A 50,564-nucleotide genomic window follows, 5' to 3' on the forward strand; every position below is an offset into this window, starting at 1 on the left:
CGCCCCCGCCGCCCCTGTTGATCCCCGTGTTGCTCAGGCCGACGCCGGTGGGTACAGCGACCTCGGGAGTTGGGATGCCGCCGCCGCGTCCAGCAGCCACAGCGTGCGCTGTCTGCCGTACGCGCCCGCCGCCGGTGCCTGGATCTCGCCCGCTCCCGACAGCGCTATCGCCGCCGCCCCCGCCTTGTCCTCGCCCGCCGCCAGCAGCCATACCTCCCTGGCCGCCCGGATCGCCGGGAGGGTCAGGGTGACTCGGGTCGGTGGGGGCTTCGGGGCGCCGTGGACTCCTACCACCGTGCGGTCCGTTTCGCGGACCGCCGGTAGCTCCGGGAACAGGGACGCCACGTGCGTGTCCGGGCCCACGCCCAGCATCAGGACGTCGAACGTCGGGACCGGGCCGTGGGTTTCCGGGCCCGCTGCCTTTGCCAGTTCCGCCGCGTACCCCTCCGCCGCCGCGTCCACGTCGGAGCCGTACGGGCCGTCCGACGCGGGCATGGCGTGGACACGCGCCGGGTCCAGCGGCACCGCGTCCAGCAGTGCCGCCTTCGCCTGGGTGACGTTGCGGTCCGGGTCGCCCTCGGGCAGGAAGCGTTCGTCGCCCCACCACAGGTCGAGCCGGGTCCAGTCGATCGCGTCCCGGGCCGGAGCCGAGGCCAGGGCGGCCAGCAGGCCATTGCCGTTCCGGCCGCCCGTGAGCACGATCGACGCCGAGCCGCGCGACGCCTGCGCGTCCACGATCTTCGTGATCAGACGGGCCGCCGCGGCCTCGGCCATCAGCTCCTTGTCGCGGTGGACGACCAGCTGGGGTGCCGTACTCACTTCGCCGACACCTTCTTCACCGGCGGCATCAGGGCCGGGGTCGCCCGGTCCGAGTCCTCCGCCACCGGTGGCTTCTTCGCCGGTTCCAGTGCCAGCGCCGACGACGGTGCCGGAGTCGGCGCCGGCGCCGCCTTCGGCGGTACGGGGGCCGTCGAAGCCGTCAGTCGCTCCACCCCGAACCGCAACGCCGACGCGTACGTGTCGTCCGGGTCCAGGCGGCGCAGTTCCTCCGCCATCAGCTCGGACGTCTCGCGGCGCTTGAGCGCCACCGCGCGGTCCGGCTGGCCCTGGATGGAGAGGGTCGCCAGGGAGCCGTCGGCGCGGTCCAGGGTGATCGGGCCCGTGCTTGTGCGCATGCGGACCGCCGTCAGACCCGGGCCCGAGGACAGGGAACGCTTCACCGGGACGTCCAGGCGGTCCGCCAGCCACATCGCCAGCAGTTCGCAGCTCGGGTTGAACTCCTCGCCCTCCACCTCGACCGCGTCCACCTCGCAGGTGACCTGGTCCAGGGCGGCGGCCAGCATCGAGCGCCACGGGGTGATCCGGGTCCACGACAGGTCCGTGTCGCCCGGCGTGTACGCGTCCGCGCGTGCCGCCAGTTCACGTACCGGCTGCTCGGCCGCGTACGTGTCCGTCACCCTGCGCTGCGCCAGGGCGCCCAGCGGGTCCTTCGCCGGGTCCAGCGGGGCGTTCACCGGCCACCAGACGACGACCGGGGCGTCCGGCAGCAGCAGGGGGAGGACCACTGAGTCGGCGTGCTCCACCACCTCGCCGTACAGGCGCAGGACGACCGTCTCGCCGGTGCCCGCGTCCACGCCCACCCTGACCTCGGCGTCCAGGCGGGACGTCGTACGGTCGCGGGGGGAGCGGGAGACGCGCTTGACGACGACCAGGGTGCGTGAGGGGTGCTCGCGCGAGGCGTCGTTCGCGGCCTTCAGGGCGTCGTACGCGTTCTCCTCGTCGGTGACGATGACGAGGGTCAGCACCATGCCTACGGCCGGGGTGCCGATGGCACGCCGCCCCTTCACCAGCGCCTTGTTGACCTTGCTGGCCGTGGTGTCCGTGAGGTCTATTTTCATGGGCGCCGCCAGCTCCGTCCGTCTCGTTCGAGCATTTCGTCGGCCTCGACGGGACCCCAGGTGCCCGAGGGGTACTGGGCGGGCTTGCCGTGCTTGTCCCAGTACTGCTCGATCGGGTCGAGGATCCGCCAGGACAGCTCGACCTCCTCCGTACGCGGGAAGAGGTTGGAGTCGCCCAGGAGGACGTCCAGGATCAGGCGCTCGTACGCCTCGGGGCTGGACTCCGTGAAGGACTCGCCGTACGCGAAGTCCATCGACACGTCCCGGATCTCCATCGAGGTGCCGGGCACCTTGGAGCCGAAGCGGACCGTGATGCCCTCGTCGGGCTGGACGCGGATGACGATCGCGTTCTGGCCCAGCTCCTCCGTCGCCGTGTGGTCGAAGGGGGAGTGCGGTGCCCGCTGGAAGACCACCGCGATCTCCGTCACCCGGCGGCCCAGGCGCTTGCCCGTACGCAGGTAGAAGGGGACGCCCGCCCAGCGGCGGTTGTCCACCTCGACCTTGATCGCCGCGTACGTGTCGGTCTTCGACTTGGGGTCGATGCCGTCTTCCTGGAGGTAGCCGATGGCCTTCTCGCCGCCCTGCCAGCCCGCCGCGTACTGTCCGCGGACGGTGTCGGCGCCCAGGTCCTGCGGGAGCTTGACCGCGCCGAGGACCTTGGTCTTCTCGGCGGCCAGCGCGTCCGCGTCGAAGGACGCGGGCTCCTCCATGGCCGTCAGGGCCAGCAGCTGGAGCAGGTGGTTCTGGATGACGTCACGGGCCGCGCCGATGCCGTCGTAGTAACCGGCCCGGCCGCCGATGCCGATGTCCTCGGCCATCGTGATCTGAATGTGGTCGACATACGACCGGTTCCAGATCGGCTCGAACATCTGGTTGGCGAAGCGGAGCGCCAGGATGTTCTGGACGGTCTCCTTGCCGAGGTAGTGGTCGATCCGGAAGACCTGATCCGGGGCGAACACCTCTTCGACGGTCGTGTTCAGCTCTTCCGCCGACTTGAGGTCGTGGCCGAAGGGCTTCTCGATGACCGCGCGCCGCCAGGAGCCGTTGTCCTGGTCCGCCAGACCGTGCTTCTTGAGCTGCTTGATGACCACCGGGAAGGCGGACGGCGGCACCGAGAGGTAGAAGGCGAAGTTGCCGCCCGTCCCCTGCGCCTTGTCCAGCTCGTCGATGGTCGAGCGCAGCCGCTCGAAGGACTCGTCGTCGTCGAAGGTGCCCTGGACGAAGCGCATCCCCTGGATGAGCTGCTGCCAGACCTCCTCGCGGAACGGCGTACGGGCGTGCTCCTTGACGGCGTCATGGACCTCCGCCGCGAAGTCCTCGTTCGCCCACTCGCGCCGGGCGAAGCCGACGAGCGAGAAACCTGGTGGCAGCAACCCGCGGTTGGCGAGGTCGTACACGGCAGGCATCAGCTTCTTGCGTGACAGGTCGCCGGTGACCCCGAAGATGACCAGGCCCGACGGCCCCGCGATACGCGGGAGCCGTCGGTCTGCGGGGTCACGCAGCGGGTTGCTGCTTGACAAGGTCTCAGCCCTCCGAAGGGGCGAGGCGCGCGAGTTCCGCCTCGGTCGACTTGAGCAGGTCGGTCCAGGACGCCTCGAACTTCTCGACGCCCTCGTCCTCAAGGAGCTGGACCACGTCGTCGTACGAGATCCCGAGCTTCTCGACCGCGTCGAGTTCCGCACGGGACTGCTCGTACGTACCGGCGATGGTGTTGCCGGTGATCTGACCGTGGTCCTCGGTGGCGAACAGGGTCGCCTCCGGCATGGTGTTCACGGTGTTCGGCGCGGCCAGGTCGTCGACGTACAGGGTGTCCTTGTACGCCGGGTCCTTGACGCCGGTCGAGGCCCACAGCGGACGCTGCTTGTTGGCCTGCGCCTTGTCGAGGGCCGACCAGCGGTCCGTGGAGAAGACCTCCTCGTACGCCTGGTAGGCGAGCCGCGCGTTGGCCAGACCGGCCTTGCCGCGGGCGGCCTTGGCCTCGTCGGTGCCCAGGGCGTCGATCCGCTTGTCGATCTCGGTGTCCACGCGGGACACGAAGAAGGACGCCACGGAGTGGATCTTCGACAGGTCCAGGCCGCGGTCCTTGGCCTTCTCCAGACCGGCCAGGTACGCCTCCATGACCTCGCGGTAGCGCGCCAGCGAGAAGATCAGCGTGACGTTGACGCTGATCCCGAGGCCGATGACCTCGGTGATCGCCGGGAGACCCGCCTTGGTGGCCGGGATCTTGATCAGGGTGTTCGGCCGGTCCACCAGCCAGGCCAGCTGCTTGGCCTCGGCGACGGTCGCGGTGGTGTTGTGGGCGAGACGGGGGTCGACCTCGATCGACACCCGGCCGTCCTGGCCCTGCGTCGAGTCGAAGACCGGGCGCAGGATGTCGGCGGCGTCACGGACGTCCGCCGTCGTGATCATGCGGATGGCCTCTTCGACGGTGACCTTGCGGGCGGCCAGCTCGGTGAGCTGCTGCTCGTAGCCGTCACCGCTGCTGATGGCCTTCTGGAAGATCGACGGGTTGGTGGTGACGCCCACGACGTGCTGCTGGTCGATCAGCTCGGCGAGGTTGCCGGACGTGATCCGCTGGCGCGACAGGTCGTCCAGCCAGATCGCGACGCCTTCCTCGGAGAGGCGCTTGAGTGCGTCTGTCATGGAAAATGCATCTCCTACGAGTCGTTGTGTCGGCGTTCAGCGTCAGCGCTGGGCTGCGGCGATCGATTCCTTGGCCTTCGCGGCCACGTTCTCGGCAGTGAAGCCGAACTCCTGGAAGAGGACCTTGCCGTCGGCCGAAGCACCGAAGTGCTCCAGGGAAACGATGCGGCCCGCGTCCCCGACGTACTTGTGCCAGGTGAGACCGATACCGGCCTCGACGGAGACCCGCGCCTTCACGGCGGCCGGGAGAACGCTCTCGCGGTACTCCGGGGACTGCTCCTCGAACCACTCCACCGACGGCATCGACACCACGCGCGTGGGTGTGCCCTCGGCCTCCAGCAGCTCACGCGCGGCGACCGCGACGTGCACCTCGGAGCCGGTCGCGATCAGCACGACCTCGGGGGTGCCGGTGGACGCCTCGAAGAGGACGTAACCGCCCTTGACGGTGTCCTCGTTGGGCTCGTACGTCGGCACACCCTGCCGGGTCAGCGCCAGACCGTGCGGCTTGGAGACGCCGTACTCGCGCTTGCCGCGCCGCAGGATCTCGCGCCAGGCGATGGCGGTCTCGTTGGCGTCCGCCGGGCGGACCACGTTCAGCCCCGGGATGGCTCGCAGCGACGCGATGTGCTCAACCGGCTGGTGGGTCGGGCCGTCCTCGCCGAGGCCGATGGAGTCGTGCGTCCACACGTACGTCACCGGCACGTGCATCAGCGCGGAGAGGCGCACCGCGTTGCGCATGTAGTCGGAGAAGACGAGGAAAGTACCGCCGTAGATACGGGTGTTGCCGTGCAGCGCGATGCCGTTCATCTCGGCGGCCATCGAGTGCTCGCGGATGCCGAAGTGGATCGTGCGGCCGTAAGGGTCCGCCTCCGGCAGCGGGTTGTCCGCCGGGAGGAACGAACTCGACGCGTCGATCGTGGTGTTGTTGGAGCCGGCCAGGTCGGCCGAGCCGCCCCACAGCTCCGGGATGATCGCGCCCAGCGCCTGGAGGACCTTGCCGGACGCGGCACGCGTCGCGACACCCTTGCCCGCCTCGAAGACCGGGAGCTTCTCCTCCCAGCCCTTGGGCAGTTCACCCGCGGCGATACGGTCGAACTCGGCGGCGCGCTCCGCGTTGTTGTCGCGCCACTCCTGGAACGACTTCTCCCACTCGGCCTTGGCCTGACGGCCGCGCTCCAGGGCCTCACGCGTGTGGTTCAGCACCGCGTCCGAGACCTCGAAGGACTGCTCCGGGTCGAAGCCGAGGACGCGCTTGGTGGCCGCGACCTCGTCGTCGCCGAGCGCCGAGCCGTGCGCGGCCTCGGTGTTCTGGGCGTTCGGGGCCGGCCAGGCGATGATCGAGCGCATCGCGATGAACGACGGCTTGTCCGTCACCTTCTTGGCGGCCTGCACGGCGTTGTAGATGGCGTGCGGGTCGAGGTCGCCGTCCGGCTTCGGGGCGATCCGCTGGACGTGCCAGCCGTACGCCTCGTACCGCTTGGCGACGTCCTCGGAGACGGCCGTCTCGGTGTCGCCCTCGATCGAGATGTGGTTGTCGTCCCACAGCAGGACCAGGTTGCCGAGCTTCTGGTGGCCGGCCAGCGAGGACGCCTCCGCGGAGATGCCCTCCTGGAGGCAGCCGTCACCGGCGATCGCGAAGATGAAGTGGTCGAACGGGGACTCCCCTTCGGGTGCCTCCGGGTCGAACAGACCACGCTCGTAGCGGGCCGCCATGGCCATTCCGACGGCGTTGGCGACACCCTGGCCGAGCGGACCGGTCGTCGTCTCGACGCCCGTCGTGTGCCCGTACTCGGGGTGGCCGGGGGTCTTGGAGCCCCACGTCCGGAACGCCTTCAGGTCATCCAGCTCCAGGCCGAAACCGGCCAGGTACAGCTGGGTGTAGAGGGTCAGGGACGAGTGTCCTGCGGACAGCACGAAACGGTCGCGCCCGACCCAGTCGGCGTCCGCCGGGTCGTGCCGCATCACCTTCTGGAAGAGGGTGTACGCGGCGGGGGCCAGGCTCATCGCCGTACCGGGATGGCCGTTGCCGACCTTCTGTACGGCATCGGCGGCCAGGACGCGGGCGGTGTCGACGGCCCGCTGGTCCAACTCGGTCCACTCGAGGTCTGTGGTGGTCGGCTTGGTGCTCACCCTGGGTCAGGGCTCCTCTCCACATGTCTAATGCCGGCGTCCTCGGTGTCCACCGGCTGCCGGGGGCTGACACCCTCGGCCTTTGTCGAGCCTACCCTCGTAAGAACGTGCAGTATTTCGAGTCATTCCAGACTGCCGGGACTGCTTCGGATCCGCCTCCCGACCACTGCCGGACTGCAATACGAAGCAGGTCGCCCGAGCGCTCAATCGAGCCATGTCACGCCCATCACAAACCACCCCTCAACACGACCCCACCCCCGCGAAGGGCGGGGTCTGGGCAACGTCTAGAGTGGCGTGGTAAGCGCGAGCCGTTACCGGGACTTCACATCCGGGGGCTTGTTGGAATGTCTCTGTCAGGGGTGTGCGTGACGGCCGTTGAATCCCGTCCAGCGGGGATGACCGGGACGAGCCGGGGCCAGGGTCAGAGCCGGAGCCGACGGCCGTTCGGGGCCCGGGTCATGGCGTTCGTTGCCCTCACCAAGCCGCGGATCATCGAGCTGCTGCTCATCACCACGGTTCCGGTGATGTTCCTTGCCGAGCAGGGCGTCCCGGACCTGGGACTGGTCCTCCTCACCTGCCTCGGCGGCTATCTCTCCGCGGGCGGCGCCAACGCGCTCAACATGTACATCGACCGTGACATCGACGCGCTGATGGACCGCACGTCGCAGCGTCCGCTGGTCACCGGCATGGTCAGCCCGCGCGAGTGCCTTGCCTTCGGCATCACCCTCGCCGTCGCCTCGACCCTGCTCTTCGGCCTCACGGTCAACTGGCTGTCGGCCTGGCTGTCGCTGGGTGCCCTCCTCTTTTACGTGGTCATTTACACGATGATCCTCAAGCGGCGTACGTCGCAGAACATCGTGTGGGGCGGTATCGCGGGCTGTATGCCGGTCCTCATCGGCTGGTCCGCCGTCACGAACTCGCTCTCCTGGGCGCCGCTGATCCTCTTCCTGGTCATCTTCTTCTGGACCCCGCCGCACTACTGGCCGCTGTCCATGAAGGTGCGGGACGACTACGCGCGCGTGGGTGTGCCGATGCTTCCCGTCATCGCCTCCAACAAGACGGTCGCCCGGCAGATCGTGGCGTACAGCTGGGCGATGGTCGCGGTCTCGCTGCTGCTCACTCCGCTCGGTTACACCGGCTGGTTCTATACGTCGGTGGCGCTGGCGGCGGGTGGGTGGTGGCTGTGGGAGGCGCATGCCTTGCAGGGGCGGGCGCGGGCTGAGTCGACGGGCGTCAAGCTCAAGGAGATGCGGCTGTTCCACTGGTCGATCACCTATGTGTCGCTGCTGTTTGTTGCCGTGGCTGTGGATCCCTTCCTGCGGTAGGTCGGGTGCGGCGCCGTCGTGGCTGGTCGCGCAGTTCCCCGCGCCCCTTTGGGGCGCTCCTGTGAGCGGCGTTTCGTGGCCAAGGCCACTTGCCCTGCCGTCGCCAGGCCGTCTACCCGTCGGTAGCATCCTGGGCATGGCAGATACGCAGGAGCGGACGGTGGCCAGGCTGGCCAAGCGGATCAACGGGTTCGCCAAGCAGCACGGTGGGGCCGAGGGGCAGGTGGCGTACATCGGGGAGCGTGGGGCCCGGATCGTGCTCGTCGGGGAGGACGGTGCCTGGGGCGACCTCGTGGCTCCCACGTACGCCGTCGCGCAGCAGGCCGTCGAGAAGGCCGGGATCACTGTCCACGAGGACTTCGACGGCGAGTTCGCGGCCAAGGTGACGACCGGGCCGTACGAGTGGACGCGCATGGCGGGAATCCAGGTGGGCGGGCCGAGCAACACCTGACAGTCGGTTCACCCGTTAGGACCGTAGGAACACACACGGTCCAGCCACGGGGAGCCCGGATGATCGAAACGCCGTCCCTCGTGGACCAGTACTGCCACGGCGTACTGCGGACAGAGCTGGGTCTCGGCACCTTCGAGGCCCAGCTCGCGCGTACCGAGGGTCCGCCCGCCGCCGGCACCACCTTCTTCGACACCCAGACCGGGTTCGCCGTACGCCGCTGGTGCCCCCCGCTGCTCGGCCTGGAACCGCACGCTGCCCCCGCCCGTTATCTGGCCCGGCGTCGTGAACTCGGCGTACTGGAGTCGGGCCGGAGGCTGCTGCGGGGCAGCGGAATCACGACATATCTGGTCGACGCCGGACTGCCCGGCGACCTCACCGGACCCGGTGAGATGGCCTCCGCCGGAGCCGCCGAGGCTCATGAGATCGTCCGGCTCGAACTCCTGGCCGAACAGGTCGCCGACACCTCCGGCACGGTCGAGTCCTTCCTCGCCAACCTCGCCGAGTCGGTGCACGGCGCGGCCACCAGTGCCGTCGCCTTCACCTCCGTGGCGGGCTTACGGCACGGACTGGCGCTCGCGCCCGATCCGCCGGGACCCGGGGAGGTGCGGGGCGCGGCGGGCCGCTGGCTGGCCGGGCGCCGGGTCGGCGGCGCGCTCAGCGACCCGGTGCTGCTGCGCCATCTGCTGTGGATCGCGGTCGCCTCGGGCCTGCCCCTCCAACTGCACGCCGGGCTCGGCGAACCGGGCCTGCGCATCGACCGCACCGACCCGGTCCTGCTCACCGACTTCGCCCGCTCCACGGCCGGGCTCGGCACGGACCTGGTCCTGCTCCACGGGTACCCGTACCACCGCCACGCGGCCCACCTCGCCGGTGTCTTCCCGCATGTGTACGCCGACCTGGGCGCGGCCCTCGTCCGTACCGGCGCCCGGGCCGCAGCCGTCCTCGCCGAGATCCTGGAACTCGCTCCCTTCGGCAAGATCCTCTTCTCCAGCGGCGCCCAGGGCCTGCCCGAACTCCATGTGGTGGGCGCCCGGCTCTTCCGCGAGGCCCTGGGACGGGTGCTCGGCGGCTGGGTCGCCGAGGGGGCGTGGTCGCTGGGGGACGCGCAACGGGTGGCGGGACTGATCGCGGCGGGGAACGCCCGGCGGGTGTACGGGGTGGGGTGAGCTGTACAGACTCTGGGCATGACGACGGGCATGACGACACACGGGACCCGGACGGACGCCCTGACCGAAGCCTTACTGGACCGCTTCCTCGGTGAGCTGCGCGCACTCTCCCCGGCCGCCGTCTGGGCCCATGGCTCGCTGGGCGGCGGCGACTACCAGGAGGGGCGCAGCGATCTCGACCTGATCGCCGTCCTGGCGGGACCGATCGGGGCGGCCACCGCCTGGCACGTGGCCGGGCTGCACGCCCGTCTCCGCACCCACCCGCTCGCCCCGCTGCTGCACTGCACCTACCTCTCCGACGCGACGACGGCCAACCCCGACCGACGGCACCTCACCTGGGCGCACAGCCAGTTGTTCCGGCGGACCGTCTCCCCGGTGACCCGGCGCGAACTGCTCACCTTCGGGCGGGTGTTGCACGGGGAGGTGCCCGGGGAGTTCCTTCCGCCGGTGCCCGACCGGCAGCTGACCGACTACGTCGTGGGCGACCAGCGCGACAACTACCGGCCCGCCGTGGACAAGGCCAGGCTCTGGACCCAGGACGTCTGGGTCGACCTCGGCCTGGTCACCTTCGCGCGCGCGACCGTGACACTGCGGGAGGGCCGCCTGATCTCGAAACGCGAGGCACTGGACCTGCTGCCGGGGCTCGGGGCGCCGGTGGAGGTCGTCGAGGACATCGTGCGGCGGCGGTACGGGCAGGAGGGCGGGCCGGCGGTCGCGGGCGGGTGGATCGAGCGGCGGGCCGAGCTTGCGCGGGGCTACCTGGGGCCCGCGATCGACCGCCTGGTGGCCTCGTACACCTGATGCCGTACCTGATGTAGTTAAGGAGCCCTCCTACGCGCGCGTGCCGACCGTCGCCTCGGTCGTGGGACCGGGAACCTCGGCCAGGGCGGCGGTCTCCGGGCGTTCGCGCAGGGCGAGCAGGACGCGCAGGACCGCGATCCACACCAGCGCCGAGCCGAGCATGTGCAGGCCGACCAGGACCTCGGGGAGGTTGGTGAAGTACTGGACGTACCCGATGATCCCCTGGCTGAGCAGGATCAGGAACAGGTCCCGCGTCCGGTCCAGCGGGCCCTTGGGGGCGTCCACCGCCTTCAGGACGAACCACAGGGCGAACGTCAGTGTCACCACGACCCAGGCCAGCACCGCGTGCAGCTTGCTGACGTTCTCCCAGTTCAGCGGCATGCGTTCGATCTCGCTGGAGTCGCCCGCGTGCGGGCCCGAGCCCGTCACCACCGTGCCGACCGCGATCAGCAGGACCGTGGCGATCACCAGGAACCACACCAGCTGCTGCACGGCCTTGCCGACCAGCGGGCGCGGTGCCTCGTCGCCCTCCTGCGTGCGCTGCCACATCACCGCGGCGACCGCGATCAGGGCGGAGGAGAGCAGGAAGTGGGCCGCGACCGTGTACGGGTTGAGGCCGACCAGGACGACGACGCCGCCCAGGATCGCGTTGCTCATGACCACCCAGAACTGCGCCCAGCCGAGCCGGGTCAGGCTGCGGCGGTACGGCTTCTCCGAGCGCGCGGCGACGATCGCCCAGCCGACGGCCGCGCACAGCACGTACGTCAGCATGCGGTTGCCGAACTCGATGACGCCGTGGACGCCCATCGCGCTGGTCGTCGTCAGCGAGTCGTCGGTGCACTTGGGCCAGGTCGGGCAGCCGAGCCCCGAGCCGGTCAGCCGGACGGCACCGCCGGTCACCACGATGACCACCGACATGACGAGCGCCGCGAGGGCCGCGCGCCGCACGGTCCGGGGCGTCGGGGTCCAGCGGGCGGCGATGAAGGCGAGCGGGTTCCGCAGGGCGGACAGGGCCTCGGCGGGGGTCATCTTTGGCACGCGTCCCATCGTAGGCGGCTGCTTGTGCACGCTTTCACGAGGGGTCCCGGTCCCCGTTTCCGCCTGGTCACTCCCAGCGGAAGAAGCGGCCCGCCGCCGCCAGTCCGACGACCGCCCACACACCGAGGATCCCCAGGTCGCCCCAGGGCATTCCGGCGCCGTGCTGGAGCACGTCCCTCAGGCCGTCCGACAGGGCCGAGATCGGCAGCAGGGACAGTACGTCCTGGGCGCCCGACGGGAACCTGTCCAGCGGGACGATCACCCCGCCGCCCACCAGGAGCAGCAGGAAGACCAGGTTCGCGGCGGCCAGGGTCGCCTCCGCCTTGAGCGTGCCCGCCATCAGCAGGCCCAGGCCCGAGAAGGCGGCCGTGCCGAGGAGCAGCAGGAGAAGTACGGCGAAGGGGTTGCCGTGCGGCGACCAGCCGAGCGCGAAGGCGATCGCCGTCAGCAGGGCGACCTGGAGCATCTCGGTGACCAGCACCGACGCCGTTTTCGCCGTCATCAGGGCCCAGCGGGGGAGGGGGGAGGAGGCCAGGCGCTTGAGGACTCCGTAGCGGCGTTCGAAGCCCGTCGCGATCGCCTGGCCAGTGAAGGCCGTGGACATGACCGCCAGCGCGAGGATGCCCGGGGCGAGGAAGTCCACCGCCTTGCCCGCGCCCGTGTCGACGATGTCCACCGAGCCGAAGAGGGTCAGCAGGAGGGCCGGGATGATCACCGTCAGGAGGAGCTGCTCGCCGTTGCGCAGCAGCATCTTCGTCTCCAGGGCCGCCTGGGCCCCGATCATGCGGAGGAGCGGGGCGGCGCCGGGCCGCGGGGCGTACGTTCCCGTGGCGGTCGTGGTGGTGGTCATGAGCGCAGCTCCTTGCCGGTCAGCTCCAGGAAGACGTCCTCCAGGGTGTGCCGTTCCACCGAGATCCGGTCCGGCATCACCCCGTGCTGCGCGCACCACGACGTCACCGTCGCGAGGAGCTGCGGGTTCACCTTGCCGCCGACGCGGTAGGCGCCCGGTGTCAGCTCGGCTCCCGTGCAGTCCGCCGGGAGGGCTTTGAGCAGGGAGCCCATGTCCAGGCCCGGGCGGCCCGTGAAGCGCAGGGTGTTCTCGGCGCCACCCCTGCACAGCTGTTCGGGGCTGCCCTGGGCGACGACCCTGCCGGCGTCGATGATCGCGACGTCGTCCGCGAGTTGCTCGGCCTCGTCCATGTGGTGGGTGGTGAGGATGACGGAGACGCCGTCCCGCCGCAGATCCCGTACGAGATCCCAGGTGGCCCGGCGGGCCTGGGGGTCGAGGCCCGCGGTCGGCTCGTCCAGGAAGACCAGTTCCGGGCGGCCGACCACCGCCATCGCGAGCGCGAGGCGCTGCTGCTGGCCGCCGGAGAGGCGGCGGTACGTGGTACGGCCGCAGCTGCCGAGGCCCAGGCGTTCGATGAGGGCGTCCACGTCGAGCGGGTGTGCGTGGAGTTTGGCGACGTGGCGGAGCATTTCGTCGGCTCGGGCGCCCGAGTAGACGCCGCCGGACTGCAGCATCACGCCGACCCGGGGGCGCAGGGCGGCGGCCTCCCGTACGGGGTCGAGGCCCAGTACACGTACCGTCCCGGAGTCCGGTCTGCGGTATCCCTCGCAGGTCTCGACGGTGGTCGTCTTGCCCGCGCCGTTCGGACCGAGTACGGCGGTGATGCCCGCCAGGGCCACCAGGTCGAGGCCGTCCACCGCGGTCTTCGTGCCGTACCGCTTCACCAGGGCCTGGACCTGGACCACGGGCTCGCTTCGCATGGGTCCAGAGTCTAGGTACGCGGGGGCGGCCCACGTGCGCGGGGGCCGGATCGGGACAGGTCGCCTGATCGATCAAAGATCGTTTGCGCAGGTCAGGTTAGGTGAACCTAAGTGATGCAGGGCACCGTCGATCGGGCGGGACGCGGCTTGCCGCGCTCTGAGGAATTACGCAACAATGGTGTTGTGAAATACGTCGGCGAGGATCGGGTGGCCCCCACGGGCGCCCCCCAGGAGGAACTCGCGACCGGTGAGCGCTCGACGCGCAACCGGGTCGCGCGGTCCATCCTGGACCACGGTCCGTCGACCGTCGCCGAGCTGGCCGGCCGCCTCGGCCTGACCCACGCGGCCGTACGCCGTCACCTTGACGCGCTGGTCGCCGACGACGTCGTACAGCCGCGTGAGCAGCGGGTCTACGGGGCGCGTACCCGTGGCCGGCCCGCCAAGGCCTTCGCGCTCACCGAGTGCGGACGCGACGCCTTCGACCAGTCCTACGACCAGCTCGCCGTGGACGCGCTGCGCTGGATCGCGGAGCGCGAGGGCGGTGACGACGCGGTGCTCGCCTTCGCGCGGGCCCGGTTCGCCGAGCAGGCCGAGGGCTACCGCGAGGCGATCGAGGCCGCGGGCCCCGAGAAGCGGGCCGAAGCCCTGGCCAAGGCGCTGAGCGCGGACGGGTACGCTGCTACGGCGCGCAGCGCACCGGTCGGAGAGCAGCTCTGCCAGCACCACTGCCCGGTGGTCCATGTCGCGGAAAAGTTCCCGCAGCTCTGCGAGGCGGAGACCGAGATCTTCTCCCGGCTGCTCGGCACCCATGTCCAGCGGCTCGCGACCATCGCCCACGGCGACGGTGTGTGCACGACGTTCATCCCCAAGGCCTCACCCGCCTCGGCACCACCTGCTCCACAGTTGGCTCCACAGTTGTCCACGACCACCCATAAAGCATCTGCACGTACCGCCGGGAGGAACCCAGCATGACGCTCCCCATCGAGGAGACTGCCCACCCCGAGCTGGAGGGTCTGGGCACGTACGAATACGGCTGGGCCGACTCCGACGCGGCCGGTGCCTCCGCCAGGCGCGGCATCAACGAGGACGTCGTCCGCGACATCTCGGCGAAGAAGTCCGAGCCCGAGTGGATGACCAAGCTGCGCCTCAAGGGCCTGCGCCTCTTCGACAAGAAGCCCATGCCGAACTGGGGCTCCGACCTCTCGGGCATCGACTTCGACAACATCAAGTACTTCGTGCGTTCGACGGAGAAGCAGGCGGAGTCCTGGGAGGACCTGCCCGAGGACATCAAGAACACGTACGACAGGCTCGGCATCCCGGAGGCGGAGAAGCAGCGCCTCGTCGCCGGTGTCGCCGCGCAGTACGAGTCGGAGGTCGTCTACCACCAGATCCGTGAGGACCTGGAGGAGCAGGGCGTCATCTTCCTCGACACCGACACCGCGCTGAAGCAGCACCCGGAGCTGTTCAAGGAGTACTTCGGGACGGTCATCCCGGTCGGCGACAACAAGTTCGCCTCGCTGAACAGCGCCGTGTGGTCCGGCGGTTCCTTCATCTACGTGCCCAAGGGCGTGCAGGTCGAGATCCCGCTCCAGGCCTACTTCCGTATCAACACGGAGAACATGGGCCAGTTCGAGCGGACCCTGATCATCGTCGACGAGGGTGCCTATGTGCACTACGTCGAGGGCTGTACGGCGCCGATCTACAAGTCGGACTCCCTGCACAGCGCGGTCGTCGAGATCATCGTCAAGAAGAACGCCCGCTGCCGTTACACGACCATCCAGAACTGGTCGAACAACGTCTACAACCTGGTCACCAAGCGCGCTGTCGCCTACGAGGGCGCGACCATGGAGTGGATCGACGGCAACATCGGCTCCAAGGTGACGATGAAGTACCCGGCCGTCTACCTGATGGGCGAGCACGCCAAGGGCGAGACCCTGTCGATCGCCTTCGCGGGCGAGGGTCAGCACCAGGACGCCGGCTCCAAGATGGTCCACATGGCGCCGAACACCTCCTCCAACATCGTCTCGAAGTCCGTCGCGCGCGGTGGCGGCCGTACGTCCTACCGCGGTCTCGTCGAGATCGGCGAGGGCGCCCACGGCTCCAAGTCCAACGTGCTGTGCGACGCGCTGCTGGTGGACACCATCTCCCGCTCCGACACGTACCCGTACGTCGACGTCCGCGAGGACGACGTGTCCATGGGCCACGAGGCGACCGTCTCCAAGGTCTCCGACGACCAGCTCTTCTACCTGATGAGCCGCGGTATGTCCGAGTTCGAGGCGATGGCGATGATCGTGCGCGGCTTCGTCGAGCCGATCGCCAAGGAACTCCCCATGGAGTACGCCCTTGAGCTGAACCGGCTGATCGAGCTCCAGATGGAGGGATCGGTCGGCTAACCCCGAACCGCCTTCCCCATCAAGCCACTTACGCAGGAAAGAGAGCAGACCGACAGCCATGGCTGAGGCTCAGAACATCCCGGTGGGATCCACCACCGCCGGCTCGATCGCGGTTGCGGCCGAGTCGACCGTCGCCACGCGCATGAGCGCGCCGCCCTCCTTCGACGTGGCGGACTTCCCCGTCCCCCACGGCCGCGAGGAGGAGTGGCGGTTCACCCCGCTGGAGCGGCTGCGCGGGCTGCACGACGGCACCGCCGTCGCCACCGGCGCCGGCGTCAAGGTGGACGTCCAGGCACCCGAGGGCGTCACCGTCGAGGCCGTCGGCCGTGACGACGTACGCCTCGGCCGGGCCGGCACCCCCGTGGACCGCGTCGCCGCCCAGGCGTACTCCTCCTTCGAGGCGGCCGGTGTGATCACCGTCCCCAAGGAGATGGTCCTCACCGAGCCGATCCGCGTCACCGTGCACGGCGAGGGCGGGGTGCGCTACGGCCACCAGTTCATCGAGCTGGGCGCCTTCGCCGAAGCGGTCGTCGTCATCGACCACACCGGTGACGCCGTGATCGCCGCCAACGTCGAGTACGTCCTCGGCGACGGCGCCAAGCTCACCGTCGTCTCCGTCCAGGACTGGGACGACCAGGCCGTGCACGTCGCCCAGCACAGCGCGCTGATCGGCCGCGACGCCACCTTCAAGTCCTTCGTCGTCACCTTCGGCGGCGACCTCGTACGCCTCCACCCGCGCGTCTCCTACGCCGGTCCCGGTGGCGAGGCCGAGCTGTTCGGCCTGTACTTCACGGACGCCGGGCAGCACCAGGAGCACCGGCTCCTCGTCGACCACAACACCCCGCACTGCAAGTCGAACGTCGTCTACAAGGGCGCGCTCCAGGGCGAGGGCGCCCACGCCGTATGGATCGGTGACGTGCTCATCGAGGCCAAGGCCGAGGGCACCGACACCTACGAGATGAACCGCAACCTCGTCCTCACGGACGGGGCCCGCGTGGACTCCGTACCGAACCTGGAGATCGAGACCGGTGAGATCGTCGGCGCCGGGCACGCCAGCGCCACCGGGCGGTTCGACGACGAGCAGCTGTTCTACCTGATGGCGCGCGGCATCCCGGCCGACGAGGCCCGCCGGCTGGTCGTGCGCGGCTTCTTCGCCGAGCTGGTCCAGCAGATCGGCGTCGACGACATCCAGGAACGCCTTCTCACGAAGATCGACGAGGAGCTGGAGGCGTCCGTCTGATGTCCACCACCTTTGTACGGGCCTGCGGCCTGAGCGAGCTGGACGAGGACACCCCGAAGCGGGTGGAACTCGACGGCACGCCGGTCTCGGTCGTCCGTACCGAGGGCGAGGTGTTCGCGATCCACGACATCTGCTCGCACGCGAACGTCTCGCTCTCCGAGGGCGAGGTGGAGGACTGCCAGATCGAGTGCTGGCTGCACGGCTCCAGCTTCGACCTCCGCACCGGCAAGCCGTCCGGCCTTCCCGCGACGCGCCCCGTCCCCGTATACCCCGTAAAGATCGAAGGGGACGACGTGCTCGTCTCCCTCACCCAGGAGTCCTGAGGAACCCATGGCAACGCTTGAAATCCACGACCTGCACGTCACCGTCGAGGCCGACAACGCCACGAAGGAGATCCTCAAGGGCGTCGACCTCACCGTGAAGCAGGGCGAGACCCACGCCATCATGGGCCCGAACGGCTCCGGCAAGTCGACCCTCGCCTACTCGCTCGCCGGTCACCCGAAGTACACGATCACCGGCGGCACCGTCACCCTCGACGGCGAGGACGTCCTGGAGATGTCCGTCGACGAGCGCGCCCGCGCGGGCCTGTTCCTGGCGATGCAGTACCCGGTCGAGATCCCCGGTGTCTCCGTCTCCAACTTCCTCCGTACGTCCGCCACCGCCATCCGCGGTGAGGCGCCCAAGCTGCGCCTGTGGGTCAAGGAGGTCAAGGAGGCCATGCAGCGGCTCAACATGGACCCCTCCTTCGCCGAGCGCAACGTCAACGAGGGCTTCTCCGGCGGCGAGAAGAAGCGCCACGAGATCCTCCAGCTTGAGCTGCTCAAGCCGAAGATCGCGATCCTCGACGAGACGGACTCCGGTCTGGACGTCGACGCGCTGCGGATCGTGTCGGAGGGCGTGAACCGCGTCCGCGAGACCGGTGAGGTCGGCACCCTGCTGATCACGCACTACACGCGCATCCTGCGCTACATCAAGCCCGACTTCGTCCACGTCTTCTCCGACGGCCGGATCGCCGAGTCCGGCGGCGCCGAACTCGCCGACAAGCTGGAGAACGAGGGCTACGAGGCTTACACCACGAAGGGTGGCGTATCCGCGTGACGCAGCTGCCGGGCCTCCTCGACACCGAGGCGATCCGTAAGGACTTCCCGATCCTCGACCGGGTGATCCACGACGGCAAGAAGCTCGTTTACCTGGACAACGCGGCGACCTCTCAGACGCCCCGCCAGGTGATCGACACTCTCTCCGAGTACTACGAGCAGCACAACGCCAATGTGCACCGTGGCATCCATGTGCTCGCGGAGGAGGCCACGGCGCTGTACGAGGGTGCGCGCGACAAGGTCGCCGCGTTCATCAACGCGCCCAGCCGCGACGAGGTGATCTTCACCAAGAACGCCTCCGAGTCGCTCAACCTCGTGGCCAACATGCTCGGCTGGGCCGACGAGCCCTACCGGGTCGACCACGAGACCGAGATCGTCATCACGGAGATGGAGCACCACTCCAACATCGTGCCGTGGCAGCTGCTCGCGCAGCGCACGGGCGCGAAGCTGAAGTGGTTCGGCCTCACGGACGACGGCCGGCTGGACCTGTCGAACATAGACGAGGTCATCACCGAGAAGACGAAGATCGTCTCCTTCGTGCTGGTCTCCAACATCCTTGGCACGGTCAACCCGGTCGAGAAGATCGTGCGCCGTGCGCAGGAGGTCGGGGCCCTGGTCCTGATCGACGCCTCGCAGGCCGCCCCGCACATGCCGCTGGACGTACAGGCCCTCCAGGCCGACTTCGTGGCCTTCACCGGCCACAAGATGTGCGGCCCGACGGGCATCGGGGTGCTCTGGGGCCGCCAGGAACTCCTGGAGGACCTCCCGCCGTTCCTCGGCGGCGGCGAGATGATCGAGACCGTGTCGATGCACTCGTCGACGTACGCGCCCGCCCCGCACAAGTTCGAGGCGGGCACCCCGCCGATCGCGCAGGCGGTAGGCCTGGGAGCGGCGATCGACTACCTCTCGGCGATCGGCATGGACAAGATCCTGGCGCATGAGCACGCGCTCACCGAGTACGCGGTGAAGCGGCTCGGCGAGGTCCCCGACCTGCGGATCATCGGCCCGACCACGGCCGAGGACCGGGGCGCGGCGATCTCCTTCACGCTCGGCGACATCCACCCGCACGACGTGGGCCAGGTACTCGACGAGCAGGGCATAGCGGTCCGGGTCGGTCACCACTGCGCCCGCCCGGTCTGCCTGCGCTACGGAATTCCCGCGACCACGCGAGCGTCGTTCTATCTGTACTCCACGCCGGCCGAGATCGACGCTCTGATCGACGGTCTGGAGCACGTACGGAACTTCTTCGGCTGAGGAGATGGCTGAGATGCGAGGGCGGTTGGTGTGAAGCTGGATTCGATGTACCAGGAAGTCATCCTGGACCACTACAAGCACCCGCACGGGCGCGGTCTCCGGGATGGCGACGCCGAGGTGCACCACGTCAACCCGACGTGCGGCGACGAGATCACCCTGCGTGTGAAGTACGACGGCACGACGATCAGCGACGTCAGCTACGAGGGCCAGGGCTGCTCGATCAGCCAGGCCTCGGCCTCCGTACTGAACGAGCTGCTGGTCGGCAAGGAGCTGTCCGAGGCGCAGAAGATCCAGGAGACCTTCCTGGAGCTGATGCAGTCCAAGGGCAAGGTCGAGCCGGACGACGCGATGGAGGAGGTGCTGGAGGACGCGGTCGCGTTCGCCGGTGTCTCCAAGTACCCGGCCCGGGTGAAGTGCGCGCTGCTGAGCTGGATGGCGTGGAAGGACGCGACGGCCCAGGCCCTGGGCGCGGACGCCGCCGAAAGGAAGACGGCATGAGCGAGACCATTGAGATGAAGCCGGCCTCGGAGGACGAGGTCCGCGAGGCGCTGTACGACGTCGTCGACCCCGAGTTGGGCATCGACGTCGTCAACCTGGGCCTGATCTACGGCATCCACATCGACGACGCGAACATCGCGACGATCGACATGACCCTGACGTCCGCGGCCTGCCCGCTCACGGATGTCATCGAGGACCAGGCCAAGTCCGCCACGGACGGCATCGTCAACGAGCTGCGCATCAACTGGGTGTGGATGCCGCCGTGGGGCCCGGACAAGATCACGGACGACGGGCGGGACCAGTTGCGGGCGTTGGGGTTCAACGTCTGAGGTTCACCGTCTGAGGTTTAACGTCTGAGGTTCTGTACACGAGAGCGGCGGCACCCTTTCCGGGTGCCGCCGCTCTCATGTGCGCTGCGCTCAGGCGAGCGGGGCCACCAGGCGGAAGAAGAAGTCCTGCCGGTTGGTGGTGTTGTAGCCGTACGGGTCCAGGCGCAGCTGGAAGTTCTTGTGCCGCAGCGCGTAGTTGGGGTAGTTCACCGACGTGAGCAGCGCCTCGCCGGAGTAGCCCGACTGCCCGCCGCAGAACGTGGCGTCCTGCTTGAACAGCGAGGAGCCGTCGTTGCGTTCGGCGCGCAGGACGAAGTCGCGGTGGCGCAGGTACTTGCCGTCGTTCGTCTTGAACGAGTAGCAGGAGCTGTTGGACAGCCCCTTGACCACGTCGAAGGTGGAGTCCTCGCGGGACTCCGAGCCGCGCACCTGGTCGAGCTTCACGAGGCCACTCGACACGTGCCAGTAGCGGCCGGGGTAGTTGACCGACTCGACGGACCTCAGGGTGGAGGACGGCTTGGCGGGAGCGGCCGAGGACTTGCTGGGGGACGGGGAGGCGGCGGGCTTCCCCGGAGCCTCCGAGACGGGAGCGGAGGCGGAGCCCTTGACGTCCGGGGCGGGAACGGGGTCGGCGTCCGCTCCGCCGGTGCCGGTCGTCGGGGTGGCCGTCGGCTGTGACGACGACAGACCGCTCTTGCCGCCCGGCGGGGTGTCTCCGCTCGCCGACGGGGAGGCGAAGGTGAGGAGACCTGGGTAGGTGGAGCCGGGCGACGGCACGGGGGCCTTCGCCACGGGGTCGGGCTCGACGGCCTGCCGGTCCGTGACGATGATCGCGGTCACACAGGCGGCCACCACCGACAGGGCGAGGGTGCCTGCCATCCAGAGCCGCCGCGTCCCGGGCACGCGTGAGGTGTCCGGGGCCCAGCCGTTCTCCCAGGGTTGAGTCGGGATGAGCCGGGGCTTTTCTTCTGTCATGCGCTGTTCCTCCGGCGTCGCCTGTGGCGAACGTGTGAACGAATGGTTGAAACAGTAATGGACGGGAGGCTAGGGCACTGGCCATTGCCGTGAGAAGGGTTGTTTCCTCAATGAGACCGGGGTGTGAGGGAGTTGGCGGTCGGATCGGGCGGAGTGGGGTGGGTGGGGTGGATTTGGGCGTGAGTTCGGCTGTGGGTTCGGGCTTGGGTCCGGGCGTGGGTTCGGGCCTGGGTTCGGGCCTGGGTCCGGGCGGCGCTGTGTACGCACGTACACAACGTTGCGTACACTCGTACACATGGGATATCTGCTGCTCGTCGGAGCCATCGCCGCCGAAGTGGGCGCCACGACCGCCATGAAGTACAGCGACGGGTTCAGCAGGCTGTGGCCGTCCGTGCTGACCGGGCTGGGGTACGCCGTCGCGTTCGTGCTGCTCGCGCAGACACTGAAGACGGTGTCGGTGGGGACGGCCTACGCGATCTGGTCCGGCATAGGGACCGCCGCCGTCGCCACGATCGGCGCGGTGTTCCTCGGGGAGGGGATGGGCGCGGCGAAGATCGCCGGGATCGTGCTCATCATCGGCGGGGTGGTCGTGCTGAACATGGGCGGTGCACACTGATGGGGCGGCGGTACGACCCCGAGCGGCGCCAGCGGATCATCGACGCGGCGATCCGGGTGGTGGGGGAGAAGGGCATCGCGGGGCTCAGCCATCGTTCGGTGGCCGCCGAGGCGGATGTGCCGCTGGGGTCGACGACTTATCACTTCAGCACGCTGGACGAGCTGCTCGTGGCCGCGCTCCGGCAGGCGAACGAGGGCTTCGCGAAGGTGGTGGCCGCGCGGGGCGGGTTGCGGGACGAGCGGGTCGAACTCGCGGGCGAGCTGGCCGGGTTGCTCGGTGAGTGGCTCTCGGGGGACCGGGCGGGGGTCGAGCTGGAGTGCGAGCTGTACCTGGCGGCCCTTCGGCGGCCCGCGCTGCGGTCGGTCGCCGCCGAGTGGGCGGCGGGGGTCGCGGAGCTGCTGGCGGGGCGCACGGACGCGGTGACCGCGCGGGCGCTGGTGGCGGTGATGGACGGGATGTGTCTGCAAGTGCTGCTCACGGGCGCGGAGTACGAGGAGGAGTTCGCCCGGGAGGTGTTCGGGAGGGTGCTGCGGGGGTCCGGCGACGGCGGCCCACGGGCCGTGGTGACCGGTCCTTGAGATCGGTCCGTACCGGTTCGCCCGGGTGGGGTTTCGCAAGTTAGGTTTTCTCTATGACCGACACGACTGCTCCCCGCACCACCGGCGCCGTGGCCGCCGGGCTCGCCACCGTCGCCGCCGACGGCACCGTTCTCGACACCTGGTACCCCGCCCCCGCGCTGACCGCCGAACCCGGCCCCGCCGGCACCGAGCGGCTGTCCGTCGAGCGGGCCGTCGAAGCGCTCGGCGAGGGTGCGGCCAAAGCGGTCGGCCCCGACGCCCGCCGGGGCGTCGAAGTGGTCGCGGTCCGCACGGTCATCGCCTCCCTCGACGACAAGCCGCTCGACGCGCACGACGCCTACCTCCGCCTCCACCTCCTCTCGCACCGGCTCGTACAGCCGCACGGGCAGAGCCTGGACGGCATCTTCGGCCACCTCGCCAACGTCGCCTGGACCTCGCTCGGCCCGGTCGCCGTGGACGACATCGAGAAGGTGCGCCTCAACGCCCGCGCCGAGGGCCTGCACCTCCAGGTGACGTCCGTCGACAAGTTCCCCCGCATGACCGACTACGTGGCCCCCAAGGGCGTCCGTATCGCCGACGCCGACCGGGTGCGCCTGGGCGCGCACCTCGCCGAGGGCACGACCGTCATGCACGAGGGCTTCGTCAACTTCAACGCGGGCACCCTCGGCACGTCGATGGTCGAGGGCCGGATCTCCGCCGGTGTGGTGGTCGGCGACGGGTCCGACATCGGTGGCGGCGCCTCCACCATGGGCACGCTGTCCGGTGGCGGCCAGGTCCGTATCACCATCGGCGAGCGCTGCCTGGTCGGCGCCGAGGCGGGCGTCGGTATCGCCCTCGGCGACGAGTGCGTGGTCGAGGCCGGGCTGTACGTCACCGCCGGCACCCTCGTCACCATGCCCGACGGACAGATCGTCAAGGCCCGCGAACTCTCCGGCGCCTCCAACATCCTCTTCCGCCGCAACTCCGTCACCGGCAGGGTCGAGGCCCGCCCGAACAACGCGGTCTGGGGCGGCCTGAACGAGGTTCTCCACAGCCACAACTAGTCACAACTGACGTACTCCGTATGAGTACCCGTACGGGTACCTGCGGCAACGCCTCAAGATCACGTACGAGTTACTCCGCGTGACCTCGTCCGGCTTCAGGCAGATGAACGGGTGGACACAGTGTCCGACGATCAGATGTCGAATGTCGAAGCAGGACGAGGGGCGGAGCGCATGACGAACGAACGGGCGAGGATCGCCGCACGCTGGCTTACGGGAGCGGCCGGCGCGGCCGTGCTCTGCGGGCTCTCCGCGGGCACGGCGTGCGCGGACGAGTACAACACCAACTCGCACAACGGCCCCAGGATCGGGCTCGTCAACGTCGGTCAGATCGACGACCCGATGGAGGACGTGCTGGAGCACTTCCTGTTGCTGGGTGACGGGTATCGCTGGGATTGAGCCGTGGGGGGAGGGGAGGGGCGAGGCCCGCTTTGGGCCTCGCCCCTCCCTCGTCTCCCTTGTCGCCGGGCGCTATGCGGTCAACTCCTCGTACGCCGCCAGCAGTTCGCCCGTCGTCGCCTCGTCCGCCGGGCGCAGTGGTCGCCTCACCGGGCCCGAGGGCAGGCCCAGTCGGTCCAGCAGCGCCTTGGCCGTCACCGCTCCTGGTAGGCCCTTCGCCATCATCAACTCGGTGAGCGGCAGGGCCCGTTGCTGGAGGCGGGCCGCCTCGGCCGTCTCTCCCGCGTCGAACCTGTCGATGATCGACCGGAAGTGACGGGGGATCACATTCGCCACCGTGCTGATGTATCCGGCGCCGCCCAGCGCGTACAGCGCCAGTACGTATTCGTCGCAGCCCGTGTAGAACGCCAAGTCCGTCCGGGCCAGCACCTTCTGGGTGCCCAGCAGGTCGTACGCGCAGTCCTTCACCGCGACGATCCCCGGGTGTCCGGCCAGCCTGATCATCGTCTCCGGTTCGATACGGACGCCGGTGCGGGCCGGGATGTCGTACAGCGTGAGGGGGAGGGGCGTGGCGTCCGCCAACTCCCGGAAGTGGGCCTCGATCGCGTCCTGCGGAGGGCGGCTGTAATAGGGCGCCACCGCCAACAGGCCGTCCGCGCCCGCCTTTTCGGCCGCCCGGGCCAGTTCGACGGAGTGGCAGGTGTCGGCGGTGCCCACTCCCGCCACGATCGACGCCCGCGTACCCACCGCCTCCCGCACCGCCCGGACCAGTTCCGACTTCTCCGCGTCCGTCGTCGTCGGGGACTCGCCCGTCGTGCCGGAGAGGACCAGGCCGTCGCAGCCCCCGGACACCAGCCGGTCGGCGAGCAGTTGGGCGCCGTCGAGGTCCAGGCCGCCGTCGGCGGTGAACGGGGTGACCATCGCGCACAGGGCGCGGCCGAAGGGCGGTGAGGGTGTCGTCATGGATGCAGTCTCGGCCGGTTGTTCATGAAGCTCCACTTAATTCTCTTACCGGTTATTGATTAGCGTTGCTGCGGAGGCGGGGGTGGGGCGGCCGGTACAGGCACTAGTGCCAAATCGGGGCCTCATGGGTCACCATGGCCTGGACGGTCACCGAACAAGCACGTCATGGGAGGCGTCATGAAGCTCGGCAAGGCACTCGCCACCGGTGTCGCGGAGGAGCAACTCCCCGTCCACGACGAGGAACTTCAACTGCCCGACGAAGTGCGGGAGTCGGAAGCTTCCGTGGAGGTCGAAGAAGCCCCGGTCGCCCGGTGAGGCTGCGGCTCCCCGAGGAACGTCCGGCGGAGCCGCCGACCGGCTACAAGATCGCCCACCCGGTGCTGTCCCAGGACGGCACCCGGGCCGGGTTCACCGGGGTGTCGCTGGGCGGCGCGCTGCCGTACGGCGCCCTCGCCGACGCGTCCTGCGTCTACGGTCTGCGGCACCGCGCGCCGCACCGCCGCTGCGACTGCGGGTTCCACTGCGTGCATGACCGGGCGACGGCCGAGGGGTTGCTGTGCACCGGTGAGCACCGGGCCGCCGTCCTGCTCGACGTCACCGTCCTCGGTGCCTACATCCGCTTCGAACTCGGCTTCCGGTACGCCCGGCAGCGGGTGCGCGTCGCGACCGTCGGGCCCTGCGCCTGCGGCGCGGTCGCCGTCGCGCTCGCCGACGCGGGCTGGGGCAGGCCCGGTTGGCGGGGGCTCGCCGCCGCGTGCGCGGGCTGTGTGCACGGGCGTACGTCCGTGTCGCTCGCCGGGTTCGCCCGGCTGGCCGGGGACGGGCTGCGCGTCGTGGCGGGGAGCGGTCACGGTGTGGTGGCAGGGGTCGGTCACGGTGTGGTGGCGGGGGCCGGCCTTCGACCGGGCGTGGCCCATGGGCTCGGGGTGCCCGAACTCGTCGCCGAGGCCGCCCTGTTGCAGGCCCGGCTCGACTGGTTCCAGAGCCGGTTGGCGGGGCTTGAGGAGCGCGGGACGGACAACCGGCCCAAGGGGTAGGGCAGTTGGCCTCGGCCCTTGGTGGGCCTTGACCTCAATCCTGGTCGAGGTCGGAGGCTGGTCGGCGTACACCCGTCGCCGATCGAGCGGAGGCCGCCATGGCCCGTCGTACCCACACGCACCCCGACCTCACCCGCCCGGACGCCCCGGCGCGCTTCTTCAGCACCTGGCGGGTCGGTACGCCCGAGCGGCAGCGGGAGACCGTCGAGGCCGTCGCCAAGGTCTGGGAGCGGCGGCCCTGGCCCGCCGAGGGAGGGCTCGGCTACTTCATCTACGCCGGGCACGACGGGACCACCCTGCTCCATCACTCCCAGTGGGCCCGCGAGCAGGACTACGAGGCCTTCCTCAAGACCCAGCGGCAGGAGCGCGTCGACGAGATCGACACCGTCGTACCGGGGATCGAGCGGGTCGCTCTCGACCGGTACCGGCGGTATCGGAGTCGGGAGCGGGTCGGTGGTGACACGCGGGTGGCCGGGCTCGTGGTGCTCGTGCGGATCGACTTCGTGGCGGGCGGTGGCGAGGAGCGGCGTCCCTGGGTCGACCTGGTGGCCGACGCCCTCGTCGAGCCGCCCGAGAGCGACCGCGGGCTCATCTCCGCGCACTTCCATCTGAGCCAGGACGGCACCCACGTACTGAACTACGCCGAGTGGGAGAGCGCCGAGTCCTACGACGCCGCCATCGCCGCGCCGGGGGAGGGCATCGGCTCGCCCGGCCCGGAGTGGGAGCGCATCCGGACGCACCCCGCCGTGAAGTCGTTCACGGCCGGACGGTACTCGTACGCCCTCGGGCTCGTCCCCGAGTGACCTGGCGCCGTCCGGAGAGTATTTTGTTCTGGACAAAAAAAGTGTTCGGTGAGACGGTGGAGTCATGTTGGACGTCACCGTGATCGAGGACCCGGCCGCCGCCGCCGTCTCGCTGGACCCGATACGCGGGCGGCTGCTCGCCGAGCTGGCCGCCGGGCCCGCCTCTGCCGCCATGCTGGCCGGGCGGGTCGGGCTGCCCCGGCAGAAGGTGAACTACCACCTGAAGGCGCTGGAGCGGCACGGCCTGGTCGAGTTGGCCGGGGAGCGCCGCAAGGGCAATGTCACCGAGCGGCTGATGCGGGCGACCGCCGCGTCGTACGTCATCTCGCCGCTGGCACTGGCCGCCGTACAGCCCGATCCCGAGCGGTTCCGGGACCAGCTCTCCGCGCGCTGGCTGCTGGCTGTCGGGGCGCGGCTGGTGCGGGACGTCGGGGCGCTCATCACCGGCGCGACCAAGGCCCGTAAGGGGCTTGCCACTTACGCGCTGGACGGTGCGGTGCGGTTCGCCTCCGCCGCCGAACGGGCCGCGTTCATCGAGGAGTTGACGGCGGGGGTCAGCGCGCTGGTGCGCAAGTACGACTCGCCGGACGCCGAGGCCGGTCGCGACCACCGGATCGTCGTGGCCGTCCATCCCACCCTCAAGCAGACCGAGTTGGAACAGTCGGAACAGCCGGAACAGTCGGCGCAGCAGCCAGGAGTTCGTCATGCCCAAGGAATTTGAGATCGCCCGCGAGTTCGAGGTCGACGCCACGCCCGAGCAGGTGTGGGAGGCGATCACCACCGGGACCGGTGGGTATCTGTGGCCGATGGAGCCGCCGGAGCCGCGGGTCGGTGGCAAGGGGCCCTTCGGGTCCGAGGTCGTCGCCTGGGATCCGCCGCACCGCTACACCAACCGCGTCGAGGACGTCGAGGGCATCTCGGAACAGAGCCTCAACCAGCTCGACTACACCGTCGAGCCGCGTGACGAGGGCCGGCGGGCCTGGGTGCGGTACGTGCACAGCGGGATCTTCGTCGACGACTGGGACAACCAGTACGACGGTGCCGCCCGGCACACCGACTTCTATCTGCACACCCTGCGCGAGTATCTGGTCCACTTCGCGCCCCGGCCGGTCGCCTTCGCGACCTTCGACGGGCCCGACGCCTCCAAGGCGCCGGACGCCCTCGAAGCCGTGGCACGGGCGCTCGGGCTCGGGGACGACGTGGCCGCCGGTGCGCGGGTGACCGTCCGGGGGCCGGACGTGTTCGAGGCGGTGCTCGACTTCCGTAACCCGTACTTCATCGGGCTGCGGACGGACCGGGCGCTCACTCGTATCTTCGGGCGCAACCACTGGGGTTACCCGGTCGGCGTCTCCCTGCACGACTTCGCGCCGGGTGCCGGGGGCGGCGAGATCAAGGAGTGCGAGGCCGAGTGGCAGGCCTGGCTGAACGGCGTGTTCAGCCAGACCTGAGCCAGGTTTCGTACTACCGGCGGGAGTTACGGCTTGAAGCGCAGCACCTGCGGGTCGTGGTCGCTGATCTGGTCGTTGAACTCCGAGTTGATGTGCACGGAGTCGTAGTCGAAGTCGCAGCTGCGGCTGATCGACGGGCTGACCAGGATCTGGTCCAGGACCTGGCTGTTGCCCTGGTAGTCGTAGGTGTAACGCTCGCTCTTCGGCAGCGACTTGATCGCCGACCACAGCGCGCCGCCGCTCTCCAGCAGCTTGGTGGTGTCGGAGAACTCGAAGTCGTTGATGTCGCCGAGCGTGATGACGTGCGCGTTCTTCTGGACCTTCAGGATGTCCTTGACGAACGAGTTCACCGCGGTCGCCTGGAGGTGACGCTGGGTCTCCGAGCTGCGTGCCGGGGGCTGGAACTGCGAGGTGAGACCCTGGTCGCCGCCCTTCGAGGAGAAGTGGTTGGCGATCAGGATGACCGTCTGGCCGCGGAAGACGAACTCGCCCGCGAGCGGCTTGCGGCTGTTCGTCCAGGCCGCGTTGGCCGGGTCGACGCGGCCGGGGGAGAGGGTCAGGGCCGCCTTGCCGTGGCTCTTGGTGACACCGGTGGCGGTCGTGGCGTCGCCGCCCGGGCGGTCGGTGAAGGAGACCCGCGCCGGGTTGAACAGGAACACCTGGCGGATGTTGCCGCCGGGCTCGCCGCCGTCCGCGAGGTCGACCGGGTCGATCGAACGCCAGTCGTACGCCGGGCCGCCCGCGGCCACGATCGCGTCGATCAGCTTCTTGACCGTCTGGTCGGCGGCGACCGTACCGTCCTTCGTCGCGCCGTTGTTGTCCTGGATCTCCTCCAGGGACAGGATGTCGGGCGACTGCAGGTTGTTCACGATCGCGGCGGCGTGCTCCTCGAACGAGGCGTCCGACGGGTCGAGGTTCTCGACGTTGTACGTCGCGACCGCCAGCTCGTTCCGCGACTGCTTGCGGGTGATGTCGCGCTTCAGGCCGCCCTGCTTCAGGGTGCCGATCTCGTTGGCGACGAGGGTGTAGCCGCCGAACTGGTTGTAGTCCAGCGGGCCGGTGGTGGCGCCCTTGAGGCTGTCACCGACGTTCGCGGCCGGGAAGTCGGCGACCGCGCCCAGGGACTGGATCTGCAGCCGGCCGGTGTTCTGCGAGGTGTACGAGCCGTACACCGTGCCGCCGCTGCGGTTGGCGTTCTCGTGCGGCTTCACCGTGACCCACAGCTCGGTGTACGGGTCGCTGGCGCCGACCACCCGGGCGTCCTTGACCTGGACGTTCATGCCCTCAAGGGACTCGTAGTAGTCCAGGGCGTACTTCTTGGGCCGCAGCGTCAGCCCGTTCACCGAGTTGCTCGCGGCGGTGTCGCCGGCCGGGGTGTAGGCGGCCGGTACGGATCTGGCGTCGACGACCGTCGCGGCCGGGACGGCGTTGCCGCTGGAGACGACGGTGACCGTCGGCTTGACGATCTCCGTCACCGACTGGTTGCCGGTCGAGGCACCGCCCGGCACGAACTCCGAGACCGTGCCGGTGACGGTGACCGAGTCGCCGACCGCGACGGTCGGCTTGGAGCTGGTGAAGACGAAGACGCCCTCGCTGGTGGCCGGGTCGGCGTCCGGGGTCGTGTCCTGGATCCAGAAACCGCGCGACGAACCGTAGGTACGGACGCCGGTGACGATTCCCGCCACGTCCGTGACCTTCTCGCCCGCGAGCGGGGAGAGGCGCGTGGTGCCCTGGATGTCATGAATCTGCACGGTGTCCGCGTGCGCGGCGGACGGGACGACCACCAGGGTGGCGACCGTGGAGCAGACGGCGGCGACAGTGAGCGCGCCGAGGCGCGCGGAAGACTTGCTCGGCAACGGGATCCCTCCGGGGACAAGCATGGGTGCCGGGACGAAGGTGGTGAAGGACGTGCTGAAGAAGGTGACAAGGGTGGTGCCGTGGGGGGAACGCGACCTGCTGGGCGGCTGGCGACGCGCGTAGACATCCGGTGAACACTCGGTGCGAATTGTCGCGCACCGAGGGCTCGCGCGCCGGGCGATCGGCAGTGAACGCCAGGCTTCGTCTTCTACGCGCGTCAATCTCCTGCCTGATCAGGTCAGTTGTCAAGGTTTCAGCCATCTACCTCCTGTGACAGGTACATGAACCGGGCGGCATGGGGCCAAATCCGTCTAGGCTGAGTGGCTGTGTCGTACGGCCTTCAACGCAACGTCGTACGGTCGTCAGACGCCGTCGTCGGACTCCGGGCGCCAACCGGATGCCGTCGTACGGCCTTTCGGGCGCCTGAGGAGAAAACAGCCGATGTCAGACAGCTCCCCCCTGCCGCCGGTGCGACTGCACTCCGAAGCGGAACTGGCGCGGGACGCGCTCGCCGCCCCGCTGGTCTCCCGCGCCGCCCGGCTCGCCCGCTGGGCCGGGCCGGACACCCGGGTCGGGGCCGGTGGCGAACTCGTCGAGGAGCAGCTGCCCGCGGCGGCGGAGACGCTGGGGCTTCTCGCCGACGGGACCGCGGGGGAAGGGCTCACGGTCGAGGACGCGCTCGCGTACGCCGCCGAGGCCTGGCGGGTCGCCGTGGACACCGGGCTCGTCGAGGTCGTCGACGAGGACGAGGGCACCGTCACGGCGGGGGAGGACCTGGCGCTGCTCACCTCCGGGGCACCGCACGACGTCCTCGCGGTGTGGCTCGGGGCGCTGGAGACCGTCCTCGCCGACGCGAGCGTGCCCGACCTGGACGATCTCGTCAGCGCCGTGGAGGACGACGCCGAGGTCGACTTCTCCCAGCTGGACTGGGACCCCGAGGCGGAGGCCGACCTCCTCGACGGGGTGCTCGCCAACCTGTACCTGCTCAGCGTCAGTGAGGGCGGCCCCGCCGACAGCCCGGTGCCGCTGCCCGCGCTGGCCGCGTCCATGGTCGTACCGAGCGACATGGGCGAGCCCACCAACGACGTCCTGGAGCAGGTCTCGGACACGATGATGCGCCTCGACGACCAGTTCAGGCTGCTCGAACCCATCGGGCTCGTCGCCTACCGCCCCGTCGACGAGGCCCTCATGGCGGACACCGACGAACCCGCCGAGGGCGCCCTCACCGGCGACGACACCGACGTCTCCCGCTACGGCATGGTCCGGCTCACCCCGCTCGGCCTCTACGGCGTACGGGCCCGGCTGCTGGAGTCCGGTTTCGACGCGCCCGCCGTCGGTGACCTCGCCGACAAGGGCGCGGACGCGCTGCTCGACGGCACGGCCGCCTTCCCCGCGACGGCCGCGCAGGCCGAGACCGAGCAGTGGCTGACCCGCCGTGAACCCCTCGCCGCCGCAAGGGAGTTGCTCGCGGCGGCGCGGGGCGGCGACGCGGGCGGTCCGCTGCGGCGGCTGCGCTGTCAGCAGGCACTGTCCCTCGTCGGCGCCGAGGCCGAGCCCGCGCTGCGCGAGGTGCTCGACGACGCCGAGCTGGGCGGGCTCGCCCGGGTCTGGCTCAGCGAGCACGGCGCGGCGGACGTGCCCGCGCCGTCCGAGGCGATGGTGTTCTGGCTGACCATCGACACGGTGGCCGCGCAGCTGGCCGCCGAGGGGAACTCGGCGGAGCTGCGGGGTCTTGTGGAGGGGTTGGCTCGGCAGCACGGGGGGTTCTTCGAGGCGGCCTGGCGTGTGGAGCATCCGGCCACGGCGGATGTGCTGGAGGCCATGGGGCGGTTGCATCCGGACAAGCGGGTGGCCAAGGAGGCTCGTAAGGCGGCGTTCAAGGCGCGGTCCCAGCAAGGGGGTTGAGCAGCGGGGGCGGGGGTCGTGGGGGGTGGTGCGGAGCGTTGCCGGGTGCGGGTGCGTCGTGGCTTGTCGCGCAGTTCCCCGCGCCCCTGCGGCGCTGCCCCTGCGGGGCAGCTGCCTCCCGGGTAGTCGTCTCCCGGGCGTTGGGGTGTGTTTAACCGGGATTCAGACAACGGCGGGACGGTTGCGGCGGAATGAGTGTGGTGCCCTCCATACTCCATTTACGGCACGCCCACCTTCCCAGGAGGCATCACCATGTCGCTCACCCGCAGGGACTTCGGCAAGCAGTCCGCGATCACCTCGGCCGGGGTCGCGCTGGCGGGCAGCGTCGGTGCGCTCGCCACCGCGCCGAACGCTCTCGCGTCCACCGAGACGGCTGCCGCTGACGCCGACGACCGGCACGGTGGGGGTGTCGGATACGGGCCGCTGGTGCCCGACCCGAAGGGGCTGCTGGCGCTGCCCGCCGGGTTCAGGTACCGCGTGATCACGTACAGCGGGAAGACCAAGCTGGAGTCGGGCGAGATCACCCCGTCCAACCATGACGGGACCGCCGCCTTCGCCGGGCCCCGCGGCACCACCCTTCTCGTCAACAACCACGAACTGAAGGGCCCGCGCGCCAACTGGAAGTACCCGGTGCCGCTCACCGAGGGCCTGGTCTACGACCCCGCCGCGTCCGGCGGCTGCACGGTCGTCGAGGTGCGGCCCGGCGGGCAGGTCGCCGAGTGGGTGGGCATCGCCGGTACCTCCACCAACTGCGCGGGTGGCAGCACCCCTTGGGGTACGTGGCTCACCTGCGAGGAGAACTCCGACCGCGCCGGCGTCAACGGCATGACCAAGGACCACGGGTACGTCTTCGAGGTCGACCCCTGCGACAAGCGCGCCAACAGGAACCCCAAACCCCTGAAGTTCTTCGGGCGTTACGACCACGAGGCCGTCGTCGTCGACCCCAAGCGCGGCCACGCCTACCTCACCGAGGACGCCGCCGCCCCCAACGGCCTGCTCTACCGCTGGACTCCGCCGCAGCACTTCCACTACGGCCACGGCACCTTCCGCACCCTCTCCGACACCGCGGGCACCCTCCAGGCCCCCAAGTGCTTCGACTCCGCCGGCAAGTTCGTCGACGACCTCTCCCGCGCGACGAAGATCGGCACGGTGTACGGGGTCAACTGGGTCGACGTACCCGACCGCGACGGCAGGACCGTCGACGTGCGCAAGCAGTTCGGCGCCGGGGAGATCACCCGGGCCCGCAAGCTCGAAGGCATGTGGTGGGGCGACGGCGGCGCCTACATCGTCTCCTCGTACGCCCGCTCCGAGAGCCCCGTCCAGCACGACGGCCAGGTCTGGTTCTACGACCCCAAGCGCCGCACCCTCACCCTCAAGGTCCTGCTGGGCGTGAACCCCGACCCGTCGGTCGACGGCGCCTTCGACGGCCCCGACAACATCACCGTCTCCCCGTACGGCGGCCTGATCATCGCCGAGGACGGCGAGGGCGTACAGCACCTGTTCGGCGCGACGGACAGCGGCCGGACGTATCCGATCGCCCGGAACGAACTCAACGTCGGCACCGAAGAGGAGCCCGAATACAGTGAGTTCACGGGCGTGACCTTCTCGCCGGACGGGAAGACGCTGTACGCCAACATTCAGGCGCCTGGGATCATGCTCGCCATTACTGGGCCGTGGAAGCGGCAGCAGCGCGGCTGATTAATTGGGTCGCTCGGCCCGCGGTACGCCTCCTAGAGTGATGAACGTCCAGGTGCGAAGGCAGGACCTACTTCCACTGATAATGGGGCGGTCGCGGGTTCGAGTCCCGTCACCGGCACAACACGCCGGTGTAGCTCAGGGGTTAGAGCACCTACGTCGGTTCCGCCGGCTTCGATCTCTGGACACCCAGAACTTCATGCACCTCTCCGGTGCGCGATCTGAACTCGGGGAGGCGCGGCAACAGGTGGGTGCCCGGTGCGAAGGCAGCGGATACTTCGGGAACTGGTGGGGTTGACTCCTCATGCGGGTTCGAATCCCGTCATCGGCCCAGAGTCGGTGTGGCGGAACGGAAGACGCGCCAGTTTATAAGCGACCGTCGCCGAATTCGATCTCGGCCACCTTCCTGTTGCCGCGCCTCCCTCCACAACAACCGTTCCACGCACGAAGTGCCGGCGAATGGGGGGGAATTCATCATGGCGCGATTCAACACCAAGGCCAGCAAGGCGCAGCCCACTTCGCGGGTCACCTCGACCGGGCGGGTGCTCCGGACGTATGAGGGCGGCCGAGGCCGTGAGCGGGACGAGCGTTCGGAACTGTTCCTGCTGTCGCTCGCCAACTTCGTGGCGCAGAAGACGTTCTACGAGAGCGGTGAGGACCGCGACGACCGGTTCGCCTCGCTCGTGCGCCGACTCGCCGTCACCGACCCGGCGTGGACGGCCGGCCTGCTCGGCTGGCTGCGCGGCGAGGGCAACCTCCGTACGGCCGCCATCGTGGGCGCCGCCGAGTACGTGAAGGCACGCCTCGACGCCGACGTCACCGACGGTCCAACCAACCGGCAGGTCATCGACTCCGTACTGCGCCGCCCGGACGAGCCCGGTGAGCTGCTCGCCTACTGGACCTCCAGGTACGGCCGCAACCTGCCCAAGCCCGTCAAGCGCGGTGTCGCCGACGCCGTACGACGTCTCTACAGCGGCAAGTCGCTGCTGAAGTACGACACCGCGTCCAAGGGCTACCGCTTCGGCGACATCCTCAACCTGGTGCACGCGGCGCCGGATCCGGCCAAGCCGTGGCAGGGGGAGCTGTTCCAGTACGCGCTGGACCGGCGCCACAACCCGGACACGGCCGTCGTGCCCAAGTCGCTGCCCGTGCTCACCGCACACCGTGACCTGATGGCGCTGCGGCCCGCGAAGCGCCGCAGGGTCGTGACCGGGGCGGGCGGCGCCGAGCGGCTGGCGGACGCGGGTATGACCTGGGAGGCGCTGGCCGGCTGGCTGCAGGGGCCGATGGACAGGGCGGCCTGGGAGGCCGTAATCCCGTCCATGGGCGCGATGGCGCTCGTCAGGAACCTGCGGAACTTCGACGCGGCGGGGGTGAGCGACGAGGTGGCGGCGCTGGTCGCGGCCAAGATCAGTGACCCGGCCGAGGTCGCGCGCTCGCGGCAGTTTCCCTTCCGCTACCTCGCCGCGTACCGGCACGCGCCCTCGCTGCGCTGGGCGTACCCGCTGGAGCAGGCGCTCGGGCACTCGCTGGCCAACGTGCCGGCGCTGGGCGGGCGGACGCTGGTCCTGGTCGACCGTTCGGGCTCGATGTTCTTCTCCCGGCTGTCCGAGCGCTCGGAACTCACCCGGGCCGACGCGGCGGCGATCTTCGGCTCGGCGCTCGCACTGCGGGCGGCGGACGCGGATCTCGTCGAGTTCGGTACGTCGAGCAAGCGCGTGGCGTACCGCAAGGGCGAGTCGGTGCTGAAGATCCTGGACCGCTTCGGCGACCTGGGCGGCACCAACACGACCAAGGCGGTCCGGCGCCACTACAGGAAGCACGACCGGGTCCTGATCGTCACCGACGAGCAGTACGCGTACAGCCGGCACGGCGATCCGACCCGGCAGGTGCCGGCCGACGTCCCGGTCTACACCTGGAACCTCGCCGGGTACAAGGCGGGCCACGGCCCGTCCGGGACGGCCAACCGGCACACCTTCGGGGGGCTCTCGGACGCGGCGTTCCGGATGGTTCCGCTGCTGGAGAGCGCGCGGGACGCGGACTGGCCGTGGGTCGGCTGAGTAGGCCAGGCATGGTGTGAGTGGGTGTGGCCCGTACTTCGGTACCTCGGTACTTCGGTGCGGGCCACACTCTTGTGCGTTCTCATGATTGACATCTAACATTTCAGTTGTGGAGGCGACGCGACCGGCTATACGACCCGTCCCCCGGACCCTGCTCAGGGACCGGGCGTACGAAGCGATTCGGGACGCCATCGTCGCCGGGGAGATCGAGCCCGGCGCGGTCGTGCGTGATGCCGAGCTGGCGGAGCGGCTCGGGCTGTCGCGGGCGCCCGTGCGGGAGGCGTTCTCGCGGCTCGTCGACGAGGGGCTGCTGGAGAGCAAGCCGCAGAGCTATACGCGGGTGACCGCGGTCGTGGCCGCCGAGGTGCGGGACGCCGCCGCCGTGGTCGGGGCCATGCACGAGTTGGCGGTACGGGTCGCCGTACCCCGCTTGCTGGGCGCGGACGTTGACGTCATGCGGGCCGCCAACGCGCGGTTCGCCGACGCCGTGCGCACCGGTGACGTGGACGCGGCCCTGCACGCCGACGACGAGTTGCACGACGTCCTCGTGCGCGTCAGCGGCAACCGCGCCGCCGCCGCGACCGTCGCCCGCTACACCCCGCTGATCCGCCGCCTGGAACGGCGGCGCTTCGGGGAGGGCGGCAACTGCCGTTCGGCCGGGCTGCACGAGCAGTTGATCGAGGCGTGCGCGGCGGGTGACACGGACAGCGCGGTCCGGGTCACCGTGGAGATCTGGCGGGGCCTGGAGCGGCTCGCCGACGAAGCCGACGAAGCCGATGAAGTCGATGAAGTCGATGAAGCAGGCGAAGCCGGTGAAGCACGCGATGCCGGCGATGTCGACCAAGAGGCTCACCAGGTCCACTGATACCGGGAGGAACCCCATGTCCCTTTCCTCGTACGAGCGTTACCCCCTTCTCTTCGGGCCCTCGCCCGTGCACCCCCTGGAGCGGCTCACCGCCCACCTCGGCGGTGCCGCCCTCTGGGCCAAGCGGGAGGACTGCAACTCCGGTGTCGCGTACGGCGGCAACAAGACCCGCAAGCTGGAGTACCTCGTCGCCGACGCGCTGGCCAAGGGGTGCGACACGCTCGTCTCGATCGGCGGGGTGCAGTCCAACCACACTCGGCAGGTCGCGGCCTGTGCCGCCCGTGCCGGGCTCAAGTGTGTGCTCGTGCAGGAGAGTTGGGTGGAGTGGCCCGACTCCGTCTACGACAAGGTCGGCAACATCCTGATCAGCCGGCTCGCCGGGGCCGATGTGCGGCTGGTGCGGGCCGGGTTCGGGATCGGGTTCAAGGAGAGCTGGGAGCTGGCGCTGCGGGAGGTCGAGGAGGGCGGCGGCAAGCCGTACGCCATTCCCGCGGGCGCCTCCGACCATCCGCTGGGCGGGCTCGGGTTCGCCGGGTGGGCGTACGAAGTCGCCGAGCAGGAGCGGGAGTTGGGCGTCTTCTTCGACACCGTCGTGGTGTGCTCGGTGACCGGGTCCACCCAGGCGGGCATGGTCGCCGGGTTCGCGGCGCTGGAGGAGGCGGGCGGGCGGTCGCGCCGGGTGCTCGGCATCGACGCGTCGGCCGCGCCCGCCCGGACCAAGGAGCAGATCGCGCGGATCGCGCACAACACCGGGCAACTCATCGGCGTAGAGAGGGAGTTGACGCAGGCGGACGTCGAGCTGGACGAGCGCTACCACGCCGGTGTGTACGGCATCCCCGACGAGACGACCCTGGACGCGATGCGGCTGGCCGCCCGTATGGAGGGGATGGTCACCGATCCCGTGTACGAGGGGAAGTCGATGGCCGGGATGGTCGATCTCGTCGCGCGCGGGGAGATCGGGCGGGAGTCCACCGTGCTGTACGCGCACCTGGGCGGGCAGCCGGCACTGAACGCGTACAGCGCCCTGTTCTAGTCCTCGTCTTCGTCTTCGTCTTTGTCCTTATTCTTTGTGTTCCAGGAGCGCGGTTCCGTTGTGGTGAAGGCCAGTTCGGCGAAGCGTTCGCCGATGCGGCGGTGCGTGGCCGCGTCCGGGTGGAGCTGGTCGGGGAGGGGGAGTTCGGCGGAGTCGGACTCGCCGTAGAGGGCCCGGCCGTCCAGGTGGTTGAGGTTCGGGTCCTCGGCCGACCGCTGCACCACGATCCGGGCCAGCTCCTCCCGGATGACGTTGAGCGTCAGCTTTCCGGCGGCCACCTCGGCCGGGTCGCCCATCGGCTGGAAGCGCAGTCGGCCCGTTTCGAGGGTGGTGAAGTCCAGGGCCGTGGGGCCGGGGGTGTCCTCGTGGATCGGGCAGTGGAGGGGCGAGACCACCAGGAGCGGTGTGGTCGGGTGGCCCTCGCGGATGGTGTCCAGGAAGCCGTGCACGGCCGGGGTGAAGGCGCGCAGCCGCATCAGATCGGTGTTGACCAGGTTGATCCCGATCTTGACGCTGATCAGATCGGCGGGGGTGTCGCGCAGCGCGCGGGCGGTGAACGGGTCGAGCAGGGCGCTCCCCGCCAGCCCCAGGTTGATCAGCTCCACACCACCGAGGGACGCGGCGAGGGCGGGCCAGGTGGTCGTGGGGCTCGCGGCGTCCGAGCCGTGACTGATCGAACTGCCGTGGTGCAGCCAGACTCTGCGGTTCCGGTCGTGGGTCGGTACGGGTTCGACGGGGGCGTCGGTGCGGAGGGCCACGAGTTCGGTGACCTCGTTGTGCGGCAGCCAGATCTCGATGTTCTTCGAGGTGTCCGGCAGGCCGGTGAAGCGGAGGGTGCCTGGCGTGCCGGGGTGGTGGTCGGCGGTGCCCGCGGCCATGTCGATGGTGACGGTGTTGCCGCCCGGCACACTGCCCTGACCGGCCAGGCGGCCGTCGACGAGCAGGTCGTACACGCCGTCCGGGCGCGGCGGGGCGCCCACGTAGGTGCGCTTGGTGGGGAGGGTGTCCAGTTCGATGCCGGTCGCCCGGGTGCGGAAGACCAGCCGTACGCCCGAGGGCTGGGCCTCCGCCATGGCCAGCTGGGGGTCCGTGTTCTGGGCGCGGGCCCGGGCGGGCAGGCGGTGGGGGAGCACGCCGTGGGGGGTCTGTTCCAGGTCCAGTGCGCCGCGTACGAGATCTGCCGTGATGGGGGTGTTCGTGGTGAGGGGGGCGGGGGTCCGGGCGGGGTCCGTGTGCATGGCCGTCCTCTCCTTGGCTGTGCTGTGGGTCAACGGGTGGGCGGGGTCGGCCAGTTGCGCAGCAGGGCGTCGAGGGCGTCCATGGTGCGGGTCCAGGTCTCCTGGGAGTCGGGGGCGCTGTGGCTGAAGCCGCCCGCCAGTTCCAGGCTGACGTAACCGTGGAAGACGCTGCCCAGGAGGCGGACCGCGTGGGTCTGGTCGGGCTCCGTGAGGTCGTAGCCGCGCAGGATCGCGCGGGTCATCTGGGCGTGCCGGACGCCCGCGCTGGCCGCCGCCGTCTCGGGGTCGAGGCTCATCCGGGTGGCGGCGGCGCGGCCGGGGTGTTCGCGGGCGTAGTCGCGGTAGACGTTCGCGAAGGCGGTCAGGGCGTCCTTGCCCGCCCGGCCGGCCACGGCGTCGGAGGCGCGGTCGGCGAGTTCTTCGAGGGCGAGGAGGGCGATCCTCGTCCTGAGGTCGTGGGTGTTCCTGACGTGCGAGTAGAGGCTCGCGACCTTGACGTCGAAGCGCCGGGCCAGTTCCGAGGCGGTCACATGGTCGAAGCCGACCTCGTCGGCGAGGTCCGCGCCGGCTCTGGTCAGGCGTTCCGTGGTGAGTCCCGCGCGTGCCATGACTTCGCCCTCCCTCCTGTTCGGCCGGTGTGGCTAAGCCGATTATGCGTTTGCCTAAAGCGTTTAGGCAAATTAGCCTGCCGTTATGGAGCCGCTGACCGAGCAAGAGATACGTGCCGCGTTCGTCAACTGCAGCAAGGGGGAGGCGACGCGCCTGTCCGTGCCGCGCGATCTGGCCGACCGGCCCTGGGACGACCTGGACTTCCTGGGATGGCGGGACCCGCAGGCCTCCGACCGCGCCTACCTCGTCGCCGAGCTGGAGGGCCGTCCGACCGGCCTCGCGCTGCGGACCTCGGCGCCCGCCTTCGGGCAGACCCGGCGCAGTATGTGCTCGATGTGCCTGACCGCGCACACGGGCGGCGTGGCGCTGATGGTCGCGGCACGGGCGGGGAAGGCCGGGAAGCAGGGGAACTCGGTGGGGGCGTACATGTGCGGTGATCTGTGCTGCTCGCTGTATGTGCGCGGCAGGAAGGACGCGGGGGCCGGGGCGCGGCTGCACGAGACGATCACTCTGGAGGAGAAGATCCGGCGGACCGTGGGGAACCTTGCCGCGTTCGTCGCCAGGGTGACGGCTTGACGGCTTGACGAGTGCTGTTGTCGCCCCACGGTCCGCTTCCGCGGGTGGTCAGAGTGCTTGCGCCGCCGGCTTCACCATGCCCCTGACCGTGCGGGACTTCACGAAGTCGCCGATCGCCGTCATCTCCCACTCGCCCGAGAACTGCTTGATCATCTTTGCCATGATCACGCCCGTCTGCGCTTCGGCGCTGGTCAGGTCGAAGCGGACCAGTTCCTCGCCGGTCGCCGCGTCCAGGAGCCGGCAGTACGCCTTCGCGACCTCGGTGAACTTCTGGCCGGAGAAGGAGTTGACCGTGAAGACCAGACCCGTGACCTCCTGGGGGAGGCGGCCCAGGTCGACCACGATGACCTCGTCGTCGCCCCCGCCCTCGCCCGTGAGGTTGTCACCGGAGTGCTTGATCGCGCCGTTGACGATGGAGAGCTTGCCGAAGTAGCAGCTGTCGATGTGGTTGCGCTGCGGGCCGTACGCGATGACCGACGCGTCCAGGTCGATGTCCTTGCCCCGGAACGCGGGCTCCCAGCCGAGGCCCATCTTGACCTGCGAGAGGAGGGGACGACCGCCCTTGACCAGGGACACCGTCTGGTTCTTCTGGAGGCTTACGCGGCCCTTGTCGAGGTTGATCTTGCCTGCGCCCAGGGGCGGGGCGGGCGGCGCCGCCGGGGGCGCCGGGGGAACGGGGGGCTGGACCGGGGTGGGCTGTGCGACCGGGGCCGGCGCGGCGACCGGGGTGGGCGCCGGTGCCGGTTCCTCCACGCTCACGCCGAAGTCCGTAGCGATGCCGGCCAGGCCGTTGGCGTATCCCTGGCCCACCGCGCGGGCCTTCCAGGCGCCGTTGCGGAGGTAGATCTCGACGATCACCAGGGCGGTCTCGGTGCCGAGCTGCGGGGGCGTGAACGTGGCCAGTACCGAGCTGTCGGTCGCGTTGCGGATCGTGGCCGTCGGTTCGATGCCCTGGAAGCTCTGGCCCGCGGCGTCCGGGCTCGCCGTGACGACGATCTTCTCGATGCCCGGGGGGACCGCGGTGGTGTCGACCGTGATCGAGTCCGGGGTGGTGCCGCCGCCCGAGCGGTAGGTCACGCCGGGGCCGGTCGGCTGGTTGTAGAAGATGAAGTCGTCGTCGGAGCGCACCTTGCCGTCGGCGGTGAGCAGCAGGCTCGATACGTCGAGCCGCACGGGTGCGGTGACGTCCACCGTCACGCGTGTGGTGGGAAGAGGGATGTTCGAGCCGGGGGTCATAGCTGTCATGCCGGATGAACGACCGGGCCCGTTTTACCGTTCCCTTACTCGCCGTCCGATTGGGGGAAGCCCGGGTGCAGCCGTGGCACCGAGCTGAGCAGCAGCCTCGTGTACGGGTGCTCGGGGTGCCCGAAGACCTCGGCCGTCGGGCCCGTTTCGACGATCCGTCCCTACGGGGGTGAGTCGGCCCCGGAGGGTGGACTTCCCGCAGCCGGACTCCCCGACCGGTCCGAGCGTTTCGCCGGGGGCGAGTTCGAGGTCGACGCCGTCGACCGCCGTCGTCACGTGGGGGTCGGTCCCGGTCAGCCGGTCGCTCCAGCCGCGGGGGTCAGTGCCGGATCGGCCGCCTCGTAGTGTGCGTCGGCGAGCGCGCAGCCCTCGGCGAAGCCGCAGCCGGTGGGCGGTGTGATGAGGTTCGGCGCGAATCCCGGGAAGGCGAGCAGCCTCCCCTCCGGCTCGTCGGGGTCGGGGTTCGCGCGGAGCGGCGCGAACGGGTGACGTCCAGGGCCGTGGTGGGCGCGTCGACAGGGCGGTCGCGGGCGGCGGTCCGGCTCATGCCGGGCTTGTGGCGGGGCGACTCCGCGATCCGGTCGCCGACGCGCATCACCGGGTTCAGCGCGGTCAGCGAGTCCTGGAACACCATGCCGAAGGTGTCCGTGAGGACCTCGCGCCGTCGTCTGTCGGGCAGGCGGTGCCGATCGTGCGGCGGGGTGTCGGCAGCGGCGCCGACCAGGCGGCCCGGCATGTGCTGCTCCTGGAGGCCGCGATGACCGGACAGCGCGACACGTTCGTCGCGGCGCTGGAGCAGCACTACTACCAGGACGGACGGCGGTAGGCCGCCCTGTACCAGGACGGGCAGCGGTAGCCGCCTCGTTACGGCACCACCACGATCTTCCGCCCCACCCCTGACGCGAACTGCTCCAACGCCTGCGGGTAGTCGGCCAGCGGCAGCCGGTCGCTGATGAACACCTCCGGGTCCAGCGCCCCCGCCGCGAACAGCTCCGCCGCCCGTTCGAAGCTGTGCAGGACCGCCATCGAACCGGTGATGGTGATCTCCTGGTTGTAGACGCGGTACGGGTCGATCGTGACCCGCGTCGCGTAGTCCGCCACCCCGAACTGCAGGAACGTGCCGGCCTTCGCCACCCGGTCCAGGCCGTCCTGGATCGCCGCCGCGTTGCCCGTCGCGTCGATCACCACGTCCCAGCCCTGGGGGCGGTCCAGCTCGGCCGCGTTCGTCGCCGATCCGGACACGCCCAACAGCTGGGCCGTGGACAGGCGTTGGGCGTTGATGTCGACCACGTCGACACTCGCCGCGCCCGTCCGCTTCGCCAGCTCCAGCATCATCAGGCCCATCGTCCCCGAGCCGTAGATCAGGACGTGGGCGCCCAGACGGGTTCGGAGTACGTCGTAACCCCTCACCGCGCACGACAGTGGCTCCACCAGCGCCGCGTCCTGGGTGCGGATGTGCTCCGGGAGCCGTACGCAGTTGGCGGCCGGGGCCACCGCGTACTGGGCCGCGCCGCCCGCCGTCGTCACGCCGATCGCCGCCCAGCGTTCGCAGAGGTTGTTGTGGCCCGTGCGGCAGTAGCGGCACTCGTGGCAGTAGAGGGAGGGGTCCACCGCCACCCGGTCGCCGAGCGACAGTTCCGTGACCTGTGTGCCCACGCCCACCACCTCCCCCGCGAACTCGTGCCCCGGCACGATCGGCAGCGTCGGGGCGAACTCGCCCTGGAGGATGTGCAGATCGGTGCCGCACAGGCCGCAGGCCGCCACCTCGACGACGACCTCGCGGGGGCCGGGAGTCGGGTCCGGGACCTCCATGACGACGGCCTTGCCCACGGACTCGATGACCGCTGCCTTCACTTCACGGCTCCCAGTGACAGGCCCTGGACCAGTTTGTCCTGGGCGGCGAACCCCGCGGTGAGCACCGGCAGGGAGATGACGAGCGACGCGGCGCACACCTTCGCCAGGAACAGGCCCTGGCTGGTGATGAAGCCGGTGAGGAAGACGGGGGCCGTCTCGGCGACGACTCCCGTCAGCACCCGGGCGAACAGCAGCTCGTTCCAGCTGAAGATGAAGCAGATCAGGGATGTCGCCGCGATGCCGGGGAGGGCTATCGGTGCCACCACCCGGGTCAGGATCGTCGGCAGCCTCGCGCCGTCGATCTGGGCCGCCTCGATGATCGCCACCGGGACCTCGGAGAGGAAGGAGTGCATCATCCACACCGCGATCGGCAGGTTCATGGACGTGTAGAGGACGACCAGCAGCCAGATGTTGTCCAGCAGGCCGGTGTTCTTCGCGAAGAGGTAGATCGGCAGCAGGCCCGCCACCACCGGCAGCATCTTCGTCGACAGGAAGAAGAACAGGACGTCCGTCCACTTCCGGACCGGGCGGATCGACAGGGCGTACGCCGCCGGGAGGGCCAGGAGCAGCACGAGCAGCGTCGAAGTCAGCGACGCCACCGTCGAGTTGACCAGCGACGGCCAGGGGCTCGCCCCGCCTCCCGTGCCGAAGAACTCGCGGTAGCCGTCGAGGGTCAACGCGGCCCCGAAGGACGGGGGGTTGGTCGCCGCGTCCTCCTCCGAGTGGAAGGAGGTCAGGGCCATCCAGGCGATCGGGAGGAAGAAGAGGATGCCCGCCAGCCAGGCCAACAGGCCGAGGCCCAGGCCCGTTTGCCGGGTGCGGCGCGGACGTACGACCGCAGCGGTGTTCTCGCTCATGATCGGGACGCCTCCTCGCGGAACAGGGACGACACCACGCGCAGCGCGAAGGTCGCGATGACGATCGAGCCGATGACCACCAGGACGCCGGCCGCCGATGCCAGGCCGTTCTCGTGGGCCTGGTAGAAGCTCTGGTAGACGGTGTAGGGGAGGTTCGCCGTGCCCAGGCCGCCCGAGGTGATCGTGAAGACCGCGTCGAAGTTCTGGACGATGTAGATCGAGCCCAGCAGCGCGCCGAGTTCGAGGTAGCGGCGCAGGTGAGGGAGCGTCAGGTGGCGGAAGATCTGCCAGTCGTTCGCGCCGTCGACCTTCGCCGCCTCGATCTGCTGCTGGTCGCGGCTCTGCAGTCCCGCCAGCAGGATCAGCATCATGAACGGCGTCCACTGCCAGACCAGCGCCGCCTCCACCGCGAGCAGCGGGGTGTTGGAGATCCAGTCCGGCTGCGGGCCCCCGACGTAGTGCAACAGGCCGTTCAGCAGGCCGTATTCGGGGTTGTAGAGCACGTGCTTCCAGAGCAGGGCCGCCGCCACCGGGACCACCAGGAAGGGCGCGATGAGGAGGGTGCGGACCAGGCCCCGGCCCCGGAACCTGCGGTCCAGGAGGAGGGCCAGGCCGAGGCCCAGGACCAGGCTCGCCAGGACCACGGCCGCCGTGAGCAGGATCGTCGTCCACACCGAGTGGCGCAGGTCCGCGTCGGTCAGGACCTCCGTGTAGTTGGCGAGGCCCGTGAAGCGGCGGGCGTCCGGGTAGAGCGCGTTCCAGTCGAAGAAGGAGATCACCAGCGTGGCCACGAAGGGGAGTTGGGTCACGGCGATCATGAAGATCAGGGCGGGCAGGAGCGGGGCCCGGGTGGCCCAGGCGCGGAGGCGGTCCGAAGGGGGCTTCTCCGCGCGTGCGGTCGGTGCGGCTGTCGGTGCGGCTGTCGTCGTCGCGGTCATCGTCCCTCGTACTCCTCGGAGATCTCCGCTGCCAGCTTCTGGGACTTCCTCAGGGCCGACTCGACGGACTGGCGTCCGGCGATGGCCGCGCTGATCTCCTGCGAGACCTTGGTGCCGAGATCGGTGAACTCGGGAATGCCGACGAACTGGATCCCGGGCGCCGGGCGTTGCTGCACCCCGGGGTCGTTCGGGCGGGCGCCCTCGATGGCCTCCTTCGTCATCTCCTGGAAGGCGGCGGCCTCTTGGCGGTAGTCGGCGTTCTCGTACGTCGAAGCGCGTTTGCCCGCAGGGACGTTGGACCAGCCGATCTCGTCGCCGACCAGCTGCTCGTACTCCTTGCTGGACGCCCAGGACACGAACTTCCAGGCGTCGTCCGGGTTCCGGGACGCCTTCTGGATTCCCCAGGCCCAGGTGTAGAGCCAGCCGGAGGACTCCGTCTTCTCGACGGGCGCCGGTACGTAGCCGATCTTCCCCTTGACCGGGGAGTTCGCCGACTCCAGCGAACCGGCCGCGGAGGTGGCGTCGTACCACATGGCCACCTTGCCCTGGGTCATGTTGTTCAGGCACTCGGCGAAGCCGGACTGCGGGGCGCCGGACTCGCCGTGCTCGCGCACCAGGTCGACGTAGAAGGTCACCGCCTGTTTCCACTCGGGGGAGTTGAGCCGTGCCTTCCAGTCCTTGTCGAACCAGGTCCCGCCGAAGGTGTTCACCACCGTCGTCAGCGGGGCCATCACCTCGCCCCAGCCCGGCAGCCCGCGTAGACAGATGCCCTTCATGCCCGACTCGGCGCCGTCGACCTCCGCCGCCAGGTCGGCGACCTCGGTCCAGGTGGGGTGCGGGGGCATGGTGAGGCCCTTCGCCTCGAACACGTCCTTGCGGTACATCAGGAAGGACGACTCGCCGTAGAAGGGCTGGCCGTACAGCTTGCCGTCGTCGCCGGTGAGGGACTCGCGCATCGGCTTCAGGACGTCCTGTTCGTCGTACGCGACGTCCTTCGCGACGTACGTGTCCATCTCGTGCAGCCAGCCGTTGCGGGCGTAGATCGGTATCTCGTAGTTGGAGAGGGTCGCGACGTCGTACTGGCCCGCCTGGTTGGCGAAGTCCTGGCTGATCTTGTCGCGGACGTCGTTCTCGGGCAGGACGGTGAAGTTGACCTCGATGCCGGTCTCTTCGGTGAAGTGGGCCACGGTGAGCTTCTGCAACTCCACCATCTGCGGGTTGTTGACCATCAGTACGTTGATGGCGTCGCCGCCGGAACCGGACCCGCCCGCTCCGGCCCAGCAGCCGGAGAGCAGCGGGGCGAGCAGCGTCCCTGCGGCGGCCAGGGCGAGCGTCGCTCGCGGCCTCCGTCGGCTCGGGGTTCGCATGGATCGCTCCTGGATGTATGGGTACATAAGGGGCATTGGTGGGTGTGTGGGGGTAGGGCTTGGGGCTTGGGGCTTGGGGCTTGGGGTCTCGGGCGGGTCAGACTCGGATGACCTGCGGTCCTTGCAGCGAATAGCGGTGTGCCTCCGCCGTGGGCAGCAGCGTGCTCGTGACGATCGTCTCCAGGTCGCCGATCTCGGCGAACCTGCAGAAGCTCACCGCCCCGAACTTGGTGTGCACGCCCGCGAACACCGTGCGCCGCGACGCCCGGATCGCCTGCGCCTTGACCTCGCTCACGGCGGGGTCGGGGGTGGTCAGGCCGTGTTCGCGGGAGATGCCGTTGGCGCCGATGTAGGCCAGGTCCAGGACGAAGCCGGCCAGCATCTTCGTCGTCCAGTGGTCGACCGTCGCGAGGGTGCCCGGGCGGACCCGGCCGCCGAGCAGCAGGACCGAGGTGTTCTCGGCCTCCGCGAGCGTGCCCGCGACGGGCAGGGACGCGGTCACCACGGTCAGCGGCCGATCCCTGGGCAGGGCCTCGGCGATGAGCTGCGGGGTGAACCCCTCGTCGACGAAGACCGTTTCGGCGTCCCCGAGCAACTCGGCCGCCGCGGCGGCGATCCGGCGCTTCTCGGGGACGTGGCTGGTGGCGCGGAAGGCGAGGGTCGTCTCGAAGCCGGCGCTCTCCACGGGGTAGGCGCCGCCGTGGGTCCTGCGGACCAGACCGTGGTCCTCCAGGGCGCGCAGATCCCGGCGTACGGTCTCCTTGGCCACGCCCAGTTCGGCGGCGAGCGTGCTCACGTCGACCGAACCGGTGGTGCGGGCGGCGCGCACGATGTGCCGCTGGCGGTCTTCCGCGGTTCCGGTCATGCGCTCACCTGCCCTGCCGCGCTGTCTGCCCGTTCGGGCCTCATGGGGGAAGTTCTACAGCGGGTGGGGGGCGGCGACCAGGCCTGTTACGAGGGTGATGGTGCCCGCGTGTGCCCGTTCGGGCGGAGGGGGCCGCTGGCTCGATCGGTGCGGTCGGGTCGCGACCGACGGTCCGTCGTGGCTGGTCGCGCAGTTCCCCGCGCCCCTGACTGTGCGCTGTCGCGCCACAGTCAAGGGTCGGCGGCCGTGCCCGAACAGGGCTGCGGACGGGCCCGTTCGGTGCCCGTCCGCCGTATCGGGGCTGTCGTGGGGGTGTCAGTACGGCCAGATCGGCGGGTCCGTCACGAAGGCGCCGCCCAGGTTGGCGTGCGCCTCGTTGCCGGGCTGGAGTTCGCCCTGTTCGGCGATCAGTTTCTCGGCGTACGGCTCGGAGTCGTCCTGCGGGTCGTAGCCGAGCGCCCGCGCGCTGCCGAGGTCCCACCAGAGGCGGGTGTTGGCGGAGGAGCCGTAGACGACGGTGTGGCCGACGTCCTCGGCGGTCAGGGCCGCGTGGAGGAGGCGGGCGCCGTCCGCGGGGCTCATCCAGATCGACAGCATGCGGACGGTCGTCGGCTCGGCGAAGCAGGAGCCGATGCGTACGGAGACGGTCTCCAGGCCGTGCTTGTCCCAGTAGAGCTGGGCCAGGTCCTCGCCGAAGGACTTGGAGAGGCCGTAGAAGGTGTCCGGGCGGTGCGGGGTGTCGACCGGGATCAGCGGATCGGTTCCCTCGGGGCGGGGCGTGTAGCCCACGGCGTGGTTGGAGGAGGCGAAGACGATCCGTCCGACGCCCTCCTCGCGCGCGGCCTCGTACAGGTTGTACGTCCCCTCGATGTTCGCCCTGAGGATCTTGTCGAAGGTCGATTCAAGGGAGATGCCCGCGAGGTGGACGATCGCGTCGACGCCCCGCACGGCCTCGCGCAGTGCCGCCCGGTCGGTGAGGTCCGCGGTGATCGCGTCCGGCTCGCCCTCGATGGGGAGTAGGTCGAGGAGGCGCAGGTCGTAGCCGTAGGACGGGAGCAGGTCCCGCATCAGGGTGCCGAGTCCGCCGGCGGCGCCGGTGAGCAGAACGGTGCGGGGAGCGGTTCGGGGAACGGTGCGAGGGGCGGGCATCCCGGTTCTCCTTGGGGTCGGACTCCTGGAGGGATCTCCTCGACGGGTAGCCGCATGCATGTACGGCATTCATATCCGTGGACACGCTATGAAGGGGTGCCGGGTGTCGTCAAGTGTGACGCAGTCCTGCGAATTCCGCCCCCTGCTCGGTCGTCGACCGGCTTGACCGGCCCCGCGGGGGCCCTTAGCGTGAATGTGTTCAGAAATGTAGATGCCGGTCAGATTCATGTACGGCTGCATGCCCAGGGAGACCCCGTGACGCCAGCGCCCCTCGCCACCCGACTCACCGTCCCGAGCGGCCCGCTGTTCTTCCCCGTCACCGCCTACGGCCCCGACGGCTCCCTCGACCTCGACGTCTACCGCGCGCATGTGCGCCAGGGGGTGGAGGCGGGCGCCGCGGCCGTCTTCGCCTGCTGCGGCACCGGGGAGTTCCACGCGCTGACCCCCGAGGAGTTCCAGGACTGCGTACGGGCGGCGGTGGAGGAGACCGCCGGGCGGGTACCCGTCGTCGCGGGCGCCGGATACGGCACCGCACTCGCCGTACGCTTCGCGCGGTTCGCGGCGGAGGCCGGGGCCGACGGGCTGCTCGCCATGCCGCCGTACCTGGTGGTGGCCGGGCAGGAGGGACTCCTGCGCCACTACCGGGAGCTGGCCGCGGCCACCGACCTGCCGGTGATCGTCTACCAGCGCGACAACGCCGTCTTCACACCCGGGACCGTGGTGGAACTGGCGCGCACGGACGGGGTCATCGGGCTCAAGGACGGGGTCGGCGACCTGGACCTGATGCAGCGGATCGTGAGCGCGGTACGCGTCGAGGCGCCCGGCGACTTCCTGTACTTCAACGGCCTGCCGACCGCCGAACTGACCGGCCTCGCCTACAAGGGCATCGGCGTCACCCTGTACTCGTCGGCCGTCTTCTGCTTCGCTCCCGAGATCGCCCTCGCCTACCACCGGGCGCTCAACACCGGCGACGACGAGACCGTCAACCGCCTGGTCGACGGCTTCTATCGGCCGTTCGTGGAGCTGCGGGCGCAGGGGCGCGGATACGCCGTGTCGCTGGTCAAGGCGGCGGTACGGCAGGCCGGGCTGGACGTGGGCGAGGTCCGGCCGCCGCTGCACGAGCCGGGCGAGGAGCATGTGAAGCAGCTGGCCCGGCTTGTCGAGCGGGGGTACGCGCTGGTGGGTGGGGCGACCGGCGCGGGGGTAGGTACGGGGGCTGAGGTGGCCGGTTCCGCGGCCGGTTCCGAGTTCGAGGAGCGTGTGTGAAAGCGTCCGCATTCGTCTATCCCTGGGACGTCAACGGCGATCCCGACGCCGCCGGGCGGATCGCCGCGCTCGGCGTGGAACAGGTGACGCTGGCCTCCGCGTACCACTCCACGCGCGCGTTGACCCCCCGTCACCCCCGCCACCGCATCGTCACCGCCGAGCACGCGGCCGTGCTGTATCCGCCGGACGAGCGCTGGGCGGGCCGTGAGCTGCGGCCGTACACCGCCGGGGCGTGGGCCCCTGGGGACGCGTACGGCGAGGCCGCAGCAGCCCTCGCCGACGCGGGCCTCGACGTGCACACCTGGGTCGTCCTCGCGCACAACTCCCGCCTCGGCGCCGAGCACCCGGACACCTCCGTGGTCAACGCCTACGGCGACCGCTACCCGTGGGCACCCTGCATCGCGCAGCCCGCCACGCGCGCGTACCTCGTCGATCTGGCGGCGGAGGCGGCGGTACGTCCCGGGGCGGGCGGTACGGAGCTGGAGTCCCTGGGCTGGTACGGGCTGACGCATCTGCACGCCCACGACAAGACCGGCGGTGTCGGGCTGGGCGACGCGGGCCAGTATCTGATGGCGCTGTGCTTCTGCCCGTCCTGCCGGGCGGGGTACGCCGGACAGGGCCTCGATCCCGACGAGCTGGCGGCGGCGGTGCGGGCGGCGCTGGAGCCGGTGTGGCGGGGCGAGCCGGACGACGGGAGCTGGGCGGGGGTCGAGAAGCGGCTCGGGGAGGAGAAGGCGGGCCGCACGCGCGCGTGGCGCGAGGAAACGGCCCGCACGCTCCAGGAGACGGCGGTCGCGGCCGTCCGGGCAGCGGCTCCGGCCGGCTTCCAGGTGCTGCTGCACGCCGACCCCGTCGGCTACCACGTCGGCGCCAATCCGGGGGTGGACCCCGTGCACATCCTGTCCGTGGCGGACGGGGTGGTGGTGCCGTGCACGGGTGGGGCGGGGTTGTTGACGCCGTTCGCCGAGGTGGGGCGGGCGGGGGCCGTGCTGGCGGCGAACTTCGTGGTGGTGTCGGGGATGGGCGGGAGTCCGGGGACGCTCGCGGGGGATGTGGAGCGGGCGGTGGGGCTGGGGGCGACGGAGGTTCGGCTGTACCACGCGGGGCTGGGGTCGGAGGAGGACTTGGGGGCGGTGCGGGGTGCGCTCGCGCGGCGCTGATTTTCCTCGCCCCCGCCGCCCCTACCCGTCCCATCCTTCTGGGGGCTGCGCCCCCAGACCCCCGCCATCGGCCTGAACGGCCTCGTCCTCAAACGCCGGACGGGCTGGGGGTGGCGGGCGTTGCGGGGGTGGG

Annotated in this window: 51 protein-coding genes and 1 tRNA gene; 31 read left to right on the forward strand and 21 right to left on the reverse strand. The window is 70.1% G+C overall.

What is annotated here, in order from left to right; all coding sequences use genetic code 11:
- Positions 1-33: 33 nt before the first annotated feature.
- From pgl to tkt, 5 genes are read right to left on the reverse strand one after another with little or no spacing between them, the layout of a single operon-like run.
- Positions 34-819, reverse strand: coding sequence for a 6-phosphogluconolactonase (gene pgl / locus CW359_RS39565; RefSeq protein ID WP_105975080.1), 786 nt, complete (start codon positions 817-819; stop codon positions 34-36).
- Positions 816-1,898 carry a glucose-6-phosphate dehydrogenase assembly protein OpcA gene (gene opcA, locus CW359_RS39570; RefSeq protein ID WP_105975081.1) on the reverse strand — a complete coding sequence of 361 codons (1,083 nt, stop codon included), beginning with the start codon at positions 1,896-1,898 and terminating at the stop codon, positions 816-818. Before opcA ends, pgl begins: the two co-directional genes overlap by 4 nt.
- Positions 1,895-3,418: a glucose-6-phosphate dehydrogenase gene (gene zwf, locus CW359_RS39575; RefSeq protein WP_105975082.1), complete on the reverse strand. Its 1,524-nt coding sequence runs from the start codon at positions 3,416-3,418 to the stop codon at positions 1,895-1,897. Before zwf ends, opcA begins: the two co-directional genes overlap by 4 nt.
- A gap of 4 nt (positions 3,419-3,422) precedes the next feature.
- The gene (gene tal / locus CW359_RS39580) at positions 3,423-4,541 is read right to left on the reverse strand and encodes a transaldolase (RefSeq protein ID WP_105975083.1); all 1,119 of its coding nucleotides are present in this window, start codon (positions 4,539-4,541) and stop codon (positions 3,423-3,425) included.
- A gap of 42 nt (positions 4,542-4,583) precedes the next feature.
- Entirely contained in the window at positions 4,584-6,671 is a 2,088-nt protein-coding gene (tkt, locus tag CW359_RS39585) for a transketolase (protein ID WP_105975084.1), read from the reverse strand.
- A gap of 359 nt (positions 6,672-7,030) precedes the next feature.
- Here tkt and CW359_RS39590 point away from each other — a divergent pair, with 359 nt between their 5' ends.
- From CW359_RS39590 to CW359_RS39605, 4 genes are all read left to right on the forward strand, one after another.
- Positions 7,031-7,996: a heme o synthase gene (locus tag CW359_RS39590; RefSeq protein WP_105975085.1), complete on the forward strand. Its 966-nt coding sequence runs from the start codon at positions 7,031-7,033 to the stop codon at positions 7,994-7,996.
- 136 nt (positions 7,997-8,132) lie between these two features.
- Positions 8,133-8,447 (forward strand): hypothetical protein, encoded by a 315-nt coding sequence (locus CW359_RS39595; protein ID WP_105975086.1) that lies wholly within the window; start codon positions 8,133-8,135, stop codon positions 8,445-8,447.
- A gap of 59 nt (positions 8,448-8,506) precedes the next feature.
- Positions 8,507-9,613 carry an amidohydrolase family protein gene (locus CW359_RS39600; protein ID WP_105975087.1) on the forward strand — a complete coding sequence of 369 codons (1,107 nt, stop codon included), beginning with the start codon at positions 8,507-8,509 and terminating at the stop codon, positions 9,611-9,613.
- A gap of 18 nt (positions 9,614-9,631) precedes the next feature.
- Positions 9,632-10,414 carry a nucleotidyltransferase gene (locus CW359_RS39605; RefSeq protein ID WP_232838806.1) on the forward strand — a complete coding sequence of 261 codons (783 nt, stop codon included), beginning with the start codon at positions 9,632-9,634 and terminating at the stop codon, positions 10,412-10,414.
- Between the two features lie 30 nt (positions 10,415-10,444).
- On the opposite strand, the gene CW359_RS39610 is transcribed toward CW359_RS39605, so the two are convergent.
- Genes CW359_RS39610 through CW359_RS39620 form a run of 3 tightly spaced genes read right to left on the reverse strand, consistent with a single transcriptional unit; the run spans position 10,445 to position 13,222 of the window.
- Positions 10,445-11,461: a COX15/CtaA family protein gene (locus CW359_RS39610; protein WP_105975089.1), complete on the reverse strand. Its 1,017-nt coding sequence runs from the start codon at positions 11,459-11,461 to the stop codon at positions 10,445-10,447.
- A 58-nt stretch (positions 11,462-11,519) separates the two neighbouring features.
- The gene (locus CW359_RS39615; protein ID WP_105975090.1) at positions 11,520-12,302 is read right to left on the reverse strand and encodes an ABC transporter permease; all 783 of its coding nucleotides are present in this window, start codon (positions 12,300-12,302) and stop codon (positions 11,520-11,522) included.
- A complete protein-coding gene (locus CW359_RS39620) occupies positions 12,299-13,222 on the reverse strand; it encodes an ABC transporter ATP-binding protein (protein WP_105975091.1) in 924 nt (307 codons plus the stop codon). The genes CW359_RS39615 and CW359_RS39620 overlap by 4 nt, the downstream gene beginning before the upstream one ends.
- 183 nt (positions 13,223-13,405) lie before the next feature.
- Here CW359_RS39620 and CW359_RS39625 point away from each other — a divergent pair, with 183 nt between their 5' ends.
- The 8 genes from CW359_RS39625 to CW359_RS39660 are packed head-to-tail and all read left to right on the forward strand — an operon-like array spanning position 13,406 to position 20,033.
- A complete protein-coding gene (locus CW359_RS39625) occupies positions 13,406-14,194 on the forward strand; it encodes a helix-turn-helix transcriptional regulator (protein ID WP_105975092.1) in 789 nt (262 codons plus the stop codon).
- Positions 14,191-15,615 carry a Fe-S cluster assembly protein SufB gene (gene sufB, locus CW359_RS39630; RefSeq protein ID WP_105975093.1) on the forward strand — a complete coding sequence of 475 codons (1,425 nt, stop codon included), beginning with the start codon at positions 14,191-14,193 and terminating at the stop codon, positions 15,613-15,615. The genes CW359_RS39625 and sufB overlap by 4 nt, the downstream gene beginning before the upstream one ends.
- Positions 15,616-15,673: 58 nt before the next feature.
- Complete coding sequence (gene sufD, locus CW359_RS39635) at positions 15,674-16,855, forward strand: Fe-S cluster assembly protein SufD (protein WP_105975094.1); 1,182 nt, start codon at positions 15,674-15,676, stop codon at positions 16,853-16,855.
- A complete protein-coding gene (locus CW359_RS39640) occupies positions 16,855-17,178 on the forward strand; it encodes a non-heme iron oxygenase ferredoxin subunit (protein ID WP_105975095.1) in 324 nt (107 codons plus the stop codon). The genes sufD and CW359_RS39640 overlap by 1 nt, the downstream gene beginning before the upstream one ends.
- 7 nt (positions 17,179-17,185) lie before the next feature.
- Positions 17,186-17,953, forward strand: a complete 768-nt coding sequence (gene sufC / locus CW359_RS39645; RefSeq protein ID WP_105975096.1) for a Fe-S cluster assembly ATPase SufC — start codon at positions 17,186-17,188, stop codon at positions 17,951-17,953.
- Positions 17,950-19,206, forward strand: coding sequence for a cysteine desulfurase (locus CW359_RS39650; protein ID WP_105975097.1), 1,257 nt, complete (start codon positions 17,950-17,952; stop codon positions 19,204-19,206). The genes sufC and CW359_RS39650 overlap by 4 nt, the downstream gene beginning before the upstream one ends.
- Positions 19,207-19,236: 30 nt before the next feature.
- Positions 19,237-19,704, forward strand: coding sequence for a Fe-S cluster assembly sulfur transfer protein SufU (sufU, locus tag CW359_RS39655; RefSeq protein ID WP_105975098.1), 468 nt, complete (start codon positions 19,237-19,239; stop codon positions 19,702-19,704).
- Positions 19,701-20,033 carry a metal-sulfur cluster assembly factor gene (locus CW359_RS39660; RefSeq protein ID WP_053741509.1) on the forward strand — a complete coding sequence of 111 codons (333 nt, stop codon included), beginning with the start codon at positions 19,701-19,703 and terminating at the stop codon, positions 20,031-20,033. Before sufU ends, CW359_RS39660 begins: the two co-directional genes overlap by 4 nt.
- A 90-nt stretch (positions 20,034-20,123) precedes the next feature.
- On the opposite strand, the gene CW359_RS39665 is transcribed toward CW359_RS39660, so the two are convergent.
- The gene (locus CW359_RS39665; protein WP_105975099.1) at positions 20,124-21,008 is read right to left on the reverse strand and encodes an AbfB domain-containing protein; all 885 of its coding nucleotides are present in this window, start codon (positions 21,006-21,008) and stop codon (positions 20,124-20,126) included.
- A 277-nt stretch (positions 21,009-21,285) separates the two neighbouring features.
- Here CW359_RS39665 and CW359_RS39675 point away from each other — a divergent pair, with 277 nt between their 5' ends.
- The 4 genes from CW359_RS39675 (at position 21,286) to CW359_RS39690 (ending at position 23,641) form a co-directional block, all read left to right on the forward strand.
- The gene (locus CW359_RS39675) at positions 21,286-21,624 is read left to right on the forward strand and encodes a DMT family transporter (protein WP_456300560.1); all 339 of its coding nucleotides are present in this window, start codon (positions 21,286-21,288) and stop codon (positions 21,622-21,624) included.
- Positions 21,624-22,202 (forward strand): TetR/AcrR family transcriptional regulator, encoded by a 579-nt coding sequence (locus CW359_RS39680; RefSeq protein ID WP_105975102.1) that lies wholly within the window; start codon positions 21,624-21,626, stop codon positions 22,200-22,202. Before CW359_RS39675 ends, CW359_RS39680 begins: the two co-directional genes overlap by 1 nt.
- Positions 22,203-22,255: 53 nt before the next feature.
- Positions 22,256-23,245, forward strand: coding sequence for a 2,3,4,5-tetrahydropyridine-2,6-dicarboxylate N-succinyltransferase (gene dapD, locus CW359_RS39685; protein ID WP_105975103.1), 990 nt, complete (start codon positions 22,256-22,258; stop codon positions 23,243-23,245).
- A gap of 171 nt (positions 23,246-23,416) precedes the next feature.
- Complete coding sequence (locus tag CW359_RS39690; protein WP_105975104.1) at positions 23,417-23,641, forward strand: hypothetical protein; 225 nt, start codon at positions 23,417-23,419, stop codon at positions 23,639-23,641.
- 72 nt (positions 23,642-23,713) lie between these two features.
- Here CW359_RS39690 and dapA read toward each other — a convergent pair whose 3' ends face one another.
- Complete coding sequence (dapA, locus tag CW359_RS39695) at positions 23,714-24,604, reverse strand: 4-hydroxy-tetrahydrodipicolinate synthase (RefSeq protein ID WP_198655558.1); 891 nt, start codon at positions 24,602-24,604, stop codon at positions 23,714-23,716.
- A 177-nt stretch (positions 24,605-24,781) separates the two neighbouring features.
- Between dapA and CW359_RS46115 the strand changes: the two genes are divergently transcribed.
- The 5 genes from CW359_RS46115 to CW359_RS39715 all read left to right on the forward strand — a co-directional run bounded on the left by CW359_RS46115 (position 24,782) and on the right by CW359_RS39715 (position 27,892).
- Entirely contained in the window at positions 24,782-24,919 is a 138-nt protein-coding gene (locus CW359_RS46115; RefSeq protein WP_198655559.1) for a hypothetical protein, read from the forward strand.
- Positions 24,916-25,641, forward strand: a complete 726-nt coding sequence (locus CW359_RS39700; protein ID WP_105975106.1) for a hypothetical protein — start codon at positions 24,916-24,918, stop codon at positions 25,639-25,641. The genes CW359_RS46115 and CW359_RS39700 overlap by 4 nt, the downstream gene beginning before the upstream one ends.
- A gap of 98 nt (positions 25,642-25,739) precedes the next feature.
- Positions 25,740-26,444, forward strand: coding sequence for an antibiotic biosynthesis monooxygenase (locus CW359_RS39705; RefSeq protein WP_105975107.1), 705 nt, complete (start codon positions 25,740-25,742; stop codon positions 26,442-26,444).
- 64 nt (positions 26,445-26,508) lie between these two features.
- Positions 26,509-27,165, forward strand: coding sequence for an ArsR/SmtB family transcription factor (locus CW359_RS39710; RefSeq protein WP_105975108.1), 657 nt, complete (start codon positions 26,509-26,511; stop codon positions 27,163-27,165).
- Positions 27,149-27,892, forward strand: a complete 744-nt coding sequence (locus CW359_RS39715; RefSeq protein ID WP_105975109.1) for an SRPBCC family protein — start codon at positions 27,149-27,151, stop codon at positions 27,890-27,892. The genes CW359_RS39710 and CW359_RS39715 overlap by 17 nt, the downstream gene beginning before the upstream one ends.
- 26 nt (positions 27,893-27,918) lie before the next feature.
- Here CW359_RS39715 and CW359_RS39720 read toward each other — a convergent pair whose 3' ends face one another.
- Entirely contained in the window at positions 27,919-29,748 is a 1,830-nt protein-coding gene (locus CW359_RS39720; protein ID WP_105975110.1) for an endonuclease/exonuclease/phosphatase family protein, read from the reverse strand.
- 442 nt (positions 29,749-30,190) lie between these two features.
- Here CW359_RS39720 and CW359_RS39725 point away from each other — a divergent pair, with 442 nt between their 5' ends.
- The 6 genes from CW359_RS39725 (at position 30,191) to CW359_RS39745 (ending at position 37,307) form a co-directional block, all read left to right on the forward strand.
- On the forward strand, positions 30,191-31,654 hold the full coding sequence (locus tag CW359_RS39725; protein ID WP_105975111.1) for a hypothetical protein: 1,464 nt from the start codon (positions 30,191-30,193) through the stop codon (positions 31,652-31,654).
- Positions 31,655-31,906: 252 nt separating this feature from the next.
- Entirely contained in the window at positions 31,907-33,352 is a 1,446-nt protein-coding gene (locus CW359_RS39730) for an alkaline phosphatase PhoX (RefSeq protein ID WP_105975112.1), read from the forward strand.
- A gap of 45 nt (positions 33,353-33,397) precedes the next feature.
- Positions 33,398-33,467: transfer RNA gene (locus CW359_RS45600), tRNA-Ile, on the forward strand.
- Positions 33,468-33,825: 358 nt separating this feature from the next.
- Positions 33,826-35,409: a TROVE domain-containing protein gene (locus CW359_RS39735; protein WP_105975113.1), complete on the forward strand. Its 1,584-nt coding sequence runs from the start codon at positions 33,826-33,828 to the stop codon at positions 35,407-35,409.
- Between the two features lie 109 nt (positions 35,410-35,518).
- Positions 35,519-36,274 (forward strand): GntR family transcriptional regulator, encoded by a 756-nt coding sequence (locus tag CW359_RS39740; protein ID WP_105975114.1) that lies wholly within the window; start codon positions 35,519-35,521, stop codon positions 36,272-36,274.
- 16 nt (positions 36,275-36,290) lie between these two features.
- Complete coding sequence (locus tag CW359_RS39745; protein ID WP_105975115.1) at positions 36,291-37,307, forward strand: 1-aminocyclopropane-1-carboxylate deaminase; 1,017 nt, start codon at positions 36,291-36,293, stop codon at positions 37,305-37,307.
- On the opposite strand, the gene CW359_RS39750 is transcribed toward CW359_RS39745, so the two are convergent.
- Positions 37,304-38,545, reverse strand: coding sequence for a GDSL-type esterase/lipase family protein (locus tag CW359_RS39750; RefSeq protein ID WP_105975116.1), 1,242 nt, complete (start codon positions 38,543-38,545; stop codon positions 37,304-37,306). The genes CW359_RS39745 and CW359_RS39750 overlap by 4 nt on opposite strands.
- 29 nt (positions 38,546-38,574) lie before the next feature.
- Positions 38,575-39,153: a TetR/AcrR family transcriptional regulator gene (locus CW359_RS39755; protein ID WP_105975117.1), complete on the reverse strand. Its 579-nt coding sequence runs from the start codon at positions 39,151-39,153 to the stop codon at positions 38,575-38,577.
- 85 nt (positions 39,154-39,238) lie between these two features.
- Between CW359_RS39755 and CW359_RS39760 the strand changes: the two genes are divergently transcribed.
- Positions 39,239-39,730 (forward strand): FBP domain-containing protein, encoded by a 492-nt coding sequence (locus CW359_RS39760; protein ID WP_105975118.1) that lies wholly within the window; start codon positions 39,239-39,241, stop codon positions 39,728-39,730.
- A 48-nt stretch (positions 39,731-39,778) separates the two neighbouring features.
- Here the strand turns inward: CW359_RS39760 and CW359_RS39765 are convergent, their stop codons facing one another.
- Positions 39,779-40,966 carry a TerD family protein gene (locus CW359_RS39765; protein WP_105975119.1) on the reverse strand — a complete coding sequence of 396 codons (1,188 nt, stop codon included), beginning with the start codon at positions 40,964-40,966 and terminating at the stop codon, positions 39,779-39,781.
- Positions 40,967-41,010: 44 nt separating this feature from the next.
- Complete coding sequence (locus CW359_RS47720) at positions 41,011-41,130, reverse strand: ABC transporter ATP-binding protein (protein ID WP_105975127.1); 120 nt, start codon at positions 41,128-41,130, stop codon at positions 41,011-41,013.
- 401 nt (positions 41,131-41,531) lie between these two features.
- On the opposite strand from CW359_RS47720, the gene CW359_RS45610 reads away from it, so the two are divergent.
- Positions 41,532-41,801 carry a hypothetical protein gene (locus tag CW359_RS45610; protein WP_157968730.1) on the forward strand — a complete coding sequence of 90 codons (270 nt, stop codon included), beginning with the start codon at positions 41,532-41,534 and terminating at the stop codon, positions 41,799-41,801.
- 38 nt (positions 41,802-41,839) lie between these two features.
- On the opposite strand, the gene CW359_RS39775 is transcribed toward CW359_RS45610, so the two are convergent.
- From CW359_RS39775 to CW359_RS39800, 6 genes are all read right to left on the reverse strand, one after another.
- Positions 41,840-42,829, reverse strand: coding sequence for a zinc-dependent alcohol dehydrogenase family protein (locus tag CW359_RS39775; RefSeq protein ID WP_105975120.1), 990 nt, complete (start codon positions 42,827-42,829; stop codon positions 41,840-41,842).
- Positions 42,826-43,686, reverse strand: coding sequence for a carbohydrate ABC transporter permease (locus tag CW359_RS39780; RefSeq protein ID WP_105975121.1), 861 nt, complete (start codon positions 43,684-43,686; stop codon positions 42,826-42,828). Before CW359_RS39780 ends, CW359_RS39775 begins: the two co-directional genes overlap by 4 nt.
- The gene (locus tag CW359_RS39785) at positions 43,683-44,624 is read right to left on the reverse strand and encodes a carbohydrate ABC transporter permease (protein ID WP_105975122.1); all 942 of its coding nucleotides are present in this window, start codon (positions 44,622-44,624) and stop codon (positions 43,683-43,685) included. Before CW359_RS39785 ends, CW359_RS39780 begins: the two co-directional genes overlap by 4 nt.
- Positions 44,621-45,991, reverse strand: coding sequence for an ABC transporter substrate-binding protein (locus tag CW359_RS39790; protein ID WP_105975123.1), 1,371 nt, complete (start codon positions 45,989-45,991; stop codon positions 44,621-44,623). The genes CW359_RS39785 and CW359_RS39790 overlap by 4 nt, the downstream gene beginning before the upstream one ends.
- Before the next feature lie 97 nt (positions 45,992-46,088).
- Complete coding sequence (locus CW359_RS39795) at positions 46,089-46,856, reverse strand: DeoR/GlpR family DNA-binding transcription regulator (protein WP_105975124.1); 768 nt, start codon at positions 46,854-46,856, stop codon at positions 46,089-46,091.
- Positions 46,857-47,171: 315 nt separating this feature from the next.
- Positions 47,172-48,005 (reverse strand): NAD-dependent epimerase/dehydratase family protein, encoded by an 834-nt coding sequence (locus CW359_RS39800; protein ID WP_105975125.1) that lies wholly within the window; start codon positions 48,003-48,005, stop codon positions 47,172-47,174.
- Positions 48,006-48,260: 255 nt separating this feature from the next.
- Here CW359_RS39800 and CW359_RS39805 point away from each other — a divergent pair, with 255 nt between their 5' ends.
- On the forward strand, positions 48,261-49,271 hold the full coding sequence (locus tag CW359_RS39805) for a 5-dehydro-4-deoxyglucarate dehydratase (protein ID WP_232838807.1): 1,011 nt from the start codon (positions 48,261-48,263) through the stop codon (positions 49,269-49,271).
- Positions 49,268-50,431 carry a hypothetical protein gene (locus tag CW359_RS39810; protein ID WP_105975126.1) on the forward strand — a complete coding sequence of 388 codons (1,164 nt, stop codon included), beginning with the start codon at positions 49,268-49,270 and terminating at the stop codon, positions 50,429-50,431. Before CW359_RS39805 ends, CW359_RS39810 begins: the two co-directional genes overlap by 4 nt.
- Positions 50,432-50,564: the final 133 nt, after the last annotated feature.

Source organism: Streptomyces geranii (genome assembly GCF_002954775.1).
GTDB lineage: Bacteria > Actinomycetota > Actinomycetes > Streptomycetales > Streptomycetaceae > Streptomyces > Streptomyces geranii.

Bases quoted from the DNA above. Each gene is read 5' to 3' on its own strand.
- CW359_RS39735 (WP_105975113.1), top strand. From the start codon at position 33,826: ATGGCGCGATTCAACACCAAGGCCAGCAAGGCGCAGCCCACTTCGCGG.
- CW359_RS39615 (WP_105975090.1), bottom strand. From the start codon at position 12,302: ATGACCACCACCACGACCGCCACGGGAACGTACGCCCCGCGGCCCGGC.
- CW359_RS39785 (WP_105975122.1), bottom strand. From the start codon at position 44,624: ATGACCGCGACGACGACAGCCGCACCGACAGCCGCACCGACCGCACGC.
- CW359_RS39760 (WP_105975118.1), top strand. From the start codon at position 39,239: ATGGAGCCGCTGACCGAGCAAGAGATACGTGCCGCGTTCGTCAACTGC.
- CW359_RS39705 (WP_105975107.1), top strand. From the start codon at position 25,740: ATGGCCCGTCGTACCCACACGCACCCCGACCTCACCCGCCCGGACGCC.
- CW359_RS39660 (WP_053741509.1), top strand. From the start codon at position 19,701: ATGAGCGAGACCATTGAGATGAAGCCGGCCTCGGAGGACGAGGTCCGC.
- opcA (WP_105975081.1), bottom strand. From the start codon at position 1,898: ATGAAAATAGACCTCACGGACACCACGGCCAGCAAGGTCAACAAGGCG.
- CW359_RS39665 (WP_105975099.1), bottom strand. From the start codon at position 21,008: ATGACAGAAGAAAAGCCCCGGCTCATCCCGACTCAACCCTGGGAGAAC.
- dapA (WP_198655558.1), bottom strand. From the start codon at position 24,604: ATGACGACACCCTCACCGCCCTTCGGCCGCGCCCTGTGCGCGATGGTC.
- sufB (WP_105975093.1), top strand. From the start codon at position 14,191: ATGACGCTCCCCATCGAGGAGACTGCCCACCCCGAGCTGGAGGGTCTG.
- CW359_RS39600 (WP_105975087.1), top strand. From the start codon at position 8,507: ATGATCGAAACGCCGTCCCTCGTGGACCAGTACTGCCACGGCGTACTG.
- CW359_RS39620 (WP_105975091.1), bottom strand. From the start codon at position 13,222: ATGCGAAGCGAGCCCGTGGTCCAGGTCCAGGCCCTGGTGAAGCGGTAC.
- CW359_RS46115 (WP_198655559.1), top strand. From the start codon at position 24,782: ATGAAGCTCGGCAAGGCACTCGCCACCGGTGTCGCGGAGGAGCAACTC.
- CW359_RS39765 (WP_105975119.1), bottom strand. From the start codon at position 40,966: ATGACCCCCGGCTCGAACATCCCTCTTCCCACCACACGCGTGACGGTG.
- CW359_RS39710 (WP_105975108.1), top strand. From the start codon at position 26,509: ATGTTGGACGTCACCGTGATCGAGGACCCGGCCGCCGCCGCCGTCTCG.
- CW359_RS39750 (WP_105975116.1), bottom strand. From the start codon at position 38,545: ATGCACACGGACCCCGCCCGGACCCCCGCCCCCCTCACCACGAACACC.
- CW359_RS39800 (WP_105975125.1), bottom strand. From the start codon at position 48,005: ATGCCCGCCCCTCGCACCGTTCCCCGAACCGCTCCCCGCACCGTTCTG.
- CW359_RS39725 (WP_105975111.1), top strand. From the start codon at position 30,191: ATGTCAGACAGCTCCCCCCTGCCGCCGGTGCGACTGCACTCCGAAGCG.
- CW359_RS39795 (WP_105975124.1), bottom strand. From the start codon at position 46,856: ATGACCGGAACCGCGGAAGACCGCCAGCGGCACATCGTGCGCGCCGCC.
- CW359_RS39595 (WP_105975086.1), top strand. From the start codon at position 8,133: ATGGCAGATACGCAGGAGCGGACGGTGGCCAGGCTGGCCAAGCGGATC.
- tal (WP_105975083.1), bottom strand. From the start codon at position 4,541: ATGACAGACGCACTCAAGCGCCTCTCCGAGGAAGGCGTCGCGATCTGG.
- CW359_RS39680 (WP_105975102.1), top strand. From the start codon at position 21,624: ATGGGGCGGCGGTACGACCCCGAGCGGCGCCAGCGGATCATCGACGCG.
- CW359_RS39755 (WP_105975117.1), bottom strand. From the start codon at position 39,153: ATGGCACGCGCGGGACTCACCACGGAACGCCTGACCAGAGCCGGCGCG.
- CW359_RS39790 (WP_105975123.1), bottom strand. From the start codon at position 45,991: ATGCGAACCCCGAGCCGACGGAGGCCGCGAGCGACGCTCGCCCTGGCC.
- CW359_RS39610 (WP_105975089.1), bottom strand. From the start codon at position 11,461: ATGGGACGCGTGCCAAAGATGACCCCCGCCGAGGCCCTGTCCGCCCTG.
- sufC (WP_105975096.1), top strand. From the start codon at position 17,186: ATGGCAACGCTTGAAATCCACGACCTGCACGTCACCGTCGAGGCCGAC.
- dapD (WP_105975103.1), top strand. From the start codon at position 22,256: ATGACCGACACGACTGCTCCCCGCACCACCGGCGCCGTGGCCGCCGGG.
- CW359_RS39730 (WP_105975112.1), top strand. From the start codon at position 31,907: ATGTCGCTCACCCGCAGGGACTTCGGCAAGCAGTCCGCGATCACCTCG.
- CW359_RS39715 (WP_105975109.1), top strand. From the start codon at position 27,149: ATGCCCAAGGAATTTGAGATCGCCCGCGAGTTCGAGGTCGACGCCACG.
- CW359_RS39640 (WP_105975095.1), top strand. From the start codon at position 16,855: ATGTCCACCACCTTTGTACGGGCCTGCGGCCTGAGCGAGCTGGACGAG.
- CW359_RS39605 (WP_232838806.1), top strand. From the start codon at position 9,632: ATGACGACGGGCATGACGACACACGGGACCCGGACGGACGCCCTGACC.
- sufD (WP_105975094.1), top strand. From the start codon at position 15,674: ATGGCTGAGGCTCAGAACATCCCGGTGGGATCCACCACCGCCGGCTCG.
- CW359_RS39780 (WP_105975121.1), bottom strand. From the start codon at position 43,686: ATGAGCGAGAACACCGCTGCGGTCGTACGTCCGCGCCGCACCCGGCAA.
- CW359_RS39690 (WP_105975104.1), top strand. From the start codon at position 23,417: ATGACGAACGAACGGGCGAGGATCGCCGCACGCTGGCTTACGGGAGCG.
- CW359_RS39745 (WP_105975115.1), top strand. From the start codon at position 36,291: ATGTCCCTTTCCTCGTACGAGCGTTACCCCCTTCTCTTCGGGCCCTCG.